Here is a 57,671-nt window from a genome sequence, read left to right as displayed (position 1 = left end):
GCCCTTGCTTCTGCACCGCGTTTTAATGGCGATGTAAAAGCGAGCCTATCGATTCCGTCGTTTGGGGATAGCTTTGATGTAACTCAGGGGAAAATCATTCAGGAAGAATTGGCGACGCAATTACAGACTGCGGTTAATACACTACTCACTTAGACAAGATCAGTCACCGCAACAAAATAACTGTAATATTTGGCAATAAAAAAAAGGAGCGAAAAATCGCTCCTTTTTTTTATTCTTACAAATTGCTTACACACTCGCCAAATTCATAGCATTTTTCTACTGAAAAAGGCTGAGCGCACGCTTAATTACACTGACCGCTAAAGCAATCATAGGTATAACCAAAACCAATGACACCACTGCAGTTCATGGTTTCGGAGTTGCCGCCACCACCACACTTACCATTGGCATAAAGGCCAGTGTTGTAACTCATGTTTTCTGCTTGACGTGTTTCTTTATTGACCTTGATGTAATCGATAAACGCATCGCGGCCCGTCGCATCATTATCATATTGAACCTGAATATCGCCCGCTGCATTGCCAGTGTAAACATAGTCTTTAAATGCTGTGGTTAATGTCCAACTAGCAACCGTAGTGCCTGCTACTTTTAGGTTGATATGTTCTGCACCGCTCAAACCGCGCGCGCGCACAGTAATACCACCACTTGCAGCCGCACTGCTTGAGCCGCCGCCAGTACTACCGGTTGCGCTTTCGCCAACAGTAATATTTGAGCTACCGCTACTTTGATAACCTTCTGTTTCCACAATCATATAATCCCAGGTGCTACCCAAGTTCATACCTTTACTTGCCCAGGCATCAAAGTGTTTACCGGTGGTAACGGTACCGCTTGAGCGCTTGGAGGTACGCACACTCCAGTACTGATTAAACGTTGCTGTGCCAATAATAGAAGGCTGATTAGTGCGCGTGGTTTTATAAATATTGTAAGTGCCACCATCAGTCGTCACAGTACCCAATGAGGTGCCGCCCGGTGGTGTCCAGCTACCGTAGTTTTCAACAATGTAATACTCAATCAATGGGTTTTTAGTCCAGCCATAAACCGCTAAAAAACCATTGTTGCCACCATTGAAACTGCCAGAGAAAGTAACATTCTTACGGCCACCGGTCGCCCAGCCCTTTCCTGCGGTGAAGTTGCCAGTGTTATTCCAGGTGGTGCTGTAGTTGCCGCCGGACCCAAGCGTCATAGAGGCAGTGCCTGGTGCGTCGGTCCAAAAGGAATAGTAATAACCACCGTTGGTACCCGTTTGATTCGAATTAATGGTTTGCGCGCTCACCATAGTTGCGCACAATGCTGCCGCGCCTATTAGGGTTGCGACAAGGTGTTTACCGGTTTGGGTGACTGAGGTTAAGAGGCTTGCTTTCATTATTATTCACCAAGTAATAAGACCAACACCGCCAAGACGCCGCTGGCTGAATATTCCTGCTCTACACGAACAGGGGTTGCACCGAACTCGTACTGCACTGTTGTTATTTCTAGAACAGTTCGAAATATCGATGTCACTTTTATATAGCGGTGCAATCATGTTGTCAAATTAACCATATGCATGTGGTCACACAAACCATAAGTGGGAACTTTTTGGGCAAATCGAGTAGCCAAAAGTAACAACTTAAGGCATTAATTCTTATGCAAAACCTGCAGAAATAGGACTACTGCTATAACCGAAAAGCGGCAGAAAAAATACCGAACAAGAAGCGCTGCAGAGCAGCAGAGGGAGATAACCAGAAAGACATCGAGCCTTAACGACAGCGATAGAAGTACAGAATAGAGCGAAGATCTAAAAAGTGACTATCAACGTTCAGAGAGTAAGCGCTTCGACATTTTATGCCATTGATCGGGAATTAATTGCAGCTCTTTACCCAAGACCCGCTCAACAAAAATAATCAATAAAAAGACGCAGCTCATGAGCGCCAATGCATGCCTTAAAGAACTCGCAAGCGGATAACCGCCAGTGTGGGTCCACAAGGTCAGGGCACACAAAGACGCCAAACCATAGAGCAACAGCTCGCCTTTGCGCGAATGACCGACGACGGAAAATCGATTCGCAATAACACAGGCCGCCTTAGCGGCATACCAACCCAACAGCGAACCCGCAATCACATCCACTGGCCAATGTGCGCCTACTTTCACGCGGCTCCAAGCAATAAGGCTAGCGCCTAGAAGTAATGGCCAACGAAATCCGCGCGGCATAAAAGCCATGAGCACGCCTGCCAATACAAACGCGGTGGCCGAGTGGCCGGACGGGAAACTATTGCGCTTCAGTGTTTGACCGATCACAACAATTTGATCGCCACTTAAAACCGCGGCGGGGCGCAACAAATCAAACAGGGGTTTCCCTAGGTGCACACCCGCACCGGTAATGAGTGCGGCGATTAAACCTATCCACAAAACCTGCGCATTTTTACGACTAAAGAAAATCAACAGTACAAACACTGGCAGTCCATCACCCATAAACGTAATGCTTTGCCACAACCATTCTGGCCCCAAAGCTTGTCCATTAATAAATTGAAACAGCGGCAAGTTTAGCGCGTAGTAAGCCTGAGCAAATTGTTCCGGTGCAGCAATGGATTGATACAGAATAAATAACACTACCGGAAAGCAAAGAATCCACACCATGTTACAACTCCTTCGCGCTTGCGAACGGTTTTATTAGCTGAGCAATAATGACGCCGCCTTGATTGAACAGCAGCTCATGCTCAGGTAAATTTTTACGCTGATCTAAACCCGTAAATACCCACTCACCCATTTGCGGCGTACGAATTTCTACCACCTTGCCCAAGTACACACTGAAGCTGGGCATATCGTGGCGCCACATAACCGGGGTTTGTGGCAAGTGGCGCGCGAACTCCGCCGCTGCGCGCACAGGTTGTTGCTGAATAGCGCCATAAGCGGGAAGAATAGAATGCACAAAACTGATGGTAAAAATGACACTGACCCACAGCTGTCGCTGCCACAGCGGCAGGCTGCGCCAGCAGGAAACCAATATGATCGATAGCAAGGCAATTGCCAGTGTTAACCTGTAGGTCATATCCAAGTAAGGCAGGCCCGTTTGCAACATAGCGACTAGCTCGACCTTTTTACTCGTCGCAATTTGCTGTGCTGCAATTTCAGGGAGACATAAAAACAACAAAAGAAACATGCAGGCGGGAATCACTACAACCCAAATATTTTTTAATTGCTCGCGCTGACGCGCCATAAGAATAAAAACGGGGGTGGCGCCATAGAGTAAATAATGTGGTAGCTGCGTATTCGAAAAGCTAAAGAACACCCATACAAAACCAAACCAACACCAGCAAAACAAATCTAAGGGCGAGAGTGCATGCTTACGCAAGGAAATCATTAACTGCACAAAAAAACCGCTTGCGGGCATAAAAACCAAAAGGCTCACCGGCAAATAGTAGTACCAATGACCGCCGTGGCCTTCCATGGTAGATGAGAAACGGCTGAGATTATGCTTAAGAATAAAACCATCAATAAACGCTTGGCCCTGTGCGAGATATTCTGCGACATACCAAGGTACAAAAATAACACTCGCCAGCAACCAACCGAGCGGATTAAACATCAGCCGCCACCAGGCACGCCAATTTCCAATGAACACGGAAAATAATGTACTAATAGCCACCGGCAATAAAATCGCGATGGGGCCTTTGGCGAGTACGCCTAAACCCACCCACAAATAGGCGCGCAGGCGAATTTTACGAGCGGCAAACTCTTCCACAGTAAGTGCGCGGTAGGCATCGAAAAGTGCGAGACAGATAAACAGATTTAATAGCGCATCAGCAGTAGCGGCGCGGGCGATCATGGAAAACACTAAGGAACTTGCCAATAAAATAACGGCCGTTCCAGCGCGGCTCGCATCTAACTGTGTACGCACAAAAAACCACACTGCCGCACACCATAAACTCGCGCAAATTGCTGAGGGTAAGCGCAGCGCAAACTCATTCAAACCAAAACTGGACACCGACAGCGCTTGCAGCCAATAAATTAAAATTGGCTTATCAAAGCGCAGCTCTCCGCCCATATAGGTGGTCACGTAATCACCGCGCTGCAACATTTCCATAGTCGCGGCGCTAAAGGCACCTTCATCTAAATCAAACAGCGGTACCGCACCTAAACCCAAGAGTAAGTAGGCAGCAACAATCAACAACAGCCAAGGCGATGCCAGAAGAAACTGCAACCCCTTAGTGAAGTCCCAGCGAGAGTTTGCATTAATAAAAGAAGCCGCCTCTCTCATTTAGACGCCTGCTGCTCCGAAGCCTGCATGCGGCCACTGATACTTTGCACCTTGCGAATTAAATAATTATTAGAATTGCTAGAACCTAAATAGGTGCGCGACATCATCTCCGCCAAGATTCCGGTGGTGATTAATTGCAGCGACACCAACACCCCCATTACGCCCGCAAGCAACAGCGGGCGCGTGCCTATATCGTGACCGAGAATAAATTTATCCACCGCCAACCAACTTAAAATCAAGCTGCCCACTAAGCCCACAAACAGGCCGATACTGCCAAAAAAATGGCCGGGGCGACCCAGGTAGCGCTTAAAAAACATAACCGACAATAAATCCAACACCACCCGCACCGAACGTGAAATGCCATATTTGGATGCACCAAATTGACGCGCATGGTGGCGTACCGGCATTTCACCAATACGCGAAGCAGGCACAATTGCCGCAACCCAAATGGGAATGAAGCGGTGCATCTCGCCGACTAACTTAACCTGCTTTATCACTTCACTGCGATAGACTTTTAAACTGCAGCCGTAGTCGTGCAGGCGCACACCAGATACCTTGCCTATCAGTTTATTGGCAATAAACGAGGGAATTTTGCGCGCGAGTAATTTATCTTGGCGATCGCGGCGCCAGCCCACCAACAAATCTAAATCGCGCGCCAGCAATTGCTCCAGCATCGCCGGAATATCCTGCGGATCATTTTGCAAGTCGCCATCCATAGTGACTATATATTCGCCTTGCGCTTGATCGATACCCGCCTGCATTGCAGCAGTTTGGCCGTAGTTGCGGCTCAGCTGAACCAGCTTGACGTTAAGCGGGCGATCCACCAAGGCCGCACGCGTTGCGGCAAGGGTGGCATCGCTGCTGCCATCATCCACCAGAATAAGCTCCCAAGGTTGCGCATAGCCGCCCAGCGCGGCCTGCACGGCATCGATTAAGGCCGCTACCGACTCTTCTTCGTTATATAGGGGAATCACCAAGGAAAAGTACACGCCAGAATCCGCGTGTTGAATTTGGCGTGCCTGCGGATCTAACTGTAATAAAACTGCCTTTTGCATAAGCGATCATAGCTCTGGTCGCAGCCATACTGCGGATGCCTGCAATCTAGAGCTAACGTATGACGCAATGGTTTAAATTTTCTGAAGCTTTTATGACAGCACCGATTTCCACAAGCGTTTCTCGTTCACGCACAGGGCCTTGGCTTAAAGCGCTATCACTCTTGACCGTTGTTGCCTATGCACTGGCGATAGAATATTTTTACGGCTGGGGGAAAATCTTCACGGCCTGGGAAGCAGTGCCCGCTTGGCATATTGCCTTAGCGCTCTTGCTGATGTTTTTTACCTACGCTGTGCGCGGCCTGCGTATTCACTATTATTTTTTACCGCTGACGCGCAGACAACTGCCCATCTGTTTAAAAATCATGTTGCTACACAATATGCTCAACAATCTTTTGCCCATGCGCAGCGGCGAAGCCAGCTTCCCCCTGATGATGCGCAATTATTTTGGCCTATCGCTCACCAGCGCCACCGCCGGATTATTTCTATTGCGCCTGCTCGATTTACAGGTGTTATTGAGTATCGGCTGGTTCGCGGTAATGGTCTATATGGGCGGAGACTGGGCACTATGGTTATCAATGCCGATTTTATTTTTCTCTCCACTATTATTGTTACGCTGTACGACTTGGTTACAGCGGCTTCAAACGCGCTGCGCCCCCACGGGAAAACTTCATCGGCTGATCGCAAAATTGCTTGCTGCGCTGCCGCGCGATTGTATGCACCTCGTTAATTTATGGCTCTACACCTGGCTCGGCTGGAGCACCAAACTGGCGGTGTTTACCTTGGTGATGCTGTGGTTTGCCAACACCGATTGGCGCAGTGCTTTAGGTGCAACTCTTGGCGGCGAACTCAGCGGCATGATTCCCATTCATCCACCAGGAGGCCTAGGCACTTACGAAGCGAGTATGGTGGGCACAGCCAAAATATTAGGTATAGAGGGCGATTGGGTTTTATTTGCAGGCGTGCAATTACACTTGCTGATTTTACTCAGCACATTATTAGGTGGCGTGGTAGCGCAGTTTATTCGCAAAAAATAACGCAACAACTTAATTTACTTTATCGACCATCAATTTATGCTCAGTATCGAATACCCAAGCATCTTCATAATCCACTTCAAATAAATGGCCGTCGGGGTCTTTAAAATAACCGGCAATTACCCAGTGGGTGCGCGTAGCGGGCTTAAACAACTTCACACCGGCACCCTCGGCTTTAATTCATAGGTCATGCCCTTAGTTGTGAGCGTCACCGCCTTGTTATACATCCACACTTCGTGAATTAACCCCTGCTGTAAACGAAACAATTGGGTGGCGCTAAATTTCAACTCCCCGTGCGTTGCGGTTAACCCCATAAACTCCTCGCGGTGGATTCCTTTTAAACTAAAACGCACCAGCACTTGCGTTCCCTCTGCAATTGACTGTTCTATATTAAATTCCGACTCGGCAAATACATCCGCCAAAAAGGCGAAATATCCCTGATATTCACCCAGAGTGCGCGGATTAAATTCTGGAAAGCCCCAGCAGTCGGGGTCGGTGCAGACAAAAGAATCTAGCGCTATGGATTCTTGCGCATGGGCCTTGATTAAAAATGTTTCGACCAGCTGCCGATTAAAGTGCGGCTGACATTCTGACGGACGGATAACGAGATCCTTATGGATTTGCGCATTCATGATTCACTCCCTCGTGAGGATATTTACTCTAGTGACAACTTTTGGCTCTAGCACTCGCCGCGCCCAACAGGCAACACCTATTGCGGCCAGTGTAAAAGCTTGCCACAGAGTAAGGTCAAGCGCTGTCAACATTTGTCAGGAGTTGCAGCCATAAATGCTAAGACATAGGCTCACTTGGCGCACAGAGCATCTTTAGATCATAAGCGCAACTCGCACTAGTTGTTTTAAACGCTAGCCATTATGAAGCCCTCACCGCTAGGACTATGCATTACACTAGAATCCAGCGTTTAGGTGAAACAAACTCGCACCGAGGAACAATTTCCCATTCACCCAACTAAAGGACGATGCTATGAGCACAAATAAACCATACACCCCACCCAAGGTATGGACTTGGGAAAAAGCCAGCGGCGGCACGTTTGCCAGTACCAATCGCCCCATTGCCGGCGCTACTCATGAGAAAGCCCTGTCCATCGGAGTGCATCCATTACAGCTCTACTCACTTGCCACACCCAATGGCGTGAAAGTAACCATCTTGCTGGAAGAGCTGTTGGCATTGGGCAAAACTGAGGCAGAGTACGACGCGTGGCTAATCGACATAGGTAAGGGGGATCAATTTAGCAGTGGTTTTGTGGCAGTTAATCCCAACTCTAAAATCCCCGCGCTACTGGATATGTCCACCACACCGCCCACGCGGGTATTTGAATCGGGGGCGATTCTGCTCTACCTCGCCGAAAAATGTGGCGCTTTTTTACCGACCGAACCAGCAGCCAAAGCTGAGTGCTTGTCTTGGCTATTTTGGCAGATTGGTAGCGCACCTTTTTTAGGTGGGGGCTTCGGCCATTTTTATAGCTATGCACCTGAAAAATTGGAATACCCCATCAATCGCTATGCGATGGAAGTAAAGCGTCAGCTGGATGTATTGGATCGCCATTTGGCTGCGCAGCGCTACCTCTGCGGCGCGGATTACACCATCGCAGACATGGCTAACTACGCGTGGTATGGCGCCTTAGCACTGGGTAAGCTGTATGAAGCGGGGGAGTTTTTAGATGTTAAGTCTTACACTCACGTACAGCGCTGGAGCCAAGAAATTAGCGAACGGCCTGCAGTGCAACGTGGTCAGCGGGTGAACCGCACTTGGGGCGATGAACATTTGCAATTAGCTGAACGTCATAATGCCAGTGACTTGGATTAGGTTGCTATTTAAAGACCCGATATTCATTTTCGATAAAAGTGCCCCCTGCCCTTACGCTCTTATTAGATGCAGCAATTCACGCCTGTCGCGCCCTGCGCGGCAGTCAGCACCACACACCGCCAAATTCGTTATAATCGCGCCTTTCTCGCCCATTCGGCTTTCGCATAACAATAAACAAAAAGTAGCACTGCACATGACCCAAGCAACTCAACCCACCAGCCCCGCGCTACTGCGCTGGCTCGATACTCTTGCAGAAGTAACTGGCCGCAGCACTGCATGGCTAACACTGGCGATGGTGATTATCGCCTGCGTGGTCGTACTACTGCGCAAGCTATTCGATATAGGCTCCATCGCCCTGCAAGAATCAGTCACCTATATGCACGCCATGGTATTTATGCTCGGCACCGCTTTTACGCTGAAACGCGGCGGCCATGTACGCGTAGATATTTTTTATTGCCGCTTTAGCCCGCGCGCGCGGGCTTGGGTCGATGCGCTAGGCAGCTTGGTGCTCACGCTGCCGTTGATGATATTTATCGGTTGGTGCAGCTGGGATTATGTGCTCGATAGCTGGCGCATTCGCGAAGGCTCGGCCGATTCAGGCGGGCTCAGTACGATCTATTTATTGAAGTCTTTACTGCCGCTCATGGCCCTAAGTGTGAGCTTGCAAGCCATAGCAGAATTACTGCGCAATCTACTGACCTTAATGCAACCAGACACTCATGCTGCCACGCTAAAGGAGCAAAACTAATGTTGCTCGAATTAATTCCTCTGCTTATGTTCGCGGCCATTTGCCTGCTCTTAATGCTCGGCTATCCTGTGGCGTTTACTCTCGGTGGCGTTGCCTTGTTCTCCGCTGCGCTGGGCATTCTCGGCGGCGCCTTCGACCCCAACTTACTAAAAAGTTTTCCCGCGCGTCTCTACGGCATTATGAATAACTACACCCTAGTCGCCGTGCCGCTATTTGTGTTTATGGGCGCGGTGTTAGAAAAATCGCGCCTCGCGGAAGACCTGCTTTCCAACATGGCCAAAGCCTGTGGACGTCTACCGGGCGGTTTAGGTATTTCCGTCATTGCCGTAGGCACATTGCTCGCTGCGAGCACGGGAATCGTCGGCGCAACCGTTGTAACCATGGGCCTTATGTCGCTGCCGCTGATGCTCAAACGCGGCTACGCACCGAGCATCGCCTGCGGCACTATTTGCGCGACGGGTACCCTCGGGCAAATTATTCCGCCTTCAATCGCACTAGTCCTCTTGGGCGATGTACTCTCCAGCGCCTTTCAACAAGCACAATTAAAACTCGGTGTGTTTAACCCAAAAACTATTTCAGTGGGTGATTTGTTTGTCGGCGCACTAATACCTGGGTTGCTACTTGTTGTGCTTTATATGGCCTACATACTGATCAGTGCACGCCTGCAGCCGCAATTGATTCCTCCCGTCACTGTCGATGATGCAGAAGAGCACATTCCCAGCTCGCGCTTATTGCTCAGTTTATTACCGGTATTGCTACTAATTGGTTTGGTGCTGGGCTCAATTTTAATGGGCGCCGCTACGCCGACCGAGGCCGCCGGCATAGGCGCACTAGGTGCCTGTTTACTCGCATTGAGTAAAAAACAATTGTGCTGGAAGCGCTTGCGCGAGGTCGCGCAATCTACCACCCAAATTAGCGCCATGATTTTTATGATCTTAATCGGCGCTTCGCTTTTTTCACTGGTGTTTCGCGGCTTTGGCGGCGAAGAATTGGTGCATCACTTCTTCACCCAATTACCCGGCGGCGTATTCACCGCCGTGTTCTTGGTGATGGTAGCGATGTTTTTACTCGGCTTTATTCTCGACTTTATCGAAATTATTTTTGTGGTAGTGCCGATTGTAGGGCCAGTGTTGTTAATGATGGGGGTAGATCCGATTTGGCTGGGCATTATGATCGCGGTAAATTTGCAAACGTCGTTCCTCACGCCGCCTTTTGGCTTTGCACTTTTCTATCTGCGCGGCGTTGCGCCGGACACTATTAAAACCAGCGATATTTATCGCGGTGTGATTCCGTTTATTGTGTTGCAGTTGTTGCTGCTAGTCGCCATGACAATTTGGCCGCAACTGGTAACCTGGCTGCCGGAAAAACTTTAAGTATTTAAAACAAAAAATCGCGCCTGCATGGAGCAAGCGCGATTATTTTTTTACGTCAAAATTGCTACACCTGTGCCAACGCCTGCTGCTGCAATTCGAATAATTCTTTAATACCTTTTTTCGCCAATGCCAACATAGCCGCAAACTCTGCCTCACTAAACGGCTCCGCTTCTGCCGTGCCCTGAATTTCGATAATCCCGCCGTCATCGCCCAGCACCACATTCATATCAGTGTCAGCAGCCGAATCTTCCGGGTAATCCAAATCCAGTACCGGCACACCTTGATAGATGCCCACAGAAACAGACGCTATAGCACGCTTAAGTGGCTCGCCAGTCACCGCACCCTGAGCTTTTAAATGGGCGATGGCATCGGCCAAGGCAACCCAAGCGCCCGTGATAGACGCAGTGCGGGTGCCGCCATCGGCTTGAATAACATCGCAGTCGATATTAATGGTGTTTTCGCCCAAGGCGGTCATATCAATCGCCGCCCGTAGCGAGCGACCAATTAAGCGCTGAATCTCTACGGTGCGACCCGTTTGCTTACCGCGCGCCGCTTCGCGATCCATACGGCTGCCGGTTGAGCGCGGCAACATACCGTATTCCGCCGTGACCCAACCCTGCCCCTTGCCACGCAGGAAAGGCGGAACGCCATTCACCACACTCGCGGTGCAAATAACTTTAGTGTCACCGAACTCCACCAACACCGAACCCTCGGCGTGCTTGGTGTATTTACGTGTAATGCGAATGGGGCGAAGTTGGTCGGGGGTTCTACCACTAGGGCGCTGCATAAGAATTCCTTAAGACAAAAAAATAGATATAAACGAAGGTGTGCTAACATCCCTCATCAATGAAAAAGTGCGCTTTTGAGCAGGGACTTTACCAGCTCTAGGCCACATTTGCCTCTTCATCTTAATGAAAGAACAATAGCCGCCAGCCTTGAGGAATTACTATGCCACGCAGTATGACTGGATTCACCCGCCGTGAAGCTAAACTCCCCTGGGGAACGCTCGTATGGGAAATACGCAGTGTAAACCACCGCTATTTAGAACCTAGCTTCCGCCTACCGGAAGACTTTCGTGAAATAGAACCTGCACTGCGCGACGCCATGCGCAAAAATCTCCAGCGCGGCAAAGTCGAAGCCAGCCTCAGCATTCACTGGGAGCAAGGCGGCGAAACCGAAATGGGGCTAGACCTCAACCGCGTCGCCCAACTCGCCAAAACCGCCCAACACATTAATGGCTTGCTAGGTACAGCGGCAGCTCCGGTAAACCCACTGGAAATCCTCAAGTGGCCAGGCGTTATTCAAAAGCAAGAATTAGATCGCGAGATGCTACACAGCGCCGCCCTCGAACTATTCGATAAAGCACTCATCGGCTTAATTGAACACCGCGCCCGCGAAGGTGCCGAGCTTGAGCAATTAATTTTGCAGCGCTTAGATGCCGTATCCACCCAAGTCGCCGCCGTGCGCAGCCTTATGCCCAGCATACTCGCCGCCCAGCGCGAAAAACTGCAAGCCAAAATCGCCGCTTTGCAAGTAGACCTAGACCCCGAACGACTGGAGCAAGAAATCGTCCTACTCGCCCACAAAGCCGACGTAGACGAAGAGCTCGACCGCCTCGACACCCACGTCATAGAAGTCAAACGCAGCCTAAAACAAACCGACTCCCTCGGCCGCCGTTTAGATTTTTTAATGCAGGAATTAAACCGCGAAGCCAACACACTCTCGTCTAAAAGTATTGTGAGCGAAACGACTCAAGCGGCGGTGGAATTGAAGGTGCTGATCGAGCAGATGCGGGAGCAGATTCAGAATATTGAATAAGATTTTACTTATAAAAGCACACATCAAAAGAAATTGAGCACAATACTTCTCACTTTAAAGTACTAAGGTTAGCTTTTGAGAATAATGTTTCTCAAAAGCCAACCTATCGCAGCCAACCTTGATATGCCTTTCTCGAAGACACAATGCCAGTCGGCAGTATCGGATCAAGAACTTAGGAATTAGTCATCTCTCTCCAGCACAACAGGACTATCAACTCCTCAACCAAAGTACGATTGCTCCTTTTTCACGCAATTACAGAATCACAAAGCGCCACAGACTTTAGCCACTGTGGAAAATTAAAGTCTAAGGGTTCAATCGGAAAAAAAATAGTTGATCCAGACAGAAGTCGCATGAATGCATTTAACGCCACTTTACAAACAGACAATAGTTATATTGCTTTGCGAAATATTACCGCACGCAGAGGAATGTAAAAAACTTGTTGGGCCCTCAGTCATTTTTAGCCGTGAGCTTATCCACCACCAAACTACCTACCAAATCCCCCTCCACATTCACTGCGGTGCGCACCGTGTCGAGCAGGCGATCTATGGGCAGAAGTATGGCGATAGCTTCGGCGGGGAGGCCGACAGATTGCAGTACCATGATCATGGTGACCATTCCGGCACTGGGAATACCCGGTGCGCCCATGGAGGCGATCATGGCGGTGGCGCAGACGATGAGTTGCTGGCCGAGACTGAGATCAATGCCGATTAGGTTAGCCACAAATAATGCGGCGACAGCTTCATAAAGCGCGGTGCCATCCATATTTATGGTGGCGCCAAGCGGCAACACAAAACCGGCTATATTTTTACGTACGCCGAGATTCTCCTCAGCGCAGCGCATAGTGACCGGCAAACTGGCGGCGCTAGAACTGGTAGCAAAGGCGGTGATGATAGCTGCGCGCGCACCGCGCCAAAACCAAAGCGGATTTTTCTTCGTGAACAGCCAAAGTATGAGCGGAAGAACTACAGCACCATGAAGAATCGTTGTTACAAATACCAGCAGCATAAAGCCGCCCAGCGTACTGAGCAGCGCAGTATTCTGTACCGCGATAAGTTGCGTTAAGAGCGCTAATATACCCAGCGGAGCCAGATACATAATCCAACTGACGATGCGCATAATTAAGTCGAGAAACTCTTGCAGCAATTTTAAAATATGCTGATAGCGCTCGCCGCCCATCACTAAGGCTACGCCGACAAAGAGTGCAAAAATCACCACTGCTAATATATTACCTTGCGCTAAAGCGGCAAAAGGATTCTGAAAAAGATTGTGGGTGAACTGAGCGAAAAATTCGCTGGGGCTTAGTTGCTTTGCAGAAAAGTTTTCCATGGCGTGCGCAAAGAGCGATATTTCCATACCCGCACCAGGCTTTACAATGTTGGCCGCAACCAACGCCAACAAAAGTGCCAAGGCCATAGAGCCGAGAAAAAATACAAGCGTTAATTTCCACACGCGCTGCGCTTGGCGATGAGCCTGTAAGTTTGCAACCCCAACCACTATGGAGGCAAACACCAAAGGAATTAATACCATTTTAAGCAAATCGATAAACAGCGTACCAACTATACCGCTGCCATAAAGCACAGCCACCTTAAGAGAACTGTCATCCGCCACCCCCGCAAGCCATAGACCTAGCAATACGCCAATAACACTGGCGAGCATAATTTGTATATTGATGCTGGGCATAGAACGCCTATTCATGTGCTACGAGTAATTGAGAAATACCGAGAGTTAACCAGATTTCAGATGAGAAGGTGGGTTAAGTTTCAGGCAAAAGCCCCTAGGCGAAAAAACGGGTAACCCAATGACCTAAAAGAATTAGAGCAGAGATAAACAACATGCTAAATGTCATCACCATGCCGGCGACGCGGAAGCGAAAATTAACTTTTTCTTGCAGCAAGCCATAGACGTGTGCAATGCGCCCAAAAAACAATAGCGCACCCAATCCATAAACCACAAGCGCTGTGGTAGCTTGAGCTTCCACCAAAAACAGCATGACCAACCCCAAGGGAACATACTCCGCAAAGTTTCCATGAATTCTGATAGCACGCACCAACTCGCGCTCACCGCCATCCCCCAAGGATACCTTTAGGCGGCGACGTAAAGAGACGATGCGGAAGCTGAGCGCAATAAACATCAAAGCTAAGAGTGCAGCGAAAAAAGGTGTAATTTGCATAGTAAATTCTCAAACTGAACAACATTGCCCGCTACTTACCCGCAAGCAGAAGTCCTTGTTGATAAAAATCGGCACTCTTTTTATGCTCACCTAGGTGATCCATCAACCGCGCCAACTCAATATTTGCTTCCATGGTTTTTTGTTGCTGCAGGCTGCGCTGAAAATAATCTCGCGCCAAATCCCATTGCTGGTTACGCACCATTAAGCGCCCTAGACATAGCAACAATTCAGCATCATAGGGCTGGGCTTTTAGCCAGCCTTCGGCACTGTGTATTTGCGCGCGAATTTCACTAACCTGTAAGCGCCCATATAAATTCACCAAGCCATTATCCCACTGGTTGCTCAATGCTTTACGAACCAACACTTCTGCCTCTTGGTCTTGATAGTGTTCCGCTAAAGCCTGCGCATAGACCAGGATTAATGTAGGGGATTTTTGTTGGGCACGGCTAAAACTTTTCCACAAAACTTGAAGTGCAGGTAAGCGCTCAGCAATGAGCAAGTTTTTAGCCTGCACACTAAGGTCGCGAATTTTTTCACTGGCTAATAGATATTCCAGCTCTTCCAGTTCCAATTGGGAAAGCACACGTGCTTTACGCATAACGGGCAGCAATTCTTGCAGTGCCCGCCAGTTCTTTTGCGCCACATAGATATGATGCATTAAATCTAGCACCGCTGGCTGGCGCGGCATTTTAATATCGATAGGCTTGAGGATCGCCAGCGCCGCATCGTAACGCTCAGCCTGCACATGCAAGCGCGCTTCGGTAAGCGCTATAGGCAATTCACTGCTGTGAACAGATTTAGCCATTTCCAAAATTCGGTGCGCTTCATCTTCGTCACCCATTTCAAAACTGCTACGCGCAGCGGCTATGTAGTTGGCGAGGGGGTATTCCACCTTATCAAAGGTGCGCAACAGTTTTTTACGCGCATCGGCCCAATCGCCAATGAGATAATCTACCATTCCAGTTGCAGCGCGCTTTTGCGCGCGCTCTACGCTGCCAAACATAAACATTTCGCGCAGGCGACGCGCCATTTCCAAGCTACTTGTTAAGACTTTGCGCAGAAACCAAAAACACAAATACAGCGCAGTAAGTGCCATAGCTGCGACCCAAAGGGTCATTTCTATGGTTTTAGTGCCATAGGCGATCAGTAGATAACCATCGCCTTGCATCAATAAAAAAATGATGCAGGCAACAATGAGCAAAAAAATTAACGCTTTGAATATTCTGCGTTTCATGGACGCACCCCACGACGAGCTGCGGCTATTTGATCTTTGTGATCAATGTAATCTGCTAGCGCAGAAGAAGTATTGCTGAAGTTAGTGAGCTCGGGAGCAACTTCTTCCTCCTGCAGTGCCTGCAATTCATTGACGGCAGCAACCGCCTGCTCATTAAGCGCGTAATACTGATTAATCCAATTTTGCGCCTTCACTAAACTCTCTGTAAATATTTGCGCTTCATTGCGCAAGAGCGCCACCTGCGCCTGCTCTAACATTAAGCGTAAATTTTGCTGTAAATATTTTTGTTCAGAGGGTGGTAGCACCGCATTGATGGCTTGACCATGATCGCGTACACGCACATAAGCGCTAAGCCGATGCAATACGCTGTAAAATTTACGGGTTAAGGTTTGCTTGAAGGTTTCATTCTCCGGCACCACTTCTTCTACTAAAAAATCTTGCTGATTGCCCAATGGCTCAACAAATGGAATCGAATCAATTTGATTACCCAGTGCGGCCAAGCGCAAAAATATTCCCTCGCGATCAACAATACCTGCCAGTTTTAAAACGGCTATCTCTTCTGCTAAAAGTTTACGTACCGGCATTAGGTCTGCGCGATCAATATCGCGCAGTACGTCATCGGCAGAAATTGCCAATGCCAAGGCATTTTGACTGTCTTGCTCCAACAATAAACGCTGATCAGCAAGGCGCAAGAGATACTGTGCTTCTTGCAACTTCCACTCATCGCGATTGACACTGGAAAGCGACAACAAGCGCGCACTGAATCCACTCATTTGCTCGGTCATTTCATCCAGAGTTTTTTGCACCCCGAGCTGTTGCTCTACCATTTCTTTTTCAATATTTTCACTGAGCATGCGCTGCTGTAATTCCAACGCCTGTTGCTGCTGATCAAATTGCCCGCGCAAACTGTCCACCACCGTCTGCTGCGCAGTGATTTGGCGAAAGCCAAACAGCGAGCCTAAACTCACGGCCGCCACCAACAACACCACAAATAGCCACAAAAGCCCAACACTTATTTTTTGGCTCGCCTGAGCTTTGCTGCTCGCGGCCTTAGGTGCAGACACTTCCGGTCGATTTAAACCTGGCTGACTAGATGCTGGCTCTGCAGGTTGGACAGAAGAAGATGTTGCTTGAGGCGCTTGGGGATCAGTCACAATATTTATCTCTTAATTAAGACGCTGTTAGTTCAGCATCAGTAAAAAATGAATGCCTTAAAAAACGATTAGGTGCAATAGTGTTCCAATGCTTGCGTCATGGCAGTGTCTGTTGCATTTTCAGCCACGATTATTTTTTGCCAACCCATAGACTGCGCACTTTGTGCAACGCGCTCACTCGGTACCAACAGCGGAATTTCAAAGAGATGTTCACGCTGTTCAGCGTTTAATTCACTCGCCAACTCGGCGACTAACTGCTGCAAATTCTGTAAGCTTTCACCACTGTGTACACTTAGAATATCGCGCGGCGAAATAGACGGCGCTAACTGAGCAAAATATCTATCTACCCAGGTACGCAATTGAGCTGCAGCAGCAGTCGGCAATTCACGCCTATAAAGTTCACAGTAATCGACTTTCGCTCCGCGTTGACGCAGAGTCTCGGCTATGTGCCCTCGCCCACCTTGGCCGCGCATGATCAATATTTTTTCATCCAGCGGCGCTTGCAAACTTGCCGCGTGCAATAAACTTTCACTGGTCATACTACCTGCGCTAGCGACTGCCAAATCTTCTACCGCTACACCGTAGCTGGCGAGTAGTTTAGCGGTTGTGGCGCCCACAGCCAAAAAAGATACATTGATCGGCAATTGCGGCCAGTAACGATCAATCCAATCCATTCCCTGCTCGACAGCATTTTGGCTAACAAAAATGACTTTGGCATAGTTGTCCAAATTCATCACGCAATTCTTGATAGCTTGCACCTCATCGACATCGGCCACGGGCACTATAGCGAGTAAGTTCACCGCCTCCGCACTGAAGCCTTGCGCGTGCAAGTGTGCTATCCAAGCTTGCGCCTGGGCCTGCGGGCGCGTGACCAGAATGCGCCAGCCTCTATTGTGCGATACGTCTTGAATCATGGGCTTATTCGGCGTCGGCGTAAACAGCCGCGAGAATTTTATCAGCACCCGCCGCGAGTAAGCGGTCCGCGAGTGCAATACCCATCTGCTCTGCATCGGCAAGGCTGCCGCTAATTTCATCAAACAACATTTGCGTACCATCAGGCGCGCCGACTAAACCGCGCAACCACAAGCCGCCGTCTTTATGCAGCGCATAACAGGCAATGGGCACTTGGCAGCCACCTTGTAAGCGACGATTCATCGCGCGCTCGGCAGTAACTTGCTCGGCGGTAGCTTGATGATGCAGCGGTTTTAACAATTCGATAGTGGCAGTATCTGCGAGGCGACATTCGATACCGACCGCACCCTGGCCACCGGCGGGCAATGACTGCTCAGGTGCCATAAAACTGCGGATACGCTCTTTTAATTCAAGGCGAATCAGGCCCGCAGCAGCGAGGATAATTGCGTCGTATTCACCGTTATCAAGCTTTTGCAGGCGCGTTTGCACATTGCCGCGCAAAAACTTGATGTCCAAATCAGGGCGCAGCGCTAGCAATTGGCACTGACGACGCAAACTTGATGTACCTATTACCGCACCTTGAGGCACGTCATCTAAGGATGCAAAACGATTGGAGACGAAGGCGTCGCGCGCATCTTCGCGCGGACAAATCACCGTCAAACCTAACCCAGCAGGAAACTCCATAGGCACATCTTTCATGGAGTGAACCGCAATATCTGCCTCATTTTCCAGCAATGCAGTTTCTAGCTCTTTCACAAACAAGCCTTTACCGCCTACCTTGGCGAGCGGCACATCGAGAATTTTATCGCCACGACTGGTGAGCGGCACAAGCTCAACCTCCAATTCGGGATGAAATTTTTGTAACTCGGCTTTAACATATTCAGCCTGCCAGAGCGCCAAGAGGCTTTTGCGGGTGGCGATACGGATTTTTGTAGGTTTATTCGACATGAGCATCACACAGTTCTTTGGGAATTATTCGTTCGTACATGATAACACTGGCAGTTGTGCTTTAGGGGCAGGAATGCCCAGTGACATATCAAGCCATCAACTTAAGTCCAATCAATTATTAGGGCAATTTTAACAGTAAATTAGCACCCAAAAAAAACGCCAGCAAATGCTGGCGTTTTTTTCGCGTGGTTTCAGCGCGACAATTATTGACCGGCTTTCAACAACTCCCAGTATTTTTCATAGATCAAGACTGTGTCGCCCAAATCTTGATGGAAGCTGCCCTTGGCAATATCTTCTTTCGAGGGGAACACGGTTTTATTGGTGCGCAAGGCTTCATCCAACAAAGGCATAGCGGCAGTATTGGGCGCAGCATAACCTAACTCTTCAATAGCAGCTTTGGCACTTTCGGCACGCAGCATAAAGTCGATAAACTTGTGCGCATTCTCAAGGTGTTCAGCGCCCTTAGGAATCACGAAACTATCAACCCAAAGTGCAGCGCCCTCTTCTGGATAGATGAACTGTAGGTTGTCCATTTCTTGCTGCGCCATGTAGGCTTCGCCGTTCCAAATCGCGCCGATGCTCACATTGCCTTGAATCAACGGGGTTTTAGGCGAATCAGAGTTGATGACCTTGATACTTGGCCAAAGCGCTTTTAACTTCTCGTATGCCGCTTTAATTTCTTCTTCATTGGTCGAGTTATTTTGGAAACCCGCGACGCGTAAACCCACATAGAAGTTGTCGCGAACGTCGTCCATGATCATTAACTTGCCCGCGTATTCCGGCTTCCACAGGTCAGCCCATTTAGTAATTTTGCTGGCATCAACATCATTGCCATTAACCGCAATCGACGTGGCGCCCCAAAGATAAGGCACGCTGAAGTTATTCTGTGGATCGTAGGCTTTATTCATCATATTGGCATCGAGATTGCCATAATTGCTGAGCAATTCTTTTTTGATGGGCTGAATCAAACCTTCTTTACGCATTTTTTCAACATAGAAAGTTGAGGGAACCGCAATGTCATAGCCCTTGCCATCCATCAGCTTTAGCTTGGCATACATAGCCTCGTTACTTTCGTATGTCGCGTATTCAACTTCTATACCCGTTTCTTTGGTGAACTCTTCCAAAACAGCGGATGGAATGTATTCCGTCCAGTTGTAAATCACCACTTTTTGCGGGCCTGTGGCAGCCGGTTCAGCCACTACCGGTGCACTCACAGCAGGAGTAGCTGCCTCTTCTGTTTTATTGCCTTCAGAACATCCACTTATGACCAAAGCTGCGGCTAATGCCAACCATTTTTTCATCTTATTTATCCTCACGTAAGAGCAGTTGGGAAATGATTACAAGTATTAAAGATACCACCAACAATATTGTCGATATGGCATTTACCTCAGGCGACACACCCACTCGCACCATTGAATACACCTTAAGCGGCAATATTTCATAGCCGGGACCGGTGACAAACGCGCTTACAATAACGTCATCTAGCGACAGTGTAAAACTTAATAACCAGCCTGACGCTACCGCTGGCATGGCCAAGGGCAGGATGATTTTCCAAAACACACGGCTTTCCGTTGCACCAAGATCGCGCGCAGCTTCGAGCATTTTCATGTCAAAGCCTTTTAAGCGCGAGTAAACCGCCACTATCACAAAGGGTAAACAGAAGGTGATATGGCCGATTAGCAAAGACACAAAACCCAACTTAATACCGAGTGCCATAAAGACAATAAGCAGAGAAATGGCCATGACAATTTCCGGCGTCAACATGCTCACAAAGACCAATGATGACAATATCGCCTTACCTTTAAATTGATAACGGTGTAGTGCTACAGCAGCAAGTGTGCCAATTACGGTGGCGAAGGTTGCGGCCACCACTGAAACCGTTAGGGAATTCAAGGCTGCATTCATTAAGCCATCGTTATTCCAAAACTTTTCATACCACTTGAGGGTAAAACCACCCCACTTAATGCCGTACTTTGATGCATTAAAGGAGTTAACTACCAACACTAAAATGGGCAAATAAATTAACGCGAGGATCAAACCGAGAAAGCTAAACCTAAAAATCGGTGCCATTGATGCCTCCCTGCTTGTTCACAAAGCGTGCGGCACGAAAATAGAGCCACAACATAAAGCCTAAGAGCACAATCAATATCACACTAAATGCTGAGCCGAAGGGCCAGTCGCGGGTGTGCAAAAATTGGGTTTTGATAACATTTCCCAGCAAAAGATTTTTCGCCCCACCGAGCAAGTCCGATATATAGAACATACCCATAGCGGGTAAAAGCACCATTAAACAACCCGCCACAATACCCGGCGATGTCAGCGGTACTGTGATGTGCCAAAAGCGACTCCAAGCCCCTGCACCCAAATCTTGGGCCGCATGATGCAAACGCACATCTAACTTTTCTAACGCAGAATAAAGTGGCAATACCATAAAGGGCAGCAGAATATAACAAAGACCCAAAATCACAGCGAACTGGGTATAAAGCAACTGCAGAGGCTTCTCTACCAGCCCCAAACCCAGTAAAGCTTTATTGATGATGCCATGATTACCCAAAATAAATTGAATGGCATAGGTCCGCACCAATGAATTGGTCCAAAACGGCAAGATAACCAAAAATAGAATGACTGGCTGCCAACGCTTAGGGAGGCTGACAATACACATGGCGAAGGGGTAGCCTATCAATAAACATATCACCATGGCCAACAGTGACATGCGCAGCGAATCCCAGAGCACCTTTAAATAAAGTACATCGAGGGTGCGCGTGTAACTATCAATATTGACGGGCAAGCTTACTGTCGCCTGTGGATCGCGGGTTAACACGCTGGTGATGATCACCAACAGATTGGGGAACAGCACAAAGAGTGTCAGCCAGACACTTGCAAGGCCTATTGCCCAAAAACGAAACTGATTAATCTGCTTCATAAGGCAAAACCACTTCCCAGCCGGGAACCCACTTAAGCGCAACCTTTTGATTTAGGCTGTAATCGAATGAGGGATCGTCTTCATCAAAAAACTCACTGGCAATTACCTCAATGCCGGATGGCAAACGAATCAGTGAGTCGAGGGTTTTGCCTTTATAATTGCGCTCTACTATTGAGCCAACCAAATATTGATCAGGATGAGGGTCATCCAAATATTCCACGCGCACATCTTCAGGGCGCAAGAGCACATTCACTCTGTCGCCAACCTTAAAGTTATGCTCTGCATGCAAGCGCCACTTCAACCCCTCTACTTTCACTTCGTATTCATGACTGCCATCAACCGCTACTATTTCACCATCAAGCTGATTAATTTCACCGATAAATTTGGCGACGAATAAATTGGCAGGTTGCTCGTAGATTTCGCGCGGAGTACCTAACTGCTGCACTTTGCCTTTGTTCATTACCACCACGCGATCTGACATGGACAGCGCCTCTTCTTGGTCGTGAGTCACATAGACAAAGGTAATGCCCAGCTTGCGCTGCAAACGCTTCAATTCAATTTGCATCTGCTGGCGTAATTTATAATCCAATGCGGATAAGGATTCATCTAAAAGTAGCAACTTGGGACGATTTACTACCGCACGCGCTATAGCGACGCGCTGTTGCTGACCACCAGAGAGCTGCGCGGGTTTGCGCTGTGCGAAGTCGCCAAGGCGCACCATCTCTAGGGCTTCCGTCACGCGCGCAGGAATTTCGCTTTTCGCCACACCACTCATGCGCAAACCAAAAGCGACATTTTCAAACACGGACATATGCGGAAATAACGCATAGCTTTGAAACACAGTATTCACAGGACGTTTTTCAGCGGGTAATTGCGCGATATTTTCACCCACCAACTCTATAGTGCCCGTGTCAGCCTCTTCGAGGCCGGCAATCATGCGCAGCACTGTTGTTTTACCGCAGCCAGATGGTCCCAAAAGCGTAAAAAATTCACCATCAAAAATACTTAAATCAAAGCTATCTAGCACATTATTGCTGCCATAGGTCTTGGATAAGTTTTTAAGAATTAGCAGGGGGCGCGGTTCATTCACCTGGACTGTGCTCCTCGGGTAGCGCGCTTAAAAGCGACGAAAGTTGATGTTAGTTAAAGAAAAATGCAGATAACGCCAAGCACCAACCTATGATGCAAAGCAAAGCCCCTGCCATTAATCTATTTTGTCGTGTAAGTGACTTACACCTTATTGTTGGAACAAGTAACTTTTGCACAGCAGAAACCCGTCATTAACGCAGGTTTCTCAATAAATCAGCAAGGATTTAGGGGGGATGTAAAACCAGAACAAAAGATGGCACATTTTACGCGGAGGGCGCCAGAAAAATCCAGCGTTAAAGGTACAGCCAAAGGCGGCTTAATGGCGGTATCGCTTTTACAGATTTTGTCTTTAAAAAAACAAAACGGCCCTACTTTGGGGCCGTTTTGCAAATAGTCGCTTCTTAACCAAGCCTGTAATTACCAAGCCTGCAACCTAATAAGACCAGCTCGAGGCTACCTATATAGGGCGACCACCATAATCAGGGGTTGGCTTTTTAGGTGGATCTGAGGTCACATTAGCCTGCACCTCATTAATTTTCCCGCCGCGCGCTAGGAAAGCCGCCACTTGGTCCTCTAATTCAGCGCGCGCCTTTTGACGCGACGCAATACTAAAATCCTCTAATGCCTCGGATTCAGCCGCTTTTTTCTTAGAGGGTTTAAATGCCACCTCATCGCTATCAATGACATCATCAGAATCAGCAACATCATCATCTATATCATCATCCCCGCCCACGTCGGTTTCATCTATTTCGTCGTCGTTAATGGGGTCTTCGTCTGTCATAATGTCACCTGAAAACGTTGTACAATGTAAAGTATTTAGTGTTGTTTGTTGTCGTTATCCAACCACCTAGGCTACAAATCGACTTAGCATAGAGACGGCTTCTCGCCATTTATCCGTCTAATCAATCTTTTTGCCTAACTATCGCCTTAACTATATAGCGCAGTCTGCGGAGAACGTCATAATATTAATGCGTATTTTTTAGTTTGTTTTTTTCTTAGGCGTCCCTGAGTGGCGGATTCTAGTTATTAACTACTAGCAAGTCTAGTGTTCAAAATAGACATTTTGATGAAAGCCTAATACCAGAACAAATTACTTGATTACGCCAGTAAGAAGTTTAACCACTCTATTATTTTGAATGCAACACCCTGTTACTTTCTCATACAAACCTGTAATTTTTTTGAAGCATACACCTATGAATTTTAAACGCTTAAGCCGTCACTTCCCCGAGCTGGCTAATTTAGAGCCGAGCGAGCGCGAAACTATTTTACTGCGCGCTGATCAAAGCCTATCCGAAAACCTATCTCCCTTAATGAAAGTGCGCGACAAGCTGCTAGATTTGGTGCTCATCGCTGGTGTGTGCTTGATACTCATAAAGTTCATAGCACCTGCCCTCTCCATTAGTCCACAGGCGAACGCTTTTATCGTTATGCTGCTCGTACTTCCCCTTTATTTTTATATGCAACAAAAGCGTTACATCAGCCAATTGCGGCGCCAACTTAAGCAGCACCCATAAAAAAACGCCACGTGAAAGTGGCGTTTTTTTATGGGCTCTTTTGCTAATGCAATATTACACTGCGTCTGAGCCAGTCTCACCGGTACGGATACGGATGATTTCATCAAGTGGAGAGATGAAGATTTTACCGTCACCAATTTTACCGGTTTGCGCTGCTTTGGTAATGGCTTCTACCGCTTGCTCCACCATTGAATCATCAACGGCTAATTCAATTTTTACCTTAGGTAGAAAATCGACCACATACTCTGCACCGCGGTATAACTCAGTATGACCTTTTTGACGGCCAAAGCCTTTCACTTCAGTTACGGTCATACCCTGTACGCCCACATCCGACAAAGCAGTGCGAACATCATCGAGCTTAAAAGGTTTTACGACAGCTGTAATCAGTTTCATTATTAATTCCTTTGCTGGAGTCTTGTGAATGCTGGTGTAGGAATCTCAAACTAAAAAATTTAGGGTTCGTTCCAACAACTTGGCGTTAAAGATACACCTAAGCTTTGCACATCAACAACAACTTTATAGTAGATAGGGGGTTTTGCCAGCCACAGCCTGCGCAAAATGCTCAGACTGTGGTTAATTAACCATAATGACACTTATTTATGGGTAAACTCTGGGTAGGCTTCCATACCGCACTCGGCAATGTCCACACCTTCGAACTCTTCTTCTTCAGAGACACGAATACCCATTACCAATTTGATCACAAACCAAACCAGCAAGCTCGCACCAAACACCCAAGCAAAGATGGTAGCAGCGCCCACTAATTGACCAAAGAAAGTGGTACCTTCAGCAGTGAAAGGCACTACCATCAAACCAAACAAGCCTGCAGCGCCGTGTACTGAGATGGCACCGACCGGGTCATCGATACGCAGCTTATCAAGACCAAGAATCGAGAAGACCACTAGCACACCCGCAACTGCGCCGATGATTGTTGCACCCAGAGCTGTTGGAGTGTCAGGGCTTGCAGTGATTGCAACCAAACCAGCCAAAGCGCCGTTCAATGCCATGGTCAAATCAGCTTTACCGAACAAGAGACGCGCTACTAACAATGCACCGATCAAACCGCCTGCAGCCGCAGCGTTAGTATTCAAGAACACCATAGCTACCGAGTTAGCATTGGCGATATCGCCCAACTTCAACACTGAACCGCCGTTAAAGCCGAACCAGCCCATCCACAGAATGAAAGTACCGAGTGTCGCCATAGGCAAGTTAGCACCGGTAATTGCGTGAATTTCGCCATTAGGGCCATATTTACCCTTACGTGCACCCAACAGCAATACACCTGCCAAAGCAGCAGACGCACCCGCCAAGTGGACAATGCCCGAGCCAGCAAAATCTTTAAAGCCGAATTGGTCATCCAAGTTCAAACCAAATACGCCTTCTGAACCCCAAGTCCATGAACCTTCCATAGGGTAAATCAAGCCGGTCATAAACAGCGAGAACAACAAGAACGCCCACAACTTCATGCGCTCAGCAACAGCACCCGAGACGATCGACATGGCGGTCGCCACGAAAACCACTTGGAAGAAGAAGTCAGAGGCATTTGAATAAACTGATGCACCAGTGAATCCATCTTCACGAGCAGCAAACTCACCCAAAACACTAGCAACCATTACGTCCGAGCTTGCCGCGTCGTCCAAGCCAATCCCTGACAAAAACACATCGCCGCCGTACATAATGGCGTAACCGCAAATCATGTACATCACACAGGAGCTGGCGTACAAGGCTACGTTTTTAGTTAAGATTTCTGTGGTGTTTTTAGCGCGGACCAAGCCCGCTTCCAACATGGCAAAACCTGCTGCCATCCACATTACCAAGGCACCACATACTAAAAAGTAGAATGTGTCCAAGGCGTACTGAAGATGATAAATATTCTCTTCCATTGGTGTTTCCCCGCTTGATTATTAAGAAAATTACAATGCTTGATCGCCGGTTTCGCCGGTGCGAATGCGCACCACCTGCTCCAAACTGGACAAAAAGATCTTACCGTCACCAATTTTGCTGCTGTTAGCAGCCTTGCTGATAGCTTCCACTACAGCGTCGGCCTCAGCATCTGATACGGCAATCTCAACCTTGGTTTTTGGCAAAAAATCCACTACGTACTCTGCCCCTCGGTAGAGTTCGGAGTGGCCTTTCTGACGACCAAAACCCTTAACTTCCGTTACGGTCATACCGTGCACACCCATGTCGGAAAGCGCTTCACGCACTACATCCAGTTTGAACGGCTTGATGATCGCTGTTACCAATTTCATGCTTGCTCTCCTAAAAAAATCCCCGCAACCTAAGTTGCGGGAAATACCGGAAATACCGTCTGAACGAGCCTAAGAACTGCAATACGTATGTCGTTACATCAAGACAAACTGAATTAGAGCGATAATCTCGACTGACACTTAATTCACGAGATAGATTTTGCACAGAGCAGGCCAATTTATAAAAAACTATAAAAATCAATTAGATAAGACAACTAATAGTCAGCAATCATAATATTCACAATAGACCACAAGCCATCAAGGCACCATAATAGAGCATGCAATTATCAAGCGCGCACAGATTGTGCGCATTGGCACATAAATACCCATTCCTACTATCCGACCTCTCAGGCAGCAGATGCGTAACGACCACTATGGGCGTAAACTCAAAAACCTTCGCCGTCACCTCAGGAGCGACATCGCAATGATTAAAGATTTTTTACAGCAACTACAGCAAGAATTTGGACAGGAACACGGCAGCGCTCAGGCTTGGCCTAAACGCGAATTAGATGTGGCATTACAAGCTGCGCTCGCCAGACTAAACTTGGTGACGCGCGCCGAGTTCGATGCCCAAGCTGCAGTGCTACAGCGCACACGACAAAAACTGGAAGCGCTAGAGCAGCAACTTGCCGATTACGAAAACCAAGCAGCCAAACAAATACAATAGAACGCATATAAACTTATATTTAGCATCAGTTGGCAGGGCTCTGTTAAGTCGTTATAGTCGCTCAAACTGATTGATTTTATTGAAATTGACTTGCAAGGAAGAGCCATGTCACTCGCGATTGTGTACTCACGCGCCAAGCTGGGAATTAATGCTCCACTGGTGACCGTTGAGGTCCATCTTTCCAATGGTTTACCCAGTCTCGCTATTGTTGGCCTGCCAGAAGCCGCCGTTAAAGAAAGCAAGGATCGTGTGCGCAGCGCGATTCTCAATAGTCACCTCGAATTCCCCACTCGCCGCATCACCGTTAATCTCGCCCCTGCGGATCTTCCCAAAGAAGGTGGACGTTTCGATCTTCCTATTGCGCTGGGTATTCTGGCGGCATCAGGGCAAATCCCTAAAGAAGGTTTGAGCCAATGCGAATTCTTAGGGGAGCTCGCACTTTCGGGAGAATTGCGCTCAATTAGTGCGGCTTTGCCAGCTGCGCTCGCCTGCGGTGATGCACAACGTGACTTGATTATTAGCATAAGTAATAGTGAAGAAGCGGCCCTGAGTAGTGTGACGCGCGTATTTGGTGCGGCCAATCTTCTGCAGGTTTGCGCTCATCTACATAACCGTGAAAGCCTGATTCAAGCCGAATCCAAACCACCCGCACACCCCATTCACTCACTGCTGGACATGGCCGATGTAAAAGGCCAAACCCGCGCCAAGCGCGCGCTCGAAATTGCAGCAGCAGGTGGCCATAATCTGCTGTTTTATGGGCCTCCAGGTACGGGGAAAACTATGCTTGCCAGCCGGTTGCCTAGTATTTTACCGCTACTTAACGAGCGCGAAATGCTCGATGTCGCCGCAGTTTATTCCATCGCCGCGCACAGCAGCGACTTCAACTGGCACCAGCGCCCCTTCCGCGCGCCCCATCACACAGCGTCAGCAATAGCCTTGGTCGGCGGCGGCAGCAATCCGCGCCCCGGTGAAATTTCACTCGCCCATGCGGGCGTGTTATTTTTAGATGAATTGCCAGAGTTTTCGCGACAAGTATTAGAAGTATTGCGCGAACCACTGGAAAGCGGCGAAGTGCGAATTTCCCGCGCCAAGGCTCAAGCCTGCTTTCCCGCACGTTTTCAGTTGGTCGCCGCTATGAACCCCTGTCCCTGCGGCTACAATGGCGATGAAAACGGCCGCTGCCGCTGTACACCCGATCAAATTAAGCGCTATCGCGATCGCATATCGGGACCACTACTCGACCGTATCGACATGCATGTACCGGTCAACAAGCTGTTTCAAGGTGAGCTGCAAGCCAAACAGAGTGCCGAATCCAGCGCGACCATTCGCGCGCGGGTTGAACAAACGCGCGCGCGCCAAATCGCGCGGCAGGGTAAGGCTAATCATCAGCTCAGCGCACCCGAATTAGAATTGTATTGTGAGCTCAGCGCCGCGAATAAAGCATTGCTCGAACAAGCAATCACCAAGCTCGGCCTATCCACTCGCGCTTATCACCGCGTATTAAAATTAGCGCGCACCTTGGCGGATATGGAAGAGAGAGAAACACTGAGCACCGCGGATATTAGCGAAGCCATATCCTATAGAAATTTAGATCGGCCGCTGCAATAGAATTATTTACACAAAGCGCGAGAGTCACACTCTGTTTAAAATAACCTGCGAACCACTTTACAAGTGACGCAGGTCGGATTGGTTTTAATGGGTCGCAGAAGAATCAATTTAGTACTTGATACTGTTCCTCCGCTGCTGCTTGGAGCCACTCGATAGTACTCTCTAGAGATTGGGGGGCTGCGAAAAAGAAACCTTGCATTTGATCGCATCCCAAACTCTGTAGCCATTGTTTTTGTTCAAGCGTTTGCACACCTTCTGCCACCACCAACTTACCGAGATTTTGCGCCAGCATGATCATGGCTGACACCAAGCGCTTATCGGTGTGACTGCGATTTAATTCCTGCATAAAACCTAAATCAATCTTGACGGTACTAATAGGTAAACGCTGCAAATGTAAAAATGAAGAACTGCCCGAACCGAAATTATCCAACAAAAAATCTATGCCGAAAAATGATAAAGGGCGCATACACAGAGACACCAGTTCAATATTGTCAGCAAACGCCGTTTCCGTTAATTCAAACTCTATATCCCCCGGCTGTATATCACTGTCAGAAAAAATATTGGCGACCTCCTGTACGAGATTCTCATCTTTAAACTGCCGCACTGATAAGTTGATCGCCATCACCAGATTACTATTCCAAATACTCTGCAATAATTTTAAATCGCGGCAAGCCTGTCGAATAACCCAATAGCCAATAGCGGTAATAATACCGGTCTCTTCAGCCGTAACAATAAAATCCGCCGCATTGATTAAGCCTACTCCAGGTTTGTTCCAACGCAAAAGCGCTTCAAATCCAATAACCTTATTGTTGGTCACATCAATGCGCGGCATATAGTGCACTTCAAATTGCTGGCGACGCAAAGCCATGCGCAGATCTGCCTCCAAGCGCAGCTGACGACGCACATCTTTATTCATGAGATCGGTAAAAAAACGGTAACTGCTGCCATCATCCTCTTTGGCTTTATACATAGCCATATCAGCATGCTTAAGCAAGGTATCTGCATCGCGCCCACCTTCAGGGTAAATCGCAATACCGACACTGCAGCCCACTACAACTTCGTGGCCATTAATATCTGCAGGCTGAGCTATGGCCTCAATGACTTTTTGCGCAATATGGGCAACATCCGTATTACTTTCTATTTGTGGCAATAACAGGGTGAATTCATCGCCGCCCATACGCGCCACCGAATCACTGCGACGCAGACAGCTGCTCAAACGCTCGGCACAAATACGAATAATAATATCGCCCGCATCGTGGCCAAAATTATCGTTAATTTGCTTAAAGCCGTTGAGGTCGATAAACATGAGTGCGAAGTGAATATTGTCGCGCTCCGCTAAGTGAACAGCATGTTCCAAGCGATCGCGAAATAAAATACGGTTGGGAATATCGGTCAACGGATCATAGTGCGCTAAGCGCGACAGATGCTGCTCTGTTTGTTTACGCTCTATGGCGTAGCGCAAGGCGCGCTCTAACAGCAGGTGGTCAATTTGACCTTTAATTAAATAATCAGCCGCACCGGCACGAATCGCCTGTTTATCGACTTCGATTTCCATTTCATCGGTCATCACCACTATAGGCGTGGCGCAAGCTTGCACCCGCGCCGCATTGAGTAAATCGCGCGCAGTTTGCTCGCCCCAATAGTAATCGAGTAACGCCACATCATATTCGTGCGATAGAATTTTATTGAGCGCGGTATCCAACTGATTACACCACACCAACTCGTATTGAACATGGCGAATATGCGACAGTATCTCTGCCACCAATAGATACTCACCCTGTTCTCGATCAATAAAAAGAATTTTTATCTTTTCGTCCATTACCCTCTATCCATTTGTGCGCACATTGAACACTCTGCCTTGATTCATGGTAGCAGCCCCCTTCCTCAAACAACACTCTATGGGATATAACAAATAGCCCCTACAAGTTTGAAGGACTCACCATCTGGTTATAGGGGCAAATAGAATCATTGCAAGCAAATTTGAGCTTGTTAGAATGCGCCCCCCATACCAGCGAGAAATACCGCCGTGAGTAAACTCAATCCGCGCCAACAAGAAGCCGTGCTCTATATCGACGGCCCCTGTCTGGTACTGGCGGGCGCAGGCAGCGGCAAGACCAGTGTAATCACCCGCAAAATCGCCTATTTGATTGAGCGCTGCGAGATGCCAGCACGCCACATAGCCGCTCTCACCTTCACCAACAAAGCCGCGCGCGAAATGAAGGAGCGTGTCGGCCATTTGATCAAAGGCACTGCAGCACGAGGCCTCACAGTTTCTACCTTTCACAATCTCGGCCTCAATATTATCCGGCGCGAGCATAAAACGCTGGGCTTTAAGCCCGGTTTTTCAATTTTTGATGCAGAAGATGCTCGCTCCCTGCTTAAAGAGCTCATGCTCAAAGAGGGTGAGCTGGATAGCGACCACCTCGACAAGGTGCAATATCAAATATCGAACTGGAAAAATGATCTCGTCGCCCCCGACCGCGCCCTGAGTTTTGCCCAAAGCCCTGCCGAACAGACTATTGCCATTATTTATCAGCGCTACAACCAAGCGCTGCGCGCCTATAACGCCGTCGATTTCGACGACTTAATCCTAATACCCGTAGAGTTATTTCAACAGTACCCAGAGGTGTTAGAGCGCTGGCAGAAAAAAATTCGCTATCTGTTGGTGGATGAGTATCAGGACACCAACTCCAGTCAATATCTCTTGGTACAGCTCTTAGTTGGCAAGCGCGGTGGCTTAACCGTAGTGGGCGACGACGATCAATCCATCTACGCCTGGCGCGGGGCGCGCCCCGAAAACATGGCCCTGCTAAAGCAGGATTACCCGTCACTTCGAGTGATCAAACTAGAGCAAAACTATCGTTCCACCAGCCGCATTTTGCGGGTTGCCAACCACTTAATCGCCAACAACCCTCACGAATTTGACAAGGCACTCTGGAGTGAAATGGGCCTGGGCGAACATATTCGCGTCATTCGCTGCGCCAATGAAGAGGCCGAGGCCGAGCGCGTCGCCACCGAAATCCTCACTCAGCGGATGCAAAAGCGCTATGAATTCCGCGACTTTGCGGTGCTCTACCGTGGCAATCACCAAGCGCGCTTGCTGGAATTGAAATTACAGCACCATCAAATCCCCTACAAAATTAGTGGCGGCTCATCCTTTTTTGCCAAAACTGAAATTAAAGATTTGATGGCCTACTTAAGACTCATCGTAAACCCCGATGACGACAATGCATTTTTGCGCATTATCAACACACCGCGTCGCCAAATTGGCACCAGCACACTTGAAGCGCTAGGCGGTTACGCCAGCGAGCGCCATATCAGCCTCTTTGCCGCACTGCATGAAATTGGCCTGCAAACGCGCATCCCTGAAAAAAACCTTGAGCGCCTGCAGCGCTTCGGCCACTGGCTCGAACAAGTCAAACGCAACGCGAGCGGCGACAATCCGGTCGAAGCCATTCGCGAAATGCTCAACGACATAGATTACGAAGGCTGGCTGCACCAAAATTCCGCCAGCAACAAAGCGGCTGAGAAGCGCTTAGAGAACGTTTTTTATCTAGTCGCCTCGCTCCAGAAAACCATTGATAAAAATATCGACAGTGACACCGAAGAAGAGACACGCATTGAAGATGCTATTGCCAAGCTAGTACTACGCGACCTTATGGAGCGCCAAGAAGAAGAGGATATTAGCGATCAAGTACAGCTTATGACCCTGCACGCCTCCAAAGGCTTGGAGTTCCCCCATGTATTTATGGTCGGTATGGAAGAGGAGCTACTGCCCCATCGCAACTCGATTGAAGATAACAATATAGAAGAAGAAAGACGCCTAACCTATGTAGGTATCACCCGCGCACAGCGCACGCTCACCATGACACTAGCGGGAAAGCGCAAACAGTATGGCGATATCAGTGAAACCACCCCCAGCCGCTTTTTAGATGAGCTGCCGGTAGACGATGTGGAATGGGAGGGATTTGGTGGAGAAACCAGTCCAGAAAAGAACTTGGCAAAGGGCGAAGAAACCCTGTCGAATCTGTTAAATCTATTTGATTAAGAAAATTTTGAAAGTCAGGAATAGCCAGCCGTTAAAACAGCCAAGCAATACGTTCAACGAACTGCTTGGCGGTTAAATGGACTACTTGCTGTTTTCTACCATGTAATCAACTGCACCTTTAATCTCATCATCAGTACAGCCCGCACACATGCCTTTAGCCGGCATAGCGTTAAACCCGCCAATTGCATGGGTATAAAGGGTATCTACGCCTTTTGCGATACGCGGTGCCCACTCAGCGGTACCGAATTTAGGTGCACCCATCATGCCGGCACTGTGACAAGCGGTGCAGTAGCCGTCATATACAAACTTGCCGGTTTTTGGCTCAGCCGCTGCTGCTGGCGCGGGAGCCGCTGCACAGTCATCACCCTGCATACAGCTAGTACCTACAGGTGCTAGACGCGCTTTAATGTCGTCATTAGTGCTCGCTTCCTCGCTCATTGCCATGGTGGATGCCATGGCTAAACCCAAGGCCAGCAATATTCCGAATACGTTTTTCATTTGGCTCACGGTATGTTCCTCATCATTTAAGAAAGCCGCTAAAGACTCATTCAGGGCTAGCGGCTGCCGCAGTACAGAGTGGAGATCCGGCACTGAGGCGGGCATTATAGCGGCAAAAAATGCCGCTGGCGAAGTGGCTCTGCATCTAAGTGCAAACAATATCGCCAGAGTTGAATTCACGTTTTTATCTACAGCTGGCTACTGTTATGCTTAACGCCATGTTTTATACCCGCTAAGGGACTCATCGCCATATGGAATATACCAGCGTCACCTTCTCGGCCTATCTCAGCGCCGCTATTATCGCGGGGCTACTTGCCCTCACCTACTGCTATTTGTTTTTCAAAGGCCAAAAAACCTGGCTGTTTGCCGGTGCCGCTGTGTTTCATACCGCACACCTAGGGGTGATCGCCCTCTCCTATTCAAAAGGTGGTTTACCACTGCACTGGCTCATTATTTTTGAATACTTACACTTCAATGCTTGGGTATTTTGTATAGGGCTCACCCTCAAATATAGTGCCAAACGCAGCCAGCTCCCTACCAGCCTACAGTTACTATTTGGCGGCGGCTGGCCAATAACCGCGTTAGCAATCGCCATGCTATTTATCCCCGAACTCAATCAAGCGGGCTTATCTATATGGTTCGCATTGGGCCTTGCGGTCATAAGCCTAGTGAGCGTCGAGCAGCTCTATCGCTATGCGGCAGACAATGATCGCCAAATCAAATTGCTGTGCATGAACCTCGCGGCAATGTTTTTGTACGACATCTATCTCTTCACCCATGCCCTGATATTCAAAGGGCTCGACCCGCTACTGTGGCAGTCCCGTGCGGCCGTTTCCATCGCCACCTGTTTATTTATGGCGCTCGGCGGCATGTTGTTGGTGCAGCAGAATGATCGCCCTGCCAATTTCAACCTTTCACGCCCTATCGCCTTTTACACCACCTCACTCGTCGCCGTAGGTGTGCTTATCACCGTCCTCTCACTCGGTGGCTACTACGTGCGCCTTTACGGTGGCAACTGGGGCACAGTGTTTTACAGCTTACTGCTGGCCGCGGCTGTTCTATTAATAGCAACAGTGTTTATTTCCAGTCGCATCCGCATGAAATTGTCGGTGCTGATTAACAAACATTTATTCCGCTACAAATACGACTACCGCAACGAATGGCTTAGGCTAATTAATTATCTCGCCCAGCCTGCCGGTGCAGGTGAAGTCGATCACCGCGCCTTTTTTGCAGTAGCCGCCATTACTCGCGCACCCAGCGGCGCCATTTGGCTGCGCAAGCAAGGTTTCTATGAACCCGTCTATCGCGCCAACTTACCCAGCTTTGTCGACCTTCAAGAAGAACCCGCTGACAGCCCGTTTTGTCGCGCCTTTTTGGAATCTGAGTGGGTCTTTATTCCCAACAGTGGCAAAAATGAAGCACTCAGCCAGCACAATGAACTACTCCCGAAATGGGCCGCTAACATTCCCGACCTTTGGTTATTATTTCCACTTATTGTCGGCGAAGAGCTGGTGGGCTTTATGGCGCTCACCAAACCCGTAGAAGATGAAAGTCTAACCTGGGAAGACCTCGATCTGCTTAAAACCATGGGGCGCCAAGTCGCCAGCTATCTCAAACGCCATCAACAGGCCGAGCAATTGGCTGAAGGCAAACAATTCGACACCTACAACAAATTGGTCGCGTTTATTATTCACGACCTTAACAATCTCATTGCACAACAAGCGCTAGTCGTGCGCAACGCCGAAAAGCACAAAGACAATCCAGCCTTTTTTGAGGATGCGATTAAGACCATCAGTAATTCTGTAGACCGCATGAACAATCTGCTCAAGAAACTTCGCCGCGATGAATCAGATCTGGTCAAACGCCTATCGATCACCGAAGTTGTCTATCAAGCAGTCAATGAATGTCAACGCCAGAGGCCAAAACTCACCACCAGCATCGAAGACTGCAATAGGCGCATTAATGCCGATCAAGTCCGGCTCGTGATGACTATCACCAATTTCATTAAAAACGCCCAAGAAGCCACGCCAGAAGACGGCAAAGTTCATGTTACACTTCGCATCGAAGCGGATATGGCCGTGATAACCATTGAAGATACTGGCTCCGGAATGGATTGGGATTTTGTTCACAAGCGCTTATTCAAGCCCTTTGAAACCACCAAATCTGGGAAAGGTATGGGCATAGGCGTCTACCTTTCACGCGAATACATTAGCGAGTTAGGCGGTTCACTGAATGTGATTAGCGCCTTAGGTGAAGGCACCACCATCACCATTAGCCTGCCACTGAATAAGGATTAACCAGAGCTCATGAGCAAAGCAAGCCACACCAAGCCAACACTCTTAATTGTGGAAGATGACAAAGGCCTACAAAGCCAATTGCGCTGGCATTTCGATCAGTACGAAACCGTTTTTGCAGACAACCGTCAAGACGCCATAGCCGCGCTACGCCTGCATGAAGCCGCCGTTATCATTCAAGACCTCGGTCTACCGCCCGATGAAGATGGCGTCGACGAAGGCTTTAAATGCATTCGCGATATCACGCGCATATCGCCCAACAGTAAAATAATTGTCATGACTGGCAAGACCGATCGCGACAATGCCCTGCGCGCAGTCGATATGGGCGCCTACGACTTCTATCAAAAACCCGTAGACCCTAATACCCTCGACCTAATCGTACAGCGCGCCTTCCATATTTTTGATTTAGAAGAATACAATCGTCGCCTCAACCTAAGCCAACAACAACCACTCGAAGGTCTGCTCACGAACGACCCGCAAATGCTCAAAATTTGCCGTCAGTTGGAAAAAATATCGCCCACCACTGTCACCTGCACACTACTTGGTGAAAGCGGTACCGGCAAAGAAGTTATGGCGCGCGCCATTCATCAACTCAGCCCACGCAAAGCCAATCGCTTTATCGCCATCAACTGCGCGGCAGTCCCCGAAAACCTCATTGAAAGTGAGCTCTTTGGCTACGAACGCGGCGCTTTCACCGGCGCCAACAAGCTCACGCTCGGCAAAGTGGAAACCGCACACGAAGGCACCCTCTTTCTCGACGAAATTGGTGACATGCCGCTCAATTTACAAGCAAAGCTTTTGCGTTTTTTACAAGAACGAGTTATTGAACGTGTCGGCGGTCGCAATGAAATTGCGGTTGATGTCCGCGTCATCTGCGCCACCAACAAAAATCTTGAAGAAATGGTCAAAACAGGAAGCTTCCGCGAAGATCTGTTTTATCGCATCTGCGAAATGACCGTAAACATCCCGCCCCTGCGCAACCGCCAAGGCGATAAAGTATTACTGGCACGACATTTTAAGCTCAAGTTCGCTAAAGAGTATGGCCAGCAAGTGACTGGTTTTACCCCCGATGCCGTAGCTGCCATTGAAAGTTACTCTTGGCCGGGCAATATTCGCGAGATGGAAAATAAAATTAAGCGCGCCGTCATAATGACCGACCACAAACATGTCAGCCGTGAAGACCTAGGCTTAGCAGAAGCGGGAGAGCTATCGCTCAACTTGCGCCATGTGCGCCAAGAAGCAGAGCGCAACGCAATTTTACGTGCACTAAGCATGACCGACAATAATATCTCCGCCGCAGCAAAACTACTTGGCGTAACTCGGCCAACACTTTATGATCTGATCAAGAAGTTTGATATGCCCAGCCTTGGCACCCAGGACACACCCGATAACGACGAACAATAATTTTTTGTAGCAGATCAACAATAACAATAAACAGGCGGCTATAACAAAATGAAATATAAAACCAAGCATCCCCCCAACACATTTATCACACCGAGCGACTAAGACATCTCGAAACAAAAAAATAAGAGCCCAACTTCACAATACTCACTCCAGAGACTGCTAGAACAATTACACAGGATGTAATAACAGGCGCTCAGGGATCTCGGAAAGCGGTAACCTCCGAACTCACAAGGTAATCTGATAAATGCATTTTTCAACTCTGCGCCAACTTCTCGCTACCACCTTACTCACATCGCTCTTCTTAGGCCTAACCGCCTGCGGCGGTGCTGGCGACGGGGGAGGAAACCTCGTAGGCGTAACACCGCCCACAAGTAACGCAGCAACTATTGATGGAAAACAAAACAACTCGACGGCAGAAACTAGCAGCCAAGGCGCAGAGCAGAGCAGCGCCCTCAGCACCAGCAAGAGCACAGCAGCAAGTAGCAGCTCCATAAAATCCAGCACCCCAATCGCGCCATCTGCAAAAAGCAGCGTCAGCCCTAGCTCTACACCAACAGCAACCAGCTCCAGTTCGTCCAGCATTATTATTTTCACACCTGCAGCCAGTGCAACCTACTCATCCATTGCACCGCCACCAAGCAGACCAGGCACCACCACCTCGCAAGCAAATACCAGCGCCCCCAGCACAGCATCCAACATCACACTACTTCTCTACAGAATTCAAACTAACAGCATAACCCTGACGTGGGACAACAATGCTGGCACACAAGGCGCGTCCACTTACGAAATCTATCGCGACAACAAGCGAATTGACGTTTTAGCATCTGCCTCCCGCTTTTTTACCGACACAAAGCTAAATAGCTATACCGAGTACGAGTACATCCTTTACGGCATGGACAGCGACGGCAATAGACTGACTCAATCGGAGCCATTTCGCATCAGAACACTCCAAATCCCAGGCACAAGCCTTCCAAGCCAAAGCTCTAGTAAGAGTTCAGCACAAAGCGCAGCCAGTACCTCTAATAAAAGCGCAGCCAGTACCTCCAGCAAAAGCGCCACCAGTGCCTCCAGCAAGAGCGCAGCCAGCAGCATCCCCACACAATCCATTACGCTGGCCTGGTCACACCCACAATTTCGCGAAAACGGTAGCTATCTAGAGCTAAATGAAATTGGCGGTTATGAATTGCGCTACAAAAAAGACAATGCAAGTAATTCAATCTATCTGGTCATTGACGGCAATAACACACTCAGCTACACACTTGACTTAAACAATGAAAGCACCGTGGAAATAGCTGTTTTTGATACCAACGGGCTTTACAGCGACTTTCTTAAGCTTTATCCAGCCCCCTAAACCTCAATTCAACACACCCCAAAGGTAGCGCCCATCACAAGCCCTACCTTTGGTGGCAGCCAATAAATCACCGCTCCACCAAGACTGTCGGAATGCTTTACACGACAAATACACCCCCCTTTACCCATCCTTCCTAAGCAACTGTTATTAAACAAAAAACCTATATTGGCCCAGGTATTGCTTACACCACTCTGCGTTACTTTAAACACCCACATCCACATGGAAGGATTGCATTATGAACACTTCAATTAAATCCCTGCTCGCAACAGGCGCACTTATGGTTGCAGCTACCGCTGCTACTGCTGCACCTATTATCAGCATCTCTGGCGACGGCTCTTTGGCTAGCGCACAAGCTGCAGAAGCTACATTTTTGTCATACCTCGTTGGCCCAACAGTTACCGAGAACTTTGACAGTAAAGGCGGCGCTCAAGTTATTGGTGTCGACAAACACCACTCATGGGAAAACAAAGGCACTGTTATCAACACTGCAGTAGGCACTTTTACCCTAACTGAAGCAGGCCAATCTGCTGACGGCAATGTTCACAACAATGAACTGATGATTGAAAGCAAGAAAACCGGTGAAGATGGCCGCGAAATTCTTTCTTCTAGCGCCAGTGATCTGTGGCTTGATAGCAATGACGCAGTAAAAGTAACCTGGAACTTGGGTGCCCCTCTAAAAGGCGCGTTCAATGCATTCGGTTTTTACTTGGCAGATCCATCTGATCAAGGCGCAAAACTGACCCTTTACTTTACTGATGGCACCTCTTGGACCTCAGACAGCGTACTACCAGGCAAAGCTAATGGTAGCGTTTACTATGTAAGCCTGATCAGTGACAAATCTGTTGTTGGCGGCCAAGTTACTTTTGACAACAACAAAGACAGCAATGATGGCTGGGGCATCGACGATATCGTAGTCGGTAACGTTCCAGAGCCAAGCACATTGATCCTTATGGGTCTTGGTCTATTAGGCTTAGGTGCAGCTCGTCGCCGTACCGCCGCTTAATTACACCGCTTAAAATAAAAAAGGCCGACTATGTCGGCCTTTTTTATTTCGCTAAAATCCTCATAACCTATAAAAATACACCCACATCAGGTAGTATTCAGCAAGATTTTTGCTCGGACAGCCAGCATGGAAGTTATTCCACAAAAACACCAAAAGCCTGCAACAACACTCGCAAAGCTCATACCGATTGCTTCCGCGCTCACGCTAGGCTGCCTATTTTTCCCCACCATCCAAAGCCTCTATAGTCGCTGGATAAAGTGGGATGAAAGCCAATCTCACGGCCTCATAGTCGTCGGGATTTTTTTATTTTTCCTCTATAAAAGCTCGCCTTGGCAAACAAGCAAACAAACCCGATTCGAAAAATTCAGCACACTCGCACTCTTAGGGCTAGCATCTTGTGCTTGGTTCATTTTTCACATCATTAATATTTATATATTAGAGCAGCTTCTGTTACTGCCACTTCTCTTTTTAATTCTCAGCAGTATCTATGGGTGGCGCACCAGCTTTAGCCACGCGATTTTACTTGCGCTCCCCATTTTTGCCATACCCATATGGGATCAACTCACCGACACACTGGTGAACCTCAGTGGTTTTATCGTAGGAAAAATGGTGCTGCTCATCAATATGCCCGCACGCATTGATGGCAACAGTATTTTTATTCCTAATGGCCACATCGTTATAGCAGATGGCTGCTCAGGTTTACGCTACCTAGAAATAGCCTTATCGCTTGGCTATATCATCAGCTATTTAAACCGCTACAGCATCGCACGCTTAGGTGGTGTACTTCTTATAGCCACTGCACTTGGCTTAGTCGCAAATTGGCTACGAATTTTTATATTGGTCATTGTTGGCTATGAATCCAACATGCAAAGCTCGCTTATGAGCGATCACGAAATGTTTGGCTGGCTGCTCTTTGCCTGCATCAGCTTCCCCGCGATCTATTTTGCGCCTGTGATACATACGCAAGATCACAACCAAAATACTTCAATCAATCACCCAAAATACTTATCACTGCTACTGCCAATTTTAGCGGCCTCGCTAGGGCCACTATTAAGCCTTATTTTTAATGCAAAACCGCAAGTAACAGAACTGAAAGATGTGCTGCGCTTTGAGCTGCAACCCATAACTGCTAAAAAAATGCCGCTTGCCATTACCAGCCCTAAAGCAATGCACACAGAAAATGTGCGTACCGACAACAAGGTTTACATCCAAATAGATCAATATCAACGCTTGAAACAAGAAGACAAACTCGTTCCCTATATGGTTCGTCTCTATAACAACGAAACTTGGTCACTGCTTGAACAAACTCACATAAACACCCCAGCATTCAATGCCGAAGTAAGCGTATTGCACCATAAAACCAAGAAAACCAAAATTGCTCAGCTGCAATGGTTTAAAATTGCAGGCGCCGACGTAACCAGCATTGCAGCAGCAAAAATGTGGCAAATAGCGGCACTCATACAAAACAAAAATCACTTTATGATCATCACACTGCAAGTCGAATGCAAAACAGACGACTGCACAAATGCTATAACACAACTCGAAAGCACCGCGAATTCACTCACTCTAAATACGCAAGGATACTAAGTGGAACTTTTATTTTGGATATCAAGCCTCATTGTTCTCTACATCTACCTAGGCTATCCGCTACTTCTTAAAGCCCTGCCAAAACTTACTGTGCCGCCAACAAACGAAAATGCTTCAACGCTGAGCGATGCAGACCAACCACGCGTAACCGTTCTAATACCTGCGTTCAATGAGAGCAGCGTCATAGAAGCCACAATTCGCAATAAACTCGAACAAAACTACCCCAGTGAACACCTTCAAATTATCGTTATCTCCGATGAATCAGAAGATGGCACCGACGACCTAGTGCTCGCACTCGCTCAACAAGACCCGCGCATCAGCCTCATTCGCCAAAACCCGCGCCAAGGAAAAACCTCAGGCTTAAATTTAGCCATGCCCCAAGCAACCGGCGACATAGTGATTTTTTCTGATGCCAACAGCCACTATCATACCGATGCAATACGCAACCTCGTGCAATGCTTCACAGACCCTGAAGTCGGCTATGCCACTGGCAAAATGGTTTACGTGAACAGTGAAGGCAGCATCGTCGGCGATGGCTGCAGCGCCTATATGAAATACGAAAACCACATGCGCGCACTGGAAACACAAATATCATCTGTCGTTGGAGTCGATGGCGGTATAGATGCAATTCGCAAAGAACTCTACCAACCCATGAATGCAGATCAACTGCCAGACTTTGTGCTGCCTCTTAAGGTCGTTACTCAGGGCAAGCGTGTCGTCTACTGCGAAACCGCACTACTCAATGAAGAATCACTCAGCTCATCGCAAACAGAATTTCGTATGCGCGTGCGCGTATCCCTGCGCGCCTACTGGGCCATGCTCGACATGAAGCATCTGTTCAACCCATTTACCTACGGCATATTTTCACTGCAGCTCACATCACACAAATTGCTGCGCTATCTCGCCTTTGTGCCCTTACTCGCCACCTTCATCAGCAATGGTTTCATTACCGGCAACAGCAGCTTTTACAGCCTCACATTTTTAATACAAATACTGTTTTATGGTGCCGCTATATTTGTCAGTCTCAACGAAGGTACAAAAAATCGCTGGCTCGGGCTCGCACATTATTTTTGCCTCATCAATATTGCTTCAGCTATGGCCTTTATTAAATTCATCAAGGGTGAAAAAATCGTCTTATGGAAACCGCGAGCGGGCTAATCTCAAACCCATTAGAGCACTTGCGTCAAAAAAGGCAATTCGATGAATCACCAAAGGAGTAAGGTTTGAAATTTTTTAATCGTATATTAGGGCGAATTGCTTATATCGCCTGGGATACAAAAGAAGGACATATAAGACTCACCGAGTTCAACAAACTCAGTGAGCAACAATATTGGCCGAAGGAAAATCTACAATCCTTGCAGCAAAAAAAATTTGCTCAACTTGTAACACATGCCAGCAACACTAGCCCTTGGTATCAAAAAATAATAGCCGACTTGACGCTTGACCTTAATAATATAACCCTAAAAGATCTTCAAAAATTCCCAGTTACAAGCAAAAAAGATATTCGCGATAATACCCAAGATTTTATCAGCACAGCCTACTCAGCATCAGCAATGCCCAAAGCCAAAACAGGTGGCTCTACAGGCGTTTCTCTCAATCTGTTATTTGATGAAAAATGCCAAAAATTGCGCAACGGAGCACAAATGTATGCTGACTCGCTCAGCAGCTGGAGACCCGGTGCGCGCATAGCGGCCATTTGGGGCAACCCTCCCATAGCAAAAACGTTTAAACAAAAGCTACGGGCCTTTTTGCTTGAACGTACAATTTATCTCGACACCATGGACCTTAACCCCACATCCATGAATGCGTTTGTTACAAAATGGATTCAATTTCAACCAGACATAATCTTTGGCCATGCGCACTCAATCTATATTTTTGCTAAATATTTGCTAGAGCAAAACATAATTCACCTGCATCCCAAGGGAATAGTTGCCACATCCATGATGCTGCTAGATCACGAGCGCCAAGCTATAGAAAAGGCATTTAAGTGCAAGGTCAACAACCGCTATGGCTGTGAAGAAGTAGGGCTCATTGCCGTTGAATGCGAACAACACCAAGGCATGCATATCAATAGCCCCCATATTATTCTCGAGTGCTTAGACGAAAAAAACCAACCTGTCGCCACAGGACAGCCAGGAAAGCTCGTCATTACCGATTTAAATAATTTTGGCATGCCCCTAATTCGTTATCGCGTAGAGGATGTTGGCGTACTCAGCGATCAACCCTGCACCTGCGGCAGAACAACGCCTCTCCTTGATCGACTTGAAGGTCGTGTTGCTGACTTTCTAAAGAAAGCGGATGGAGGACAAGTTGCCGGTGTGTCGCTGGTAGAGCGCACACTCACCAACATACCCGGCATTGAACAGATGCAACTGGTACAAGAAAAACTAGATGAAATTATTATTAATCGCGTAAAAGGCCCTGAATACACCGCAGCAACAGACCAATCGCTCATCGACGAGTTCACACGAGTGTTTGGCTCAGGTATTCAATTACTCATCAACGATGTAGAAAAAATTCCCCAGGAAAAGTCCGGCAAATACAGGTTTTCTATATGCAAGCTGTAACACCCACACCCACTGCGCAAGAGCCACTGGTCAGCGTAGTCATTGCCAGCTACAACATGGGCCAATACATCCAGCAGGCGGTGGACTCCATACTGCAGCAAAGCTGGCAAAATCTCGAAGTCATATTGGTGGACGACGGCTCGACCGATAACACCCCCGAGGTGATGGCGCAGTACGCGCAGAACCCCAAAGTCATCTATATAAAGAATGAAAACCAAGGTCAGCCCAAGGCTAAAAACTGCGGCATTAAGAACACCAAGGGCGATTTTATTGCCTTTTGCGATGGCGATGATTTTTGGGAAGCCAACAAACTCGCGGTGCAGATGCCGCTGTTCAGCAACCCCAAGGTCGGCATTGTCTACAGCGAAGTCAGTAATATTGACGAGCACAATAAGCGCTACATAAAAGCCGACCACGAAGTGCGCCACACAGGCACAATCACCAACCAAATGCTGCTGGAAAACTGTGTGCCCTTCGGCACCGCAGTCATAAGGCGCGCCTGTGTAGAGCGCAACGGCATGTTTGATGAAGAGTTCCGCATGGGTATCGACTGGGACCTATGGCTGCGCTACTCGCTCGACTGGGAGTTTGCCTACACCCCCGAGCGCACCTATGTGTACCGCGTTTGGTCCGGGCAAATGTCCACCAACTATCGCGGTCGCTACGACTTTGCCACGCGCATTCTCACCAAGTTTGTACAAACCTACGGGGCGCAACTCAACCAGCGCTATGTGCGCAAAGCCTGGGCCGACATGCATGTGCGCGAAGCCGTGGTTTACGCCAAGCACGAAAAACAGTTTTTCATGCCCTTTAAGAAAATGCTCAAGGGCATAGCGCTCGACCCCTTTCGTCTCTACAGCTGGAAAAGTCTGGCTAAATTAATGCTGGGCAAACACTAATCATGTCGCTCATTAAACGCCTATTGCTCAAAGGCTTTGAGCGCTGCGGTGGTTTCAAACTACTGCAGTGGCACCAGCGCCATAGGCCGGTGATACTCATGTATCACCGCATTATCGATCAGCCGCATATTGCCGGGCTAGCACCTGCAGCGTTTGAGCAGCAACTGGCCTATATCGCCCAGCGCTATCGCGTGGTGCCCATTAACACCTTGCTGCAGGAAGTCGCCGAAGACCGTGTTCAGCCCTACAGCCTCGCGCTCACCTTTGACGATGGCCACTGCGACTTTTATCAAAATGCCTGGCCGCTGCTGCAAAAATACCAACTGCCCGCCAGCCTTTATGTGACCACCGGTTTTGTGGATGGCAGCCTTTGGCTCTGGCCGGATTTGCTCAAATATCTACTGATTAACAGCCCAATCAAACACTTTAACCTGCCCAGCCTGGGGGATATCTCCCTCGCCGAGCCCCATTTTTTACCCAGCTGGCACCAGCTGGGCGACCACTGTTTAAGCCTCAGCAGCGAGGCGCGCAGCGACTTTATTTACCTGCTGGCACACACCTTGAATACCGCCATTCCCGCGGCCCCCCTCAGCCCCTTTACCGCGGTGACCTGGGCGCAGCTGCAGGAAATGCAACAACAGGGTTTGGATATTGGCAGTCACACTGTCTCCCACCCCATACTCAGCAGCCTAACTAAGCCTCAGCTAGAGCATGAGCTAGGTGCTGCGGGTGCGCGTATTCAGGCGCAGCTGGGTCAATTCCCCGCCGGTATTTGCTACCCCAACGGCAGGCCCAGCGATATCAATACGCAGGTCACACAAGTGGCGCAGCAACTAGGTTATAACTATGGACTTATGGGGCGCAACTTGGGCATATACAAAAGCCAGCCCTTCCTAATAGGCCGCCTCGCCGCGCACAACGACTTCGACTATTTCAAATGGACGCTGTGCCGCCGGCCCGAAAAGTCCCACACCAAATACCTAGGCTAATTTCAGCGTTCAAACCTTAAGACCTTAATTGCCCTATCTAACTGGAACCCGCGTGTGAATAATTTTTTAACCCAACTCAGCCATCGCCATGCCTACCTAGCACTGCTGCTAGTCGCCCTGTTTTCGCTCTGGATAAAACTTGGCCTGCTCCAAGTCGGCGCACCCTATGTCACCATCGACGACTACACCCTCTTTGAAGGGGGCTTTTTAGTCTGGTTTGGCGAGGCACCGCCCCAGCGCATGTACTTTGAAAGCTGGCTAGTGGGCGCCAGTAGCCTAGTCACCTATATAAGTCACCTAGTCGCCTCCGGCAACCTGCAGCAGCTTGGGCTCAATCTAGTTGCCGATGCCTATGCCGACTTTCATCAGTCGCCCGACGACTATGTCACCCACTACCGTCTGTTTATGTTGGCTTTTGATATGGCCACCGCACTGCTGGTATTTAAGCTGGCGCTCCTGCTTTACCGCCCTCTTTACCGCTCCATAGATACCTACGATAGCGGCGTTACCGGCCTCACTAACCCCAAAGCCACTTGGCTGGCCTGCGCTGCCGCCAGTTTATTTTTGCTCAGTTACAACACCACCTGGTGCTATATAGTGGCCCGCCCAGACACAGTCACCGCCTTTTTTGCGGCCCTAGGCAGCTACTACTATTTCAAATCTCAAGGTGGCGCCAACGCCAAATACCTCTGCTACGCCGCCCTCGCCCTAGGCTGCGCCACAGGTTTCAAGCTACACGCCGCGCTCTTTGTGGTGTTTTTCATGCTCGACATGCTGCGTCAGTTCGGCCTAGTCGCCGCTTTTAAACGCTGCTTCATGTTTGGCCTTATCGCCTTCGCCCTGTTTTTGGTAGTCGCCGGTTCGCCGCTGTTTGACCCATTGCTCTACGTCAAATTGCGCGCGCTCAATATCAAAGACGACGCCTCCCCCTGGATCCACTGGGGCGATCAAATTGGCGTCACTCTGCGCGGCACCGGCTGGTTAATTCTGCCCCTGCTCATCGGCTTAGCGGCAACCTTCTTGCGCACAAAATTCTTGCCGACTAAACCGGCCAGCACCAACATGCCCAGCCCCCACAGCCCAACCATTGTCAGCCCAACCATTGTCAGCCTAGTCTTTGTCGCCTGCCTTTTTATGCTGTTTTTCCTGTCGATACGCCAACTGCGCGCCTACTGGATGCTACCCGCGCTACCGCTGTTTTATGTCGCGGCTATATATGCCCTAGCGCAGATAAAATCCAAATGGGCGATAGGCGTCGGCATGGTCGCGCTCTTTAGCATTGTCGTGCAGCAATTTGTGCAGCAGAGCCACGAGTTTGATAAGGCCCAATTCGGCGCAATGCGCACCTGGGTCAGCGCCAATGTGCAGCCCCATGAGGTCATCTACATAGTCGGCTATGAAACCCTCTTTTTACCTTGTAACACCCAGTGCCTAGCAAACCGCAAATTCAGCATAGAAACCCGCATCCAGCAGGCTATTGCCTTGGGTGAAAGCTTTACCGAGCGCCACATTCGCGACTGGGAAGAGCGCGCCGAATTACAGCTTATTGACATGCTCAATGAGCAAGCGGCGGGCTTTAATTACTACACCCTCAACGGCGCACCGCTGGCAAGCCTCTACCCCAAGGTAAAACTGGCCGACATTCAATACCTTATAGTTTTGCCCGGCTACCACACCCCCGAGGCCGACCAACTGCTGCAACAAGCCCTGCCCAAGTTCACCAAAGTCGCCACCACCAATGCCCCCGGCGGCAAAGCTGGCACCGGCGGCTTGGCTTATGACATCTATAAAAGGCAGCAGCCATGAGCCAAGCAACTCGACAGGCAACTCAACCGCCCGCCAAGCCGCGCATATTGCACTTTATTGAAAGCGAAGGCGTTTACGGCGCCGAGCGGGTCATACTCAACCTGTCGCAACAGCTCAAGGCGGGCGCCGACTTCACCCCAGTGGTCGGCTGTATAGTCGCCAGTACTAGCAGTGACAATGCCCTTTATGATGCAGCACTACAGCTGGGGCTAGAGGCGGTAAAAATCCCCATTGCCAATGCCCGGGTGCTGGGCGATTTGCCGCGCGCCGCGCGCCAGTTGCAGGCACTCAACATAGACCTTATTCACTCCCACGGTTACAAGCCCTCGGTGTTTGGCTTTGTGCTGCGCCTGCTCACCAAAATTCCCGTAATAGCCACCTGTCACCTCTGGTTTCAACCCAACAAAGGCCCGCTGAAAATGCGCGTCATGATCCGCTTGGAAAAGTTTTTTTACCGCTGGTTTCCCAAGGTCATAGCCGTGTCTGAACCCATTAAGCAGATACTGCTTGGGGCTGGCCTGCGCCCTAGCCAAGTGGACATAGTCTGCAACGGGGTAGACACACCCAGCAGCAGCCTAAACCCCGAGCAACTGCAACAGCTGCGCCGCGAGCTGGGCCTAAACCCCGGCGACTTCTGCCTGCTAAACAGCGCGCGCCTCAATGCGCAAAAAGCCCAATGGGTGCTAGTAGAAGCAGCAGCGCTCTTAAGGCAACAACAATTAAATCAACAGCAGCCAAACGCCCCGGTGCGGTTTTTCATCGTAGGCCAAGGCCCCCTAGAGCCAGAGCTGCGCGCGCACATCCAACGGCTCGGCCTAGCTGACAGCGTAAAACTGCTGGGCTTTCGCCGCGATATTCCGCAACTGCTGCAACTGTGCGACGCCTTTGTACTGCCCTCTATAGATGAAGGCATGCCCATGAGTTTGCTTGAGGCCGCCGCCGCCACTAAACCCATCATTAGCACCTTAGTGGGCGATATAGGCAAACTCATACGCCATGAGCAAAGCGGTTTATGCATTCCGCGGGAAAACCCCCAAGCCCTGGCTCAGGCCATAGAGCGCCTGCAAACCCAGCCGCAACTGGCGCAACAACTCGCCCAGCAAGCGCATAGCGACCTGCAGCGCAGCTACTCCAGCCAAGCCATGGCCGCGCGCTACAGCGAAATTTATCGCGAACTCTTCTCCAAAACACCCGTGGATGCGGGGAACTAAGCCATGCACACACCTAACGTTACCCAAACAGCACAACCCACCAGAATTTTATTCTGTATAGATACGCTTATTCGCGGCGGCACCGAGCTGCAGCTTATAGGCCTAATAGAGCGCCTAGACCCAGCGCGTTATAAACCCTATTTGCTCACCCTAAGGCCCAGCGACCCAGCGCTAACCCCAAAAAACTGCACCCACCTCGCCTGGCAAGTGCCCAAGTTACTGGCACCCGCTGGCCTTAAAAGCCTCTATCAATTAGTGAAGTTTTTACGCCGCGAACAAATCGACATAGTGCAGTGCTTCTTTCAAGACTCCACACTCTTTGGCGGTGCAGCCGCCTACCTAGCGCGCACGCCCGTGCGCATAGCCTGCTTCCGCGACCTAGGTTTTTGGCTCAGCCGCAAACAGGCCATACTGCTCAAGCAAATTTATAAACGCATGACCGCCTACATTTGCAACGCCGAAATAGTGGGCCGCCACTTTGAGCAAACCTTTGGCCTTGACCCCAGCAAAATGCAACTGCTGCGCAATGGCATAGAAGTAGAAAAGCTGCCGTTTATTGCACACCCCAACCCCAGCCAACACATAGGCATAGTGGGCAACATGACCCGCCCAGTAAAACGCACCGACCTGTTTATAAAAGCCGCCGCGCGCGTAGCACCACAACACCCGCACATTCGCTGGCACATAATTGGCGACGGCGACATGCGCCCGCAGCTGGAGCAGCTGGCACAAGACTTAGGCGTATTAGATAAACTCGTCTTCGCCGGGCGCGTAGCCGACGTAGCTGGTTATTTAGAAAACCTTGATGTAGGCGTAATCTGCTCAGACTCAGAAGGGCTCAGCAACGCACTACTGGAATATATGTTTAAGGGCGCCACCGTAGTGGCTACCGATGTCGGCGGTAACCCAGAACTGATCACCCATCAACAAACTGGTCTACTGGTGCCGCCAGATGATGAACAAGCACTCGCAGGCGCACTACAGCATCTTATTGAACACAATGAATTAAAAATAAGCTTAGCTAATGCCGCGCGTACTAAAGCAGAAAATGAATACTCTTGGGAGAAAGCCATAGCGGCACACCATAGTTTTTATCAACAACAACTAACACAGCAGCAACACGGCTAAGCCACCCCTTAGCAGGAGCTTTAAGTGAACACGAGTAAACTAAAACCAGCCGAACCAGATGTGGACTACAACTCCGCCAGTTACGAAATAGCGTCGCTCTTTCGCGGACAGCTGCTCAGCTATATGGTGGGTTTCTATATTTTCGCATTTTACTTAGAACTGCATAACCGCTTTCCAATTCTTCAAGCCATTCGATTCCAATTTACCTACGGTGCGATTATCGGCGGCCTTTGCCTGTATAAATATCTTAATGACAAGAGCAAGCAACCAAATTTTAATTCAGTCACTAAAACGACTTTTCTTCTAATTTTCATTATGGGTATCTACACAATATTTTCCATGGACAGGCCCGAGTCCATGACTGTATACAACGACCGTGTCATAAAGTTCGCGCTAGTGTCATTTTTCATTTACGCCGCTACCGATAAAATAGCAGACCTGCGCGTAATATTAGCCTTTATGCTTTTAGCATGGCTAAAAATGGGGCAGGAAGGCTTTCTAGGCTGGTCTACAGGAAGCCTAATGTGGGAAAATCAAGGCATTCAACGCTTACACGGCTCTACGGCTATGTATGGTCACCCCAATTCATTCAGTGGCTTTGCCGTTGGCTGCTTGCCCTATACAGTATTTTTATTAATGTGCGTAAAAAGTAATTTACTTCGCCTTGGCTTATTGGCCATTATTGTTTGCTCGCTCATTATTGTTGTGAATACTGGCTCAAGAACCGGCTATGTCGCAGTTGTAGTCGGTGCAGCCTACTTCTTTTTTACCTTAAAAACCGGAAAGGTAAAAGTAATGTTACTTGCAGCACTTACAATAATGCTGACCATTAACTTAGTCCCCCAACAATACAAAGAGCGCTTTGAGTCTATTTTTACCGGTCATGAAAAAGAGGGAAAGTCCAGTGAAGCAAGAATAATAATAATAGAAGATGCAATAGACATTAGCTTGCGCTATCCGCTAGGTATAGGCTTGCAGGCGTTCCCAAAAGTACGCAACGAGATGTTTGGCCGCGCACAGAACACCCATAATTTGTACCTAGAGGTTTTAACCAATATAGGCCCCATAGGCTTCATGGTTTTTGCAATGTTTATCGTCAAAATTCTAGCGCTAAACAAGGAGCTTATAAAACGCTTAATATCAATACCACTACCTACAAATGAAAAGCTATTTTTAAACAACTTATGCAAGGGAACCATTGGCTTTATTCTTATAAGATTATTACTTGGACTATTTGGCATGGACATGTATGAAATTTACTGGTGGATTGCGCTGGGAATTACTTTAGCCATTGCAAAACTTATACAAAAAAACACTGTAGGGCATCCACAATGAACATCAATAAAATATTTTTCAAATTTTTAATATACTACCCTGTAACAATATTAAGGCTTGAGTTTCCTTTTTTCCTCATTAGAAAACTTAAAAAGTCACAATATCTAGACCCATCAAAAATAGAGGCTATGCAAAGCAAAAAACTAAATAAGCTATTGCGTCATGCAAAAACTAATACAGTTCACTATAAAAATATAGATGCGGAAAATACTAACTTACAAGCACTAGCAACAATTCCAATTTTAGAAAAGGAATCAGTTAGATCTGACTACAAAAAATTAATTTCGAATAAATTTCATGGCCTAAAAGTAAATAAGACCACTAGTGGATCTACCGGCGCACCAGTAAGTATCCTCAAGAACAATTACGGTATGGCACAGGAGCTTGCCGCAACATGGCGGGGCTACAGCTGGGCGGGGATCGATGTAGGAGACAAGCAAGCAAGGTTCTGGGGTGTACCAATTGAGAGAAAAGGAAAACTTAAGGCGCAACTCATTGATTTTGTAACTAACCGCTACAGAATATCCGCATTTTCTTTCTCAGATAGTGATTTAGAAACCCACACAAATAATTTAGAAAAATTCTCACCGAAGTATTTTTACGGATATGTATCCATGATTGTTGAATACTGTCATTTTATAAACAAAAACGACTACCAAAATAAATTTAAGCTTACTGCCATTATTACAACCTCTGAAGTCTTAACAGACACAGACAGAGAGCTTTTAAGCAATACATTTAATTGCCCTGTTTTCAACGAATATGGTTGCGGTGAAATTGGCACTATTGCTCACGAATGCAAAAATGGCGCATTACATATAAGCGCCGAAAATATGATTATCGAAATTGTTGACGCAAAGAACAATCCAGTAAAAAAAGGTGTACCAGGCGAAATCATTGTTACTGACCTAACAAATTACTCCATGCCTCTTATTCGTTATCGGATGAGGGACTTTGCAACTATTAGTTCCAATGTATGCAACTGTGGCATTAATCTACCTTGCCTAGAAAAAATTCATGGCCGCTCATATGACATGATTGAAAACTCCAAAGGAAAGAAGTTTCATGGGGAATTCTTTCTATACATTATTGAAAACATCAAGAAAAAAGGAATCGCTGTTGATGGGTACCAAATAGAGCAAAGCGCTAAAAATCAAATAACCATTAGACTAATATGTACTCAAGAAGCGTTTGTCGAGTCAAAAAATACATTAGAAATCGAAATATTAGAAAAATTTGATAATGATGTAGATCTTGTGTTCATGAAGTGTGAATCCATAGAGCGCGAACCGTCCGGAAAGCTAAAAGTAATTAAGTGCCTATCAAATAAATCAAGTTAAGGATGGCAAAAATGCTAGGAATATCATTTATAGTTCCCACACATAATGAAGAGAACTATATTCAGCTCTGCCTTTCAAAAATTGAATATGTATCAAAGGGCTCTGCCATACCCGTTGAGATAATTTTGGTAGATAACAACTCGACAGATAAAACTTTGGAGATAGCATCAAAATTTAATGTATCTGTATATTTATGTAATACACCAAATAATCCAGCCGCGACTAGAAACATTGGCGCATCTTATGCAAATTTCTCAATTCTTTCTTTTGTAGACGGTGACTGTATTATTTCCGAGAATTGGATTGAACGATTAATAGAAACATACGAAGATACTGCTGTAGGAGCATATGGTGGGAGCGTATTAAGTCCAAAAAATGGAAATTGGATAGAAACAACATTGGCACCAATAAAATCTGCCGACTATCGGATACAAAATAAAGCGCTGCCAGGTGGAAACTTTTCAATAAGAAAAAAGCTTTTTCTTGAGCTAAAGGGATTTAATGAAAAACTAATAACTGCAGAAGATGATGATCTATCAAAAAGAGTAGTTAAAAGTAATTATGTTGTAATTAATGAAGGAAAACATAGTGTGATTCACCTCGGATATCCAAAAACTTTAGCCTCAGTGTTCAAAAAACAATTATGGCATGCGACGAGCCAACTAAAAGCACATGGGGTTCTTGGCGACAAGCTAGTTTTTATTACTATCTTTTGGATAGGAATATTATTTATAAGCCTACTAAGCCTTTTAACACCAAATACTATTTTATCAGTATTGAGTTTGACTCTATTTTCACTAATACCGCTAGCGTTTAGCATACAAAGACTTAAGAAAAAACCTCAAAAGAACCTAATTACATACCTTAGGATGTATCTGATATCTTGGCCTTTTATGTTAGGTAGAGCTACAGGGCTAATTCTAGAACTAATTAACCATAAAGTTATAAGATAAAAACCGTCGATTAAGCGATCACCTAAAAACGTAATCAGTCCAAAAAATGAGTTTTAATAACCTTTCATTCCTTTGCTTAAAAACTAAACTGCTACACTTTTCTTATCGTATCTAACTACCTGAGGCACAGATGTTGTGAACAAAATACTAATAGCATTCCTTACGCTTATACCTCTAGGTTCTATGGCTGAGACCAGCGTGACAAGCAGTACCAATACCATCAATCTTAACTCGCCTGATGGCAGATTTGGCACCGCACCTTTAACAGTTGTTCATGACGATTTTGACCAAGGAGCCGTTGGAAGCAACTTGGAAAATTGGTCTCTTGATAGCTCTCACGGCTTAGTTCCCATTTACTCAAATGATAGTGCTGTCACAGGTACTCAAAGCGGAAAGGCTCGCTTTTTCGATGGGAACTTCAACTCAACTGCAGAGTTAAAAAATCTTGGAGGAATAACTACAGCCTACCTAAGTTACTATTTCAAAATTCATTCAATTACTGGAGTGCCATCTAGAAACATTAAGCTAGCACGATTATCCGGCGGCTATCATGGAGGTTATGTTCAACCTGTAGGGCTGACATTCTTTGAAATCAATAAAAACGGTATTTACTATACCTACTCAAAAGCTAATGAAGAATCAAAAACACCTACACGATGGCTAGCGAATTATTCTGATAACCAATGGTATAGAGCCGAATACTACATTCAACTATCTAATCCAGCAGGAGCTGCGAATGGCAGAAGTCGCATTACAATTAATGGACAGGTTTTTGCTGACTTTAAAGATGCAGTTACCGAAGAGTCAGGAAATAAAATGGAATGGCTGACAATGCCTTACTATGTAGCACATGATCCAGGTGGTGATTACGAAGTGTTTTATGACAATGTGGTTTTATCTAAAAATTTAGCTCGAGTTGAAATCTGCGATAAGCACGAATACAAAGCCTGTAAAACGCCCACCATCGTAAAAGTACTATCTTGGAGTCCAACAAAAATATCCATTGATGACTCATATTTTTCAGACAATAAATCTTACTATTTATACGTCTTTGATAGCTTAGGTAATATGATAAATGAAAATGAAATTCATATATGTAAAATATGCCCCGCAGCACCTACAAAATCGAAATAAAGTTTAATCACACTATAGAGCTAAATTTCAATTTAGCTCTATAGTTCCTCTGAAATAAAATCTATTTATCGAAATTTAAATCGCCGCTTGGTAAAGCCAACTATAAAAAATTCACATTTAACAATAAACACCGAAGTCAATATCAATATCAGTACTACTAGAGCAACTGCCCCCAACCCTAAATCACTCCAAAAATAATCAATTAATTTCTTTCCGGCTCGATTGTGTATTAAATATAGTGGATAACTGATGGAGCCGAGCAATAAAAAACTGGCTGTTTTTTTAACATTAAAATAGCCCAGCGCCAAACCATAAAAAAACATAAACAACAGCAATACCAAACCAGCCGCAAGATTCCTCTCTAATAAACCGACTGTCACCATAAAATAGCTGGTCTGCTCGCGCGCCAGGATCATAGCAAACAACCCGCTCACCAAAAATAACCATTTGATGTAGCTTTCAGTATTATTTTTATTAATTAGATAAGCGCAGATACCACCAATAAAATAAAACGAATACTGGGGGTTAATAAACCAACTTAAAAAAAATGGCTGATGCAGAAAGTAATAAGCAATTGCTGCCATCAACCAAGCACTAAGCCAATATCGCCAAAACTGAAACAAGCCTGTAGCCAAAAGTAAAAAAATGCAGCAATAGAATTTGAGTTCTGCTTGTAACGTCCAGTAGACGCCATCCACATTGGGTATGGAGAAATAATCATTCAATATGGTGGCATTAGCCAACACCGCCACAAGGGGTGTTGTCTCGCCTTTTAGCCACCAAGCAATACACAGAGTAAACAACAGGCATACTATAAATGCAGGGTAAATACGCAGAGCCCTAGCAGTAATAAACTCCATCGCTGATCTGTTTTGCGCCGAGGCCATAATCACAAAGCCGCTCAACATAAAAAAGAAGTTCACGCCTAGATAGCCAAACTTAAGTGTATTTTGCAACGCCACCAACGACTCGTTTATGTATATTGAGTAGTGATAAAACAACACCGCGAGCGCCGCCAAAAACCTCAGCGGGTCTAATATTGCAAAACGCGGTTTACTAGCTTCTAACATAACAACATCTCTTATTACACCCACTAAGGTTTAAAAAATCCAAATACCTTCGCTTCAAGTAAAAGCTTAAGCCCCTTGTATGAAACCCGAATACTTAAGCTTTTACTTGCATAGATTGCCTGCTCTTTATATTTTTTTTGCACCCAGTACGCGTAAGCTAAACCCAAGTAGTCTTTAGCTATTTGCTTTTTTAGTACATTTTTTATAGCTGGCTTTTCGCATTCATTTAGGGCTATAACTAAGGCCTTTATTTTACTTGGCCCCCTGCGCAGAAAACCCCGCTGGCTAATACAGTCCGGCTGGATTCTATAGTGGTGTAAAACCTCATTAACAAAAACACCGCTATGGTTTTTTGAAAACTGCATCCAAAATAGCCTGTCGTCAGAATTCTTCAAGCTCTCATTAAAAACGTTCCGCGCGCCGAGTGCCGAGCGTCGCAACACTACACTTGAGGTACCAATAAAATTGGTGCTGCACACACCCTCATATAAACTTTCTGCCGTTATGACAGTTGCATGACCTAAGCTAGGCGCTATGGATAGTATATTCCACAAGAGTTCATAGTCTGCAAGGTAATCACTTTTCAACAATTTCCCCTGTTCATCAATAGACGCAAAATTTGTAAACAACATATCTGCAGTTAGGTGCTCATCCAAAACTGCAACCGAAAGCGCCAACTTATCTGGGTGCATTAAGTCGTCCGAGTCGAACATACAAATATAATCGCCACTAGTGGCGGCTATACCTATGTTTCTTGGCTTTGCCGGGCCACCGCTATTTTCGATTGAAACAACTTTAAATCGCTTGTCTTTTTTTTCAAACTCCAGCGCCGCGTTTAGGGTTGTATCCGTAGAGCCGTCATTTATAACGATGCACTCAAAATCCTCATAGGTTTGGAGAGCTATAGATTTAAGAGTCTCCTGAATATAGGCCTCAGCATTATAGGCGGGTATAACAATACTAATTCTTGGCATGGTTTAGTCCTGCAACAATCAACACCCTAAAACCTCACCAAAAAATTCAGTGCAGGCAATTGATTTAAAAATTGTAAAGCTAATTACCCTATGCTTTTACTTTTCTTAAAGGGTAATAGGTTTTTAACTATTAGTAATTCTTTCCGCGTAAATAGCAAAGCACCAATACCCACTTGAACAACTGCAATAAGTGCAGCAAATAGCAACATATCTACCAGTGTTAGACCTGAAGGATTACTAATAAAGCTTTTGGCAAAATAGGCTAGTGCAATAGAAAGTGAGAGCAACAATACGACTCTCAATAAAAAGTCCTTTAACTCAATGTTAATAAATTTTCTGCAACATATCGGCAACACAATAAGCCGCGCAATTAAGTTAGGTATTGCTATGGCGTAGGCAGCGCCATTTATGCCCAGCTTTGGAATAAGCACCCAGCATAAAATAGCACTGGCTATGGTTTCACCAATTGATATGTAGGAGCCTATAGAGTGCTTATTAATCGTTAAGAGTAAGCTATTGAGCGGGCTGACAAAATAGGCGGAAAATCGCCCTACCGCTAATATCATTAAACAGCTAAAAGCTTCCGCTGCCGGAACTGAACCCTTCATCCATAAGTTTATAAAGCTAATACCCAATAGATAAAAACCCGAGAGAAAAATGGCACCCAGCGCTATGTTGAGCTTAGTAAACATGAGCACCGATCCCTGCAGCTTTTGTTGTTCATTTTTTGCGTAGTATTCGGTAAATATGGGGCCAGTAATATTGGTGGCTTGGTTCAAAAACTGTAGCGCATACTCCACCAGCCTAACCGCCACATAGTATACGGTGAGGGCACTATTGCTTATATAAAAGGCAATAAACCAAATATCCATTTTGTCGCGCAACAGGGCCGCCAGGTCTATTACAAAAACCCATTTACTAAAGTGGAACACATCTTTAAACGTTGAAAGGTCTATAGACTCACGCGAATAACGCAATTCTTTAAATAATTTATTAGAAAAACTCACATAGATGCCAGTGCTTATAATACCGGTCACAAAGGTAACCATGGCCATGGCCACCAAGCCGTAACCATGGGAGATAAAATAATAAATTAGCAACGCATCTATAATGCTTTTACTTAACCGCACCTGGGCCACAAAATCAAAGCGCATATAGGCGCTTATAATACCGGGGAAGGCCTTAGCCGGAAACTCAATGGCTAAAGACAAGCCCGTGATAATTAAAATGGTTTGCGCAAGGGTTAAGTTCTGGGCATTTTCCATTAACGCCGCCGCGCCAAAATGCGCAGCTAGAATAGAAGCAATTAACACCACTACCCCCAACAGCGAATAGATAACCAGCGAAGTGTTAATAATACGGTTGGCACCCTCTGGATTATTTTGGTGAATATATTTTGAAACGTAACGGGTAACCGCTTGGTTAAAACCCAAGTCCAGCAGGTAGTAACTACCTACAATACTGCCAATAACAATCCATAAACCATAAAGCTCTTTACCTAAAGTGGAAATCAGGAAAGG

At 47.4% G+C, this 57,671-nt stretch carries 53 protein-coding genes (2 of these 53 cut by a window edge); 27 read left to right on the top strand and 26 right to left on the bottom strand.

All coding sequences use genetic code 11. The annotated features are described in order from the left end of the window. Positions 1-153 carry the 3' end of an NADPH-dependent FMN reductase gene (locus AC0KUT_RS01515; RefSeq protein ID WP_488832975.1) on the top strand. The gene continues 375 nt to the left of window position 1, outside the view, so the window shows 153 of its 528 coding nt (coding positions 376-528); its start codon lies off the left edge, out of view; the stop codon is at positions 151-153. 148 nt (positions 154-301) lie between these two features. Here the strand turns inward: AC0KUT_RS01515 and AC0KUT_RS01510 are convergent, their stop codons facing one another. The 4 genes from AC0KUT_RS01510 to AC0KUT_RS01495 form a co-directional block, all read right to left on the bottom strand. Next, positions 302-1,378 (bottom strand): glycoside hydrolase family 11 protein, encoded by a 1,077-nt coding sequence (locus AC0KUT_RS01510; RefSeq protein WP_488832974.1) that lies wholly within the window; start codon positions 1,376-1,378, stop codon positions 302-304. A 425-nt stretch (positions 1,379-1,803) separates the two neighbouring features. Next, positions 1,804-2,628, bottom strand: coding sequence for a phosphatase PAP2 family protein (locus AC0KUT_RS01505; protein ID WP_488832973.1), 825 nt, complete (start codon positions 2,626-2,628; stop codon positions 1,804-1,806). A gap of 1 nt (position 2,629) precedes the next feature. Then, complete coding sequence (locus AC0KUT_RS01500) at positions 2,630-4,246, bottom strand: ArnT family glycosyltransferase (protein WP_488832972.1); 1,617 nt, start codon at positions 4,244-4,246, stop codon at positions 2,630-2,632. Beyond that, positions 4,243-5,301 (bottom strand): glycosyltransferase family 2 protein, encoded by a 1,059-nt coding sequence (locus tag AC0KUT_RS01495; protein ID WP_488832970.1) that lies wholly within the window; start codon positions 5,299-5,301, stop codon positions 4,243-4,245. The genes AC0KUT_RS01500 and AC0KUT_RS01495 overlap by 4 nt, the downstream gene beginning before the upstream one ends. Before the next feature lie 59 nt (positions 5,302-5,360). Here AC0KUT_RS01495 and AC0KUT_RS01490 point away from each other — a divergent pair, with 59 nt between their 5' ends. Further along, positions 5,361-6,335 carry a lysylphosphatidylglycerol synthase domain-containing protein gene (locus tag AC0KUT_RS01490; protein ID WP_488832969.1) on the top strand — a complete coding sequence of 325 codons (975 nt, stop codon included), beginning with the start codon at positions 5,361-5,363 and terminating at the stop codon, positions 6,333-6,335. Positions 6,336-6,344: 9 nt separating this feature from the next. Here AC0KUT_RS01490 and AC0KUT_RS01485 read toward each other — a convergent pair whose 3' ends face one another. Continuing rightward, positions 6,345-6,491, bottom strand: coding sequence for a hypothetical protein (locus AC0KUT_RS01485; protein ID WP_488832967.1), 147 nt, complete (start codon positions 6,489-6,491; stop codon positions 6,345-6,347). Further along, positions 6,488-6,964: an ester cyclase gene (locus AC0KUT_RS01480; protein ID WP_488832965.1), complete on the bottom strand. Its 477-nt coding sequence runs from the start codon at positions 6,962-6,964 to the stop codon at positions 6,488-6,490. Before AC0KUT_RS01480 ends, AC0KUT_RS01485 begins: the two co-directional genes overlap by 4 nt. Positions 6,965-7,313: 349 nt before the next feature. Here AC0KUT_RS01480 and yghU point away from each other — a divergent pair, with 349 nt between their 5' ends. The 3 genes from yghU (at position 7,314) to AC0KUT_RS01465 (ending at position 10,277) form a co-directional block, all read left to right on the top strand. After that, positions 7,314-8,156: a glutathione-dependent disulfide-bond oxidoreductase gene (gene yghU / locus AC0KUT_RS01475; RefSeq protein WP_488832964.1), complete on the top strand. Its 843-nt coding sequence runs from the start codon at positions 7,314-7,316 to the stop codon at positions 8,154-8,156. A 193-nt stretch (positions 8,157-8,349) separates the two neighbouring features. Next, positions 8,350-8,904: a TRAP transporter small permease subunit gene (locus tag AC0KUT_RS01470; protein ID WP_488832962.1), complete on the top strand. Its 555-nt coding sequence runs from the start codon at positions 8,350-8,352 to the stop codon at positions 8,902-8,904. After that, the gene (locus AC0KUT_RS01465; RefSeq protein ID WP_488832960.1) at positions 8,904-10,277 is read left to right on the top strand and encodes a TRAP transporter large permease; all 1,374 of its coding nucleotides are present in this window, start codon (positions 8,904-8,906) and stop codon (positions 10,275-10,277) included. Before AC0KUT_RS01470 ends, AC0KUT_RS01465 begins: the two co-directional genes overlap by 1 nt. A gap of 64 nt (positions 10,278-10,341) precedes the next feature. On the opposite strand, the gene rph is transcribed toward AC0KUT_RS01465, so the two are convergent. Beyond that, on the bottom strand, positions 10,342-11,064 hold the full coding sequence (rph, locus tag AC0KUT_RS01460; RefSeq protein ID WP_488832959.1) for a ribonuclease PH: 723 nt from the start codon (positions 11,062-11,064) through the stop codon (positions 10,342-10,344). 161 nt (positions 11,065-11,225) lie between these two features. Between rph and AC0KUT_RS01455 the strand changes: the two genes are divergently transcribed. After that, positions 11,226-12,095: a YicC/YloC family endoribonuclease gene (locus AC0KUT_RS01455; protein WP_488832957.1), complete on the top strand. Its 870-nt coding sequence runs from the start codon at positions 11,226-11,228 to the stop codon at positions 12,093-12,095. 447 nt (positions 12,096-12,542) lie between these two features. On the opposite strand, the gene AC0KUT_RS01450 is transcribed toward AC0KUT_RS01455, so the two are convergent. From AC0KUT_RS01450 to potA, 10 genes are all read right to left on the bottom strand, one after another. Next, on the bottom strand, positions 12,543-13,790 hold the full coding sequence (locus AC0KUT_RS01450; protein WP_488832955.1) for a dicarboxylate/amino acid:cation symporter: 1,248 nt from the start codon (positions 13,788-13,790) through the stop codon (positions 12,543-12,545). A gap of 79 nt (positions 13,791-13,869) precedes the next feature. After that, entirely contained in the window at positions 13,870-14,265 is a 396-nt protein-coding gene (locus AC0KUT_RS01445) for an MAPEG family protein (protein ID WP_488832954.1), read from the bottom strand. Between the two features lie 31 nt (positions 14,266-14,296). After that, the gene (locus AC0KUT_RS01440; RefSeq protein WP_488832951.1) at positions 14,297-15,499 is read right to left on the bottom strand and encodes a heme biosynthesis HemY N-terminal domain-containing protein; all 1,203 of its coding nucleotides are present in this window, start codon (positions 15,497-15,499) and stop codon (positions 14,297-14,299) included. Beyond that, positions 15,496-16,653 (bottom strand): uroporphyrinogen-III C-methyltransferase, encoded by a 1,158-nt coding sequence (locus AC0KUT_RS01435; protein WP_488832950.1) that lies wholly within the window; start codon positions 16,651-16,653, stop codon positions 15,496-15,498. Before AC0KUT_RS01435 ends, AC0KUT_RS01440 begins: the two co-directional genes overlap by 4 nt. A gap of 68 nt (positions 16,654-16,721) precedes the next feature. Next, a complete protein-coding gene (locus tag AC0KUT_RS01430; RefSeq protein ID WP_488832949.1) occupies positions 16,722-17,567 on the bottom strand; it encodes a uroporphyrinogen-III synthase in 846 nt (281 codons plus the stop codon). Positions 17,568-17,571: 4 nt separating this feature from the next. Continuing rightward, positions 17,572-18,513, bottom strand: coding sequence for a hydroxymethylbilane synthase (gene hemC / locus AC0KUT_RS01425; RefSeq protein ID WP_488832948.1), 942 nt, complete (start codon positions 18,511-18,513; stop codon positions 17,572-17,574). Between the two features lie 203 nt (positions 18,514-18,716). Continuing rightward, positions 18,717-19,814 carry an extracellular solute-binding protein gene (locus AC0KUT_RS01420; protein WP_488832947.1) on the bottom strand — a complete coding sequence of 366 codons (1,098 nt, stop codon included), beginning with the start codon at positions 19,812-19,814 and terminating at the stop codon, positions 18,717-18,719. Position 19,815: 1 nt separating this feature from the next. Next, positions 19,816-20,583 carry a spermidine/putrescine ABC transporter permease PotC gene (potC, locus tag AC0KUT_RS01415; protein ID WP_488832944.1) on the bottom strand — a complete coding sequence of 256 codons (768 nt, stop codon included), beginning with the start codon at positions 20,581-20,583 and terminating at the stop codon, positions 19,816-19,818. Beyond that, positions 20,567-21,436 (bottom strand): spermidine/putrescine ABC transporter permease PotB, encoded by an 870-nt coding sequence (gene potB / locus AC0KUT_RS01410; protein WP_488832939.1) that lies wholly within the window; start codon positions 21,434-21,436, stop codon positions 20,567-20,569. Before potB ends, potC begins: the two co-directional genes overlap by 17 nt. Beyond that, a complete protein-coding gene (gene potA / locus AC0KUT_RS01405; RefSeq protein WP_488832938.1) occupies positions 21,423-22,526 on the bottom strand; it encodes a spermidine/putrescine ABC transporter ATP-binding protein PotA in 1,104 nt (367 codons plus the stop codon). The genes potB and potA overlap by 14 nt, the downstream gene beginning before the upstream one ends. Positions 22,527-22,661: 135 nt before the next feature. Here potA and AC0KUT_RS01400 point away from each other — a divergent pair, with 135 nt between their 5' ends. Next, positions 22,662-22,919, top strand: a complete 258-nt coding sequence (locus AC0KUT_RS01400; protein ID WP_488832936.1) for a hypothetical protein — start codon at positions 22,662-22,664, stop codon at positions 22,917-22,919. 63 nt (positions 22,920-22,982) lie between these two features. Here AC0KUT_RS01400 and AC0KUT_RS01395 read toward each other — a convergent pair whose 3' ends face one another. After that, the gene (locus tag AC0KUT_RS01395; RefSeq protein WP_488832934.1) at positions 22,983-23,306 is read right to left on the bottom strand and encodes a hypothetical protein; all 324 of its coding nucleotides are present in this window, start codon (positions 23,304-23,306) and stop codon (positions 22,983-22,985) included. A 412-nt stretch (positions 23,307-23,718) separates the two neighbouring features. On the opposite strand from AC0KUT_RS01395, the gene AC0KUT_RS01390 reads away from it, so the two are divergent. Next, the gene (locus AC0KUT_RS01390) at positions 23,719-24,039 is read left to right on the top strand and encodes a hypothetical protein (protein WP_488832931.1); all 321 of its coding nucleotides are present in this window, start codon (positions 23,719-23,721) and stop codon (positions 24,037-24,039) included. Positions 24,040-24,093: 54 nt separating this feature from the next. Here AC0KUT_RS01390 and AC0KUT_RS01385 read toward each other — a convergent pair whose 3' ends face one another. From AC0KUT_RS01385 to AC0KUT_RS01375, 3 genes are all read right to left on the bottom strand, one after another. After that, on the bottom strand, positions 24,094-24,432 hold the full coding sequence (locus AC0KUT_RS01385) for a P-II family nitrogen regulator (protein WP_012488966.1): 339 nt from the start codon (positions 24,430-24,432) through the stop codon (positions 24,094-24,096). A gap of 200 nt (positions 24,433-24,632) precedes the next feature. Beyond that, a complete protein-coding gene (locus AC0KUT_RS01380; protein ID WP_488832929.1) occupies positions 24,633-25,919 on the bottom strand; it encodes an ammonium transporter in 1,287 nt (428 codons plus the stop codon). 30 nt (positions 25,920-25,949) lie between these two features. Beyond that, positions 25,950-26,288 carry a P-II family nitrogen regulator gene (locus AC0KUT_RS01375; protein WP_488832927.1) on the bottom strand — a complete coding sequence of 113 codons (339 nt, stop codon included), beginning with the start codon at positions 26,286-26,288 and terminating at the stop codon, positions 25,950-25,952. Positions 26,289-26,709: 421 nt separating this feature from the next. Between AC0KUT_RS01375 and AC0KUT_RS01370 the strand changes: the two genes are divergently transcribed. Further along, positions 26,710-26,952 carry an accessory factor UbiK family protein gene (locus tag AC0KUT_RS01370; RefSeq protein WP_488832925.1) on the top strand — a complete coding sequence of 81 codons (243 nt, stop codon included), beginning with the start codon at positions 26,710-26,712 and terminating at the stop codon, positions 26,950-26,952. Positions 26,953-27,057: 105 nt separating this feature from the next. Beyond that, on the top strand, positions 27,058-28,560 hold the full coding sequence (locus tag AC0KUT_RS01365; RefSeq protein ID WP_488832924.1) for a YifB family Mg chelatase-like AAA ATPase: 1,503 nt from the start codon (positions 27,058-27,060) through the stop codon (positions 28,558-28,560). Positions 28,561-28,663: 103 nt separating this feature from the next. On the opposite strand, the gene AC0KUT_RS01360 is transcribed toward AC0KUT_RS01365, so the two are convergent. Next, complete coding sequence (locus tag AC0KUT_RS01360; protein ID WP_488832923.1) at positions 28,664-30,379, bottom strand: putative bifunctional diguanylate cyclase/phosphodiesterase; 1,716 nt, start codon at positions 30,377-30,379, stop codon at positions 28,664-28,666. 207 nt (positions 30,380-30,586) lie between these two features. Here AC0KUT_RS01360 and rep point away from each other — a divergent pair, with 207 nt between their 5' ends. Beyond that, positions 30,587-32,608, top strand: coding sequence for a DNA helicase Rep (gene rep / locus AC0KUT_RS01355; RefSeq protein WP_488832922.1), 2,022 nt, complete (start codon positions 30,587-30,589; stop codon positions 32,606-32,608). A gap of 81 nt (positions 32,609-32,689) precedes the next feature. On the opposite strand, the gene AC0KUT_RS01350 is transcribed toward rep, so the two are convergent. After that, complete coding sequence (locus tag AC0KUT_RS01350) at positions 32,690-33,286, bottom strand: c-type cytochrome (RefSeq protein ID WP_488832921.1); 597 nt, start codon at positions 33,284-33,286, stop codon at positions 32,690-32,692. A 71-nt stretch (positions 33,287-33,357) separates the two neighbouring features. Here AC0KUT_RS01350 and prsK point away from each other — a divergent pair, with 71 nt between their 5' ends. The 16 genes from prsK (at position 33,358) to AC0KUT_RS01270 (ending at position 54,107) form a co-directional block, all read left to right on the top strand. Further along, positions 33,358-35,403 (top strand): XrtA/PEP-CTERM system histidine kinase PrsK, encoded by a 2,046-nt coding sequence (gene prsK, locus AC0KUT_RS01345; RefSeq protein ID WP_488832919.1) that lies wholly within the window; start codon positions 33,358-33,360, stop codon positions 35,401-35,403. A 9-nt stretch (positions 35,404-35,412) separates the two neighbouring features. Then, on the top strand, positions 35,413-36,804 hold the full coding sequence (prsR, locus tag AC0KUT_RS01340) for a PEP-CTERM-box response regulator transcription factor (protein WP_488832916.1): 1,392 nt from the start codon (positions 35,413-35,415) through the stop codon (positions 36,802-36,804). Between the two features lie 244 nt (positions 36,805-37,048). Continuing rightward, positions 37,049-38,155, top strand: a complete 1,107-nt coding sequence (locus AC0KUT_RS01335; RefSeq protein WP_488832914.1) for a hypothetical protein — start codon at positions 37,049-37,051, stop codon at positions 38,153-38,155. Positions 38,156-38,390: 235 nt separating this feature from the next. Further along, entirely contained in the window at positions 38,391-39,158 is a 768-nt protein-coding gene (locus tag AC0KUT_RS01330) for a PEP-CTERM sorting domain-containing protein (protein ID WP_488832912.1), read from the top strand. Positions 39,159-39,284: 126 nt separating this feature from the next. After that, positions 39,285-40,745 carry an exosortase/archaeosortase family protein gene (locus AC0KUT_RS01325; RefSeq protein WP_488832910.1) on the top strand — a complete coding sequence of 487 codons (1,461 nt, stop codon included), beginning with the start codon at positions 39,285-39,287 and terminating at the stop codon, positions 40,743-40,745. Then, positions 40,746-41,903 (top strand): glycosyltransferase family 2 protein, encoded by a 1,158-nt coding sequence (locus AC0KUT_RS01320; RefSeq protein ID WP_488832908.1) that lies wholly within the window; start codon positions 40,746-40,748, stop codon positions 41,901-41,903. Positions 41,904-41,968: 65 nt separating this feature from the next. Beyond that, positions 41,969-43,312 carry a phenylacetate--CoA ligase family protein gene (locus AC0KUT_RS01315; protein ID WP_488832904.1) on the top strand — a complete coding sequence of 448 codons (1,344 nt, stop codon included), beginning with the start codon at positions 41,969-41,971 and terminating at the stop codon, positions 43,310-43,312. Continuing rightward, positions 43,300-44,211 (top strand): glycosyltransferase family 2 protein, encoded by a 912-nt coding sequence (locus tag AC0KUT_RS01310; RefSeq protein WP_488832901.1) that lies wholly within the window; start codon positions 43,300-43,302, stop codon positions 44,209-44,211. The genes AC0KUT_RS01315 and AC0KUT_RS01310 overlap by 13 nt, the downstream gene beginning before the upstream one ends. 2 nt (positions 44,212-44,213) lie before the next feature. Continuing rightward, positions 44,214-45,200 (top strand): polysaccharide deacetylase family protein, encoded by a 987-nt coding sequence (locus tag AC0KUT_RS01305; protein ID WP_488832900.1) that lies wholly within the window; start codon positions 44,214-44,216, stop codon positions 45,198-45,200. Positions 45,201-45,254: 54 nt separating this feature from the next. Beyond that, complete coding sequence (locus AC0KUT_RS01300) at positions 45,255-47,006, top strand: hypothetical protein (RefSeq protein WP_488832898.1); 1,752 nt, start codon at positions 45,255-45,257, stop codon at positions 47,004-47,006. Then, entirely contained in the window at positions 47,003-48,217 is a 1,215-nt protein-coding gene (locus AC0KUT_RS01295) for a glycosyltransferase (protein ID WP_488832895.1), read from the top strand. Before AC0KUT_RS01300 ends, AC0KUT_RS01295 begins: the two co-directional genes overlap by 4 nt. A gap of 3 nt (positions 48,218-48,220) precedes the next feature. Further along, positions 48,221-49,345, top strand: a complete 1,125-nt coding sequence (locus AC0KUT_RS01290) for a glycosyltransferase (RefSeq protein WP_488832894.1) — start codon at positions 48,221-48,223, stop codon at positions 49,343-49,345. A gap of 24 nt (positions 49,346-49,369) precedes the next feature. After that, a complete protein-coding gene (locus AC0KUT_RS01285) occupies positions 49,370-50,680 on the top strand; it encodes an O-antigen ligase family protein (RefSeq protein ID WP_488832892.1) in 1,311 nt (436 codons plus the stop codon). After that, a complete protein-coding gene (locus tag AC0KUT_RS01280; protein ID WP_488832890.1) occupies positions 50,677-52,020 on the top strand; it encodes a phenylacetate--CoA ligase family protein in 1,344 nt (447 codons plus the stop codon). The genes AC0KUT_RS01285 and AC0KUT_RS01280 overlap by 4 nt, the downstream gene beginning before the upstream one ends. An 11-nt stretch (positions 52,021-52,031) precedes the next feature. Beyond that, the gene (locus AC0KUT_RS01275) at positions 52,032-52,973 is read left to right on the top strand and encodes a glycosyltransferase (protein ID WP_488832889.1); all 942 of its coding nucleotides are present in this window, start codon (positions 52,032-52,034) and stop codon (positions 52,971-52,973) included. 135 nt (positions 52,974-53,108) lie between these two features. Then, on the top strand, positions 53,109-54,107 hold the full coding sequence (locus AC0KUT_RS01270; protein WP_488832888.1) for a hypothetical protein: 999 nt from the start codon (positions 53,109-53,111) through the stop codon (positions 54,105-54,107). A 65-nt stretch (positions 54,108-54,172) separates the two neighbouring features. On the opposite strand, the gene AC0KUT_RS01265 is transcribed toward AC0KUT_RS01270, so the two are convergent. From AC0KUT_RS01265 to AC0KUT_RS01255, 3 genes are all read right to left on the bottom strand, one after another. After that, a complete protein-coding gene (locus AC0KUT_RS01265) occupies positions 54,173-55,177 on the bottom strand; it encodes an acyltransferase family protein (protein ID WP_488832886.1) in 1,005 nt (334 codons plus the stop codon). Between the two features lie 23 nt (positions 55,178-55,200). Further along, positions 55,201-56,151, bottom strand: coding sequence for a glycosyltransferase family 2 protein (locus AC0KUT_RS01260; RefSeq protein WP_488832885.1), 951 nt, complete (start codon positions 56,149-56,151; stop codon positions 55,201-55,203). An 83-nt stretch (positions 56,152-56,234) separates the two neighbouring features. Then, a protein-coding gene (locus tag AC0KUT_RS01255) for an oligosaccharide flippase family protein (protein WP_488832884.1) crosses the window boundary here: on the bottom strand, positions 56,235-57,671 show its 3' portion. The gene runs 6 nt beyond the window's last position; only the last 1,437 of its 1,443 coding nucleotides appear in the window; its start codon lies off the right edge, out of view; the stop codon is at positions 56,235-56,237.

This window comes from Cellvibrio sp. 25HG11W-0 (assembly GCF_057815475.1).
This window is presented reverse-complemented; position numbering and strand designations above follow the sequence as displayed.

Coding starts and splice junctions, on each gene's coding strand:
- AC0KUT_RS01440 (WP_488832951.1), bottom strand. CDS start 15,499: ATGAAACGCAGAATATTCAAAGCGTTAATTTTTTTGCTCATTGTTGCC.
- AC0KUT_RS01430 (WP_488832949.1), bottom strand. CDS start 17,567: ATGATTCAAGACGTATCGCACAATAGAGGCTGGCGCATTCTGGTCACG.
- AC0KUT_RS01335 (WP_488832914.1), top strand. CDS start 37,049: ATGCATTTTTCAACTCTGCGCCAACTTCTCGCTACCACCTTACTCACA.
- prsK (WP_488832919.1), top strand. CDS start 33,358: ATGGAATATACCAGCGTCACCTTCTCGGCCTATCTCAGCGCCGCTATT.
- AC0KUT_RS01280 (WP_488832890.1), top strand. CDS start 50,677: ATGAACATCAATAAAATATTTTTCAAATTTTTAATATACTACCCTGTA.
- AC0KUT_RS01365 (WP_488832924.1), top strand. CDS start 27,058: ATGTCACTCGCGATTGTGTACTCACGCGCCAAGCTGGGAATTAATGCT.
- AC0KUT_RS01380 (WP_488832929.1), bottom strand. CDS start 25,919: ATGGAAGAGAATATTTATCATCTTCAGTACGCCTTGGACACATTCTAC.
- AC0KUT_RS01265 (WP_488832886.1), bottom strand. CDS start 55,177: ATGTTAGAAGCTAGTAAACCGCGTTTTGCAATATTAGACCCGCTGAGG.
- AC0KUT_RS01500 (WP_488832972.1), bottom strand. CDS start 4,246: ATGAGAGAGGCGGCTTCTTTTATTAATGCAAACTCTCGCTGGGACTTC.
- AC0KUT_RS01505 (WP_488832973.1), bottom strand. CDS start 2,628: ATGGTGTGGATTCTTTGCTTTCCGGTAGTGTTATTTATTCTGTATCAA.
- AC0KUT_RS01260 (WP_488832885.1), bottom strand. CDS start 56,151: ATGCCAAGAATTAGTATTGTTATACCCGCCTATAATGCTGAGGCCTAT.
- yghU (WP_488832964.1), top strand. CDS start 7,314: ATGAGCACAAATAAACCATACACCCCACCCAAGGTATGGACTTGGGAA.
- AC0KUT_RS01305 (WP_488832900.1), top strand. CDS start 44,214: ATGTCGCTCATTAAACGCCTATTGCTCAAAGGCTTTGAGCGCTGCGGT.
- AC0KUT_RS01445 (WP_488832954.1), bottom strand. CDS start 14,265: ATGCAAATTACACCTTTTTTCGCTGCACTCTTAGCTTTGATGTTTATT.
- rph (WP_488832959.1), bottom strand. CDS start 11,064: ATGCAGCGCCCTAGTGGTAGAACCCCCGACCAACTTCGCCCCATTCGC.
- AC0KUT_RS01360 (WP_488832923.1), bottom strand. CDS start 30,379: ATGGACGAAAAGATAAAAATTCTTTTTATTGATCGAGAACAGGGTGAG.
- prsR (WP_488832916.1), top strand. CDS start 35,413: ATGAGCAAAGCAAGCCACACCAAGCCAACACTCTTAATTGTGGAAGAT.
- AC0KUT_RS01495 (WP_488832970.1), bottom strand. CDS start 5,301: ATGCAAAAGGCAGTTTTATTACAGTTAGATCCGCAGGCACGCCAAATT.
- potB (WP_488832939.1), bottom strand. CDS start 21,436: ATGAAGCAGATTAATCAGTTTCGTTTTTGGGCAATAGGCCTTGCAAGT.
- AC0KUT_RS01385 (WP_012488966.1), bottom strand. CDS start 24,432: ATGAAACTGATTACAGCTGTCGTAAAACCTTTTAAGCTCGATGATGTT.
- hemC (WP_488832948.1), bottom strand. CDS start 18,513: ATGTCGAATAAACCTACAAAAATCCGTATCGCCACCCGCAAAAGCCTC.
- AC0KUT_RS01470 (WP_488832962.1), top strand. CDS start 8,350: ATGACCCAAGCAACTCAACCCACCAGCCCCGCGCTACTGCGCTGGCTC.
- AC0KUT_RS01490 (WP_488832969.1), top strand. CDS start 5,361: ATGACGCAATGGTTTAAATTTTCTGAAGCTTTTATGACAGCACCGATT.
- AC0KUT_RS01395 (WP_488832934.1), bottom strand. CDS start 23,306: ATGACAGACGAAGACCCCATTAACGACGACGAAATAGATGAAACCGAC.
- AC0KUT_RS01465 (WP_488832960.1), top strand. CDS start 8,904: ATGTTGCTCGAATTAATTCCTCTGCTTATGTTCGCGGCCATTTGCCTG.
- AC0KUT_RS01510 (WP_488832974.1), bottom strand. CDS start 1,378: ATGAAAGCAAGCCTCTTAACCTCAGTCACCCAAACCGGTAAACACCTT.
- AC0KUT_RS01290 (WP_488832894.1), top strand. CDS start 48,221: ATGCACACACCTAACGTTACCCAAACAGCACAACCCACCAGAATTTTA.
- AC0KUT_RS01390 (WP_488832931.1), top strand. CDS start 23,719: ATGAATTTTAAACGCTTAAGCCGTCACTTCCCCGAGCTGGCTAATTTA.
- AC0KUT_RS01420 (WP_488832947.1), bottom strand. CDS start 19,814: ATGAAAAAATGGTTGGCATTAGCCGCAGCTTTGGTCATAAGTGGATGT.
- AC0KUT_RS01375 (WP_488832927.1), bottom strand. CDS start 26,288: ATGAAATTGGTAACAGCGATCATCAAGCCGTTCAAACTGGATGTAGTG.
- AC0KUT_RS01330 (WP_488832912.1), top strand. CDS start 38,391: ATGAACACTTCAATTAAATCCCTGCTCGCAACAGGCGCACTTATGGTT.
- AC0KUT_RS01295 (WP_488832895.1), top strand. CDS start 47,003: ATGAGCCAAGCAACTCGACAGGCAACTCAACCGCCCGCCAAGCCGCGC.
- AC0KUT_RS01325 (WP_488832910.1), top strand. CDS start 39,285: ATGGAAGTTATTCCACAAAAACACCAAAAGCCTGCAACAACACTCGCA.
- AC0KUT_RS01450 (WP_488832955.1), bottom strand. CDS start 13,790: ATGAATAGGCGTTCTATGCCCAGCATCAATATACAAATTATGCTCGCC.
- AC0KUT_RS01480 (WP_488832965.1), bottom strand. CDS start 6,964: ATGAATGCGCAAATCCATAAGGATCTCGTTATCCGTCCGTCAGAATGT.
- potC (WP_488832944.1), bottom strand. CDS start 20,583: ATGGCACCGATTTTTAGGTTTAGCTTTCTCGGTTTGATCCTCGCGTTA.
- AC0KUT_RS01455 (WP_488832957.1), top strand. CDS start 11,226: ATGCCACGCAGTATGACTGGATTCACCCGCCGTGAAGCTAAACTCCCC.
- AC0KUT_RS01275 (WP_488832889.1), top strand. CDS start 52,032: ATGCTAGGAATATCATTTATAGTTCCCACACATAATGAAGAGAACTAT.
- AC0KUT_RS01370 (WP_488832925.1), top strand. CDS start 26,710: ATGATTAAAGATTTTTTACAGCAACTACAGCAAGAATTTGGACAGGAA.
- AC0KUT_RS01310 (WP_488832901.1), top strand. CDS start 43,300: ATGCAAGCTGTAACACCCACACCCACTGCGCAAGAGCCACTGGTCAGC.